This window comes from Rahnella victoriana, from assembly GCF_004330295.1.
In the GTDB taxonomy this organism is placed as follows: domain Bacteria; phylum Pseudomonadota; class Gammaproteobacteria; order Enterobacterales; family Enterobacteriaceae; genus Rahnella; species Rahnella victoriana.
On sequence record NZ_SJOJ01000001.1, the window covers coordinates 1 to 57,671 of the forward strand.

The window sequence follows — 57,671 nt, forward strand, 5'->3', positions numbered from 1 at the left end:
GTCATTATTTTCACACTAATATCATCTTATCTAATTACGCTTTATAAAGAATTTGGTAAAATCGATGCTACTAACTCCAATTTCTCTGAGCTGAGGAAACAACTTGTAGAGACAACAGGCATCGTAAAAGGTATTGAAAAAACCATAAATTCTGAGCTATGGATAGCACAGCAGGTGTGGCAAAAAAAATATGATTTATACGAAAACATTTTCACTCAACTCCTAAGTATTAAGCGGTGGGTTGACAATGAACATAAAGTTATTGAATTACATATGATGCCCCATTACATGTCGATGAGCCATCATCCTTATGGCTCTGAAAAACAAGATAAATTGTTTTGGAAAGAGGTTGAAGAAGCACGTGAAGAGTTAGAGAAAGTAATCAATGATGAGGATTTTAAAGCTAAAAATAAAATACTTCAGGAAAAACAGAATGAAGCCATGTCGTTTCTTGCCGAAATCATGGTTGCAAAATCAATAATTTTAAATCCTAACGTTGCCATCACTTTACAATCTTTGATTGTTGATTTTACTTCTCCTGGACTTGAGGAGGATGAAATGCCGGATGATTACTCGGAAAGAATGGTCAGCAATATTGATAGAGCAATAACATCGCTAAAAGAAGTTGCCTTAGAAGAGCTTCAAATCATACATAGATAAATTTACTCTAAATAACTGCGTGGAATAGTGCTCCACTTTATGCCAGCTGGGGCTGTTTTCTCTGACTAACCGCATTGCATCAGGCCTGCGATGTGTTGCTCATATGCCACATGTCAGTAAATAGCAGGTGTAGCGGTATTAGGCGCAGCTATTTAGAAAGCCAGTAAACGTTCTCAGTTATAAAAACTGTTCGTTTAGCATACTGTTTTGCAGAAGAGTTTTGCAGGGGTTTTGCAGAAGAATTTTTGGAGAGATGAATAACAAAGGGGGCGCGATGCCCCCGATGTTTACTTCAACAATATCGCAATTACATATTTGCGATCATGTCGTCGGCAAACTCGCTACATTTACGCAGTTTGGCGCCTTCCATCAGACGTTCGAAATCGTAAGTCACGGTCTTGTTGGCGATAGCGCCTTCCATGCCTTTTACGATCAGGTCTGCGGCTTCGAACCATTCCATATGACGCAGCATCATTTCTGCAGACAGGATGATTGAACCCGGGTTCACTTTGTCCTGACCGGCATATTTCGGTGCAGTACCGTGAGTGGCTTCAAACAGCGCGCAATCAGAACCGATGTTTGCGCCCGGTGCGATACCGATGCCGCCAACCTGCGCCGCCAGGGCGTCGGAAATGTAGTCACCGTTCAGGTTCATACAGGCGATCACGTCGTATTCAGCAGGACGCAGCAGGATCTGTTGCAGGAATGCATCGGCAATCACGTCTTTAATGATGATGTCTTTGCCGTTGTTTGGGTTTTTGATTTTCACCCAAGGGCCGCCGTCGATCAGCTCGCCGCCGAACTCTTCACGCGCCAGCTGGTAGCCCCAATCCTTGAAGGCACCTTCGGTGAACTTCATGATGTTGCCTTTATGAACCAGCGTCAGTGAATCACGATCATTGGTGATGGTGTATTCAATCGCCGCGCGAACCAGACGTTTGGTGCCTTCTTCGGAGCAAGGTTTGATACCGATACCGCACTCTTGTGGGAAACGGATTTTCTTCACGCCCATTTCGTCTTGCAGGAACTTGATCACTTTATCGGCTTCAGCAGAACCCGCTTTCCATTCGATACCGGCATAGATGTCTTCGGAGTTTTCACGGAAAATCACCATGTCGGTGTCTTCCGGGCGTTTCACCGGGCTTGGTGTGCCGGTGTAATAACGTACCGGACGCAGACAGATGTACAGGTCGAGTTGCTGGCGAAGTGCCACGTTCAGGGAGCGAATGCCGCCGCCAACTGGCGTCGTCAGTGGGCCTTTGATAGCAACACGGTAATCACGGATCAGATCGAGGGTTTCTTCTGGCAGCCAGACGTCTTTACCGTACAGCTCTACGGATTTCTCGCCGGTGTAGATTTCCATCCAGGAGATTTTACGCTCACCTTTGTAGGCTTTCTGAACAGCCGCATCAACGACTTTGATCATGGCAGGCGTCACGTCAACACCGATGCCATCACCTTCGATAAATGGGATAACAGGATTATTAGGAATGACCAGTTTACCCTGAGCGTCTACTGTAATCTTTTTACCTTCAGCCGGAACAACTACTTTGCTTTCCATTAACCTCTCCTTCGAGCGCATTTTTGTTAAAAATTTGTAAGATGCCGGTCGATATTACTCGAATATTTCTCGCTAGCCAATCCGAAACATTTTTCAAGTATAATGCGCTAATTCTCTCTAACTTCAATGCCTATGAACCCGCTATCTTTTAAAAATCACAACGTTAAACGTTTCAGCAAAAGGCCCGCCAGAGCACAATCTGCCCCAAAAGGGCCGCTTAAGGTGATTCTTTTCAATAAACCGTTCGATGTACTGCCACAATTCACTGATGAAGCGGGTCGGGCGACACTTAAAGATTACATTTCATTAACAGATGTTTATGCCGCAGGGCGTCTTGACCGGGACAGCGAAGGTTTACTGGTGCTGACCAACGATGGCAAACTGCAGGCTGCGCTAACCCAGCCGGGTAAACGCACCGGTAAGATTTACTTTGTTCAGGTCGAGGGCGAACCGGATGAAGCGGCGGTGAAGGCGTTGCGCGAAGGCGTCACGCTAAAAGACGGGCCTACCCTGCCCGCTGGCGCCGAGATTGTGCCGGAGCCGGAATGGCTCTGGGCGCGCAATCCGCCCATTCGTGAACGCAAGACGATCCCGACCGCGTGGTTAAAAATCACTTTATACGAGGGAAAAAACCGTCAGGTGCGACGCATGACCGCGCATGTGGGATTACCCACGCTGCGCCTCATCCGTTACAGCATGGGCAACTACACCCTCGGCGACTTGCAACCCGGCCAATGGAAGGAAATCCCACATGTTTAAACCGCACGTCACTGTCGCCTGCGTGGTGCAGGCACAGGGAAAGTTTCTGGTTGTTGAAGAAACCATTCACGGCAACGTCACCTGGAACCAGCCTGCCGGCCATCTCGAAGCCGATGAAACCTTAATCAGCGCCGCAAAACGCGAGCTGTACGAAGAAACCGGCATCCACGCCGAGCCGCAGTCATTCCTCGGTTTACATCAGTGGCAGGCGCCGGACGGCACGCCTTTCCTGCGTTTCGCCTTCGTGATTGATTTGCCTGAAATGCAAGATACCGCGCCGCAGGACGATGATATCGACCAGTGCCGCTGGGTCACCGCTGAGGACATTCTCGGGTCTGCGCAACTGCGTTCGCCGCTGGTGGCCGAAAGCATCCGCTGCTATCAGCAATCGCCGCGTTATCCTCTGGAAATCCTGCACAATTTCAATCTGCCGGAATAACGGCCCTTCTCCGGTTGTTGCCACGCAGTTAATCAGCGATGCAGCAACCGGCCTGACGTGATAAAATTTTGCGCTTCACGATTTACCTCGCGTGAAATCTTAGTAGCAGTACCTCTCTGTTCGGTTTTCTGTGGTGTTCGGGTTTTCTGTGAAATATGAGTTGCGCGCGGCCTTCATCCTCGTGGGACAAGCATCAGAAAAAACACCGTCAGTACCGGGCAATTAATTCATGTGTTTCGGGACTATTATGTCTGACAACAGCCAGAAAAAAGTGATCGTCGGGATGTCCGGCGGTGTCGATTCCTCTGTCTCTGCGTACCTTCTGCAACAGCAGGGTTACCAGGTCGAGGGCCTCTTCATGAAAAATTGGGAAGAGGATGACGACGAAGAATATTGCACAGCAGCCACTGACCTTGCGGATGCGCAGGCCGTGTGCGACAAGCTGGGTATTGAACTGCACACCGTGAATTTCGCGGCGGAATACTGGGACAACGTGTTCGAATTATTCCTTGAGGAATACAAAGCCGGACGCACGCCAAACCCGGATATCCTGTGCAATAAAGAAATCAAATTCAAAGCCTTCCTGGAATTTGCGGCGGAAGATCTGGGCGCGGATTACATCGCGACCGGTCACTACGTCCGCCGTCAGGATATCGACGGCGTCAGCCATTTGCTGCGCGGCGTTGATGGCAACAAAGACCAGAGCTATTTCCTCTACACGCTCGGTCATGAGCAGGTCGCACAAAGCCTGTTCCCGGTCGGTGAGCTGGAAAAACCGGAAGTTCGCCGTATCGCCGAAGAGCTGGATTTAATCACTGCGAAGAAAAAAGACTCCACGGGGATCTGCTTCATCGGTGAACGCAAATTCCGTGATTTCCTGGGGCGTTATTTACCGGCGCAACCGGGCGTGATCAAAAGCGTTGACGGTCAGGTGATGGGCGAACATCAGGGTCTGATGTACCACACGCTCGGCCAGCGTAAAGGTCTGGGCATTGGCGGCCAGAAAGACGGCAGCGAAGAGCCGTGGTACACCGTCGAGAAGGATGTGGAAAACAACATTCTTTACGTCGCCCAGGGCCATGAGCATCCGCGCCTGATGAATGTCGGTCTGATTGCCCAACAGCTGCACTGGGTCGATCGCCAGACGCTGACCGCGCCGCTGACCTGTACCGTGAAAACCCGTTACCGTCAGGAAGATATTCCGTGCGTGGTGACGCCACTGGGTGAAGACCGCATCGAGGTGCGTTTCGATGCACCCGTTGCTGCCGTCACACCGGGTCAGTCCGCCGTGTTTTACCTCGGCGAAATCTGTCTCGGCGGGGGCATCATTGAACAACGCCTGCCGCTGCAAGGCTGATACGGCTCAAATATGTGGTTGAATACGGGACGCTTTCGGGCGTCCCGCTTTATTTCTGTCCGGCGATGACACTCTGCACTGATTCCGAACTGTGTTTAGGAGCCGTTTTATGGCATGATCTGTCGCCATGAATTTGGGCTGTTTCTTTGTCACCGCGTCTCATCGTTTCAAAACGCTTACAGGAGTAAACGTGGCTAAAAATTATTATGACATTACGCTGGCTTTGGCGGGGATCTGTCAGGCAGCGCGCCTGGTTCAGCAACTGGCACACGAAGGCCAATGCTCGCAGGAAGAAATGTCAGTATCACTGCGCAGTTTGCTGGAAATGAATCCGGCCTCCACGCTGGCGGTGTACGGTAATAATGAAGCTAATCTGAAGATGGGACTGGAGACGCTGCTGGGCGTCCTGAACGCCAACCGTCAGGGGCCGGGCGCTGAGTTAACGCGTTACGCATTAAGCCTGATGGTGCTGGAGCGCAAACTGTACGCCAATAAAGCCGCCATGAATCAGCTCGGTGAACGCATCGATCAGCTTGATCGTCAGCTGGCACATTTCGAACTGGAATCAGAAACGATGATCAGTTCCCTGGCCTCGATTTATGTCGATGTGGTCAGCCCGGCGGGTCCGCGCATTCAGGTCACCGGTTCGCCGACTATTTTGCAAAATGCTCAGGTGCAGGCGAAGGTTCGCGCCATTCTGCTGGCCGGTATCCGTTCTGCGGTACTGTGGCACCAGGTCGGCGGTGGCCGTCTGCAACTGATGTTTTCCCGTAATCGCTTGTTTGAACAGGCGAAAAATATTCTCGCTCATTGTTAATAAGATCCCAGGAGTTGCTACCGATGGAATTATCCTCACTGACCGCCGTTTCCCCCGTTGATGGACGCTACGGTGATAAAGTCAGCGCGCTGCGTACTATTTTCAGCGAATTTGGCCTGCTGAAATTCCGTGTGCAGGTTGAAGTACGTTGGCTGCAAAAACTGGCAGCCTGTGCAGAAATCAAGGAAGTTCCTGCTTTTGATGCCGACGCAAACGCTTTCCTCGACCAGATCGTGGCGAATTTTGATGTTAATGACGCACAGCGCATTAAAGATATTGAAAAAACCACCAACCATGACGTCAAAGCGGTTGAGTACTTCCTGAAAGAAAAAGTGGCCGCCATCCCTGCCCTGCACGCGGTGTCTGAATTCATTCACTTTGCCTGTACCTCTGAAGATATCAATAACCTGTCCCACGCGCTGATGCTGCAAACCGCACGTCAGGACGTTGTGCTGCCGTACTGGAAGCAGATTATTGATGCCGTGAAAGATCTGGCGCACAAATACCGCGACATTCCGCTGCTGTCCCGTACCCACGGCCAGCCTGCAACGCCATCCACGATCGGTAAAGAACTGGCTAACGTCGCTTACCGTATGGATCGCCAGTTTAAGCAACTGCAGAACGTCGACATTCTCGGCAAAATCAACGGCGCCGTGGGCAACTACAACGCGCACATCGTGGCGTATCCGGAAGTGAACTGGCATCAGTTCAGCGAAGAGTTTGTCACGTCGTTGGGCATTACCTGGAATCCGTACACCACCCAGATCGAGCCGCATGACTACATCGCCGAACTGTTTGACTGCGTGGCGCGTTTCAACACCATCCTGATCGACTTCGACCGCGACATCTGGGGTTACATTGCCCTGAACCACTTCAAGCAGCGCACCATCGCGGGCGAAATCGGTTCGTCTACCATGCCGCACAAAGTGAACCCGATCGACTTCGAAAACTCCGAAGGTAATCTCGGCCTGTCCAATGCGGTATTGCAGCATCTGGCCAGCAAACTGCCGGTTTCCCGCTGGCAGCGCGACCTGACGGATTCCACCGTGCTGCGTAACCTCGGCGTGGGTCTGGGCTACGCGCTGATTGCGTATCAGGCCACCATGAAAGGCGTCAGCAAGCTGGAAGTGAACGAAGCCAATCTGGCGAATGAACTGGATCACAACTGGGAAGTGCTGGCGGAGCCAATCCAGACCGTGATGCGTCGTTACGGCATCGAAAAGCCTTATGAGAAGCTGAAAGAACTGACCCGCGGCAAACGTGTTGATGCGGCCGGGATGCAGGCCTTTATCGATTCTCTGGAATTACCGGAAGACGAAAAAGTACGTCTGAAAGCCATGACACCGGGTAACTACATTGGCCGCGCCACCACCATGGTTGACGAGCTGAAGTAAGTTTTTACCCTGTTATATTCAGGTGGCGGCCTCAGGGTCGCCTTTTTTATGCCGTCTCTGACGGAAGCCGTTTATAATTCGTTTAGGTTCTGTTGAGGTTTGACGCGCCCGCGTTGACCTCAGGTTGATTAAAATGTTTCTGAATCATTTACCATTGCCCTCAGAATATTTAAACCATTTTCCGCGCTGCCAGGATAAGGAATCACCATGCGAATTTTAGTTATTGAAGATAACGCTCTGCTCCGTCATCACCTTTCGGTTCAACTGCGGGAAATGGGCCATCAGGTCGATGCAGCAGAAGACGCGAAAGAAGCAGACTATTTTTTGCATGAACACGCGCCGGATATCGCCATTGTCGATCTCGGTTTGCCGGGTGAAGACGGCCTGAGTCTGATCCGCCGCTGGCGCAGCCATCAGACCAATTTGCCGATCCTGGTGCTCACCGCCCGTGAAAGCTGGCAGGATAAGGTCGCGGTGCTGGAAGCCGGTGCTGACGATTACGTCACCAAACCTTTCCATCTGGAAGAAGTGCTGGCGCGTATGCAGGCGCTGATGCGCCGTAACAGCGGCCTTGCCTCCCAGGTGATCACGCTGCAACCCTTCCAGATTGATCTGTCACGCCGTGAACTGACGGTTAATGAGCAGCCAATCAAACTGACCGCGTTCGAATACACCATTATCGAAACGCTGATCCGCAATGCCGGTAAAGTGGTCAGCAAAGACTCACTGATGCTTCAGCTTTATCCTGATGCTGAGCTGCGTGAAAGCCATACCGTCGATGTACTGATGGGCCGTCTGCGTAAAAAATTACAGGCAGAACATCCGGTTGACGTGATCACGACCGTACGCGGTCAGGGTTACCGCTTCGACATTCGTCCGTAATCACCGGCATGTTCAAAGGACGCTTCATGAAAGGACGTCGTACCCGGAAACCGTTCTCCCTTCGCGTCCGCTTTATGATGGCGACCGCTGCGGTGGTGCTTGCCCTGTCGCTGGCCTACGGGCTGGTGGCGGTGGTCGGCTATATGGTGAGTTTCGACAAAACGGCCTACCGTTTGCTGCGTGGCGAAAGTAACCTCTTCTTCAGCCTCGCCCAGTGGCGCGACAACAAGCTGAGCATCAACGTTCCCCCTGATCTCGACCTCAATACGCCAACGCTGGTGTTTATTTACGACGCCAACGGAAAACTGCTGTGGGCTGAGCGCCGCATTCCCGAGCTGGAAGCGCATATCGATAAAGCGTGGATGAATAAACCGGGCTTCTACGAGCTGGACACCGACACGCAAATCAGCAGCGAAGTGCTGGGCAATAACCCGAAAGCGCAGGATAAGCTGAAGGATTACGACGACACCGACGCCAATGCGATGACCCACTCCATTGCGGTGAATACCTACAATGCCACCTCGCGCCTGCCCGCGCTGAACATTGTGGTGGTCGATACCATTCCGCAGGAATTGCAGCGTTCGGATCTGGTCTGGGAATGGTTCAGCTATGTGCTGCTGGCAAACCTGCTGCTGGTCGTCCCCTTACTCTGGCTTGCGGCATACTGGAGCCTGCGGCCTATCAAAGAGCTTATCCATCAGGTCGCCGAACTGGAAACGCACGAACGTGAATCGCTGGATGAAAACCCGCCCCGCGAACTGCGCGGACTGGTGCGTAACCTGAATATCTTGCTGCATGGCGAGCGTGGCCGTTACGATCGTTATCGCACCACACTGGCGGATCTGACGCACAGCCTGAAAACGCCGCTGGCGGTATTACAGTCCACCCTGCGCGCCCTGCGCAATGGCAAACAGACCACGATAGAAGAAGCGGAACCGGTGATGCTCGAGCAAATCAGCCGCATCTCGCAGCAGATTGGTTATTACCTGCATCGTGCGACGCTACGTTCTGAACAAAACTTGTTGATCCGTGAAGTGCATTCCGTACCGGCAATTCTGGACGGATTGTGCTCGGCTCTGAACAAGGTGTACCAGCGCAAAGGCGTGGTGATCACCGTGGATATTTCGCCGGAAATCACCTTTGTCGGTGAGAAAAATGACTTTATGGAAGTGATGGGTAACGTCATCGATAACGCCTGCAAATATTGTCTGGAGTTCGTCGAAATCAGCGCCGTACACACTGAAAATCAGCTGGTGATTTTGATTGAAGACGACGGTCCGGGCATTCCGGAAAGCAAACGTGAAGTGATTTTCCAGCGCGGACAACGTGCCGATACGTTGCGTCCGGGGCAAGGACTCGGGCTTTCGCTGGCTAACGACATCATCGAACAGTATGACGGCAAAATTATCATCGGCGACAGCCCGCTCGGCGGTGCCAGCATGCGCGTCTGTTTTGGCCTGCAACAGGGTATCGATCTGGAGTAGCGTTTTATCTGCCCATTTTGCCAGCATATTTCGGCGCAATCTTAACCATCGTGCGAAATTTGCTGGCAATTGCCCAACTCAGCCGCAACACCTTCCGTTATAATCATTTACAGACAGTCCTCTTCTTTATCCACCCTCCTTTTAATGCAAGGGAAATACTATGGATTACCAACTCGACCTAGACTGGAATGATTTCCTGCAGCGTTACTGGCAAAAACGTCCTGTCGTGCTAAAACGCGGCTTTAAAAATTTTGTGGATCCTATCTCGCCTGACGAACTGGCAGGACTGGCGATGGAAAATGAGGTGGACAGCCGTATGGTGAGCAATCACGACGGTAAATGGAATGTCAGCCACGGGCCGTTTGAAAGTTACGATCATCTGGGAGAAAACGGCTGGTCGGTGCTGGTTCAGGCCGTCGATCACTGGCACGAACCCTCTTCCCATCTGATGACGCCGTTCCGCCACATACCTGACTGGCGCATGGACGATTTAATGATTTCCTTCTCGGTGCCCGGCGGTGGCGTAGGCCCGCACCTTGATCAGTACGATGTCTTTATCATTCAGGGCACAGGCCGTCGCCGCTGGCGTGTGGGCGAGAAAGTCGCCATGAAACAGCATTGCCCGCACCCTGATTTGCTCCAGGTCGAGCCGTTCGACGCCATTATTGACGAAGAGCTGGAACCCGGCGATATCGTCTACATTCCGCCGGGTTTCCCGCATGACGGTTATTCGCTGGAAAACTCCCTCAACTATTCTGTCGGTTTCCGTGCACCAAACGCCCGTGAAATGGTCAGCGGTTTTGCCGATTACGTGCTTTCCCGCGAACTGGGCAGCCATCGTTACAGCGATCCGGAACTGGTTGAACGTGAGCATCCGGCTGAAGTCCAGCCTGCGGAACTGAATAAACTGCGTTCCATGATGCTGGATCTGATTGGTAACCCGACGCACTTCAACAGCTGGTTCGGTGAGTTTATTTCCCAGTCCCGCCACGAACTGGATCTGGCGCCGCCGGAGCCGCCTTATCAGGCCGGTGAAATTTATGAGTTGCTGGATTCCGGTGAAACGCTGGAGCGGCTGGGTGGCCTGCGCGTGCTGCGCGTCGGGGATACCTGCTACGTCAACGGCGAAGCCATGACCACGGAACACATCGCTGCGGTGGACGCCATTGCCCGTCACAAAACGGTGACCAAAGAGATGCTGGGCGATGCGCTGGATGACCCGTCTTTCCTCGCGTTGATCTCTGCGCTGGTCAACAGCGGTTACTGGTACTTTAACGACTGAGAGTAAACGATATTTACTTTTCTTATTTCATACAGGGTGCTTCGGCGCCCTGTATTTATTAATAACTCTACTATTTTATTGACTAATATCCTGACCAGAAATAATAAAGCAACAGCATGAGTCATTCAGGTTTTTTCCCATTTTATCATCACGCGATACTTAACGCCCCACACTCTATTATTTGACAGACCTGCATTTTTTCACCACTGTCAAAAAAAATAAACCAGACAGGAAACTTCTTTATTGCCGGGTTTTATCACCCGGCAAATTTACCGAAGTTTTAGCAGGCGTTTAACGGGATTAAGGTTCAGTAATTTGGCATGTAAACTTATTTTCAGTGCGACATCTTTATCTCTGAGATAATTACAGGCTATCCCAACACGTTTAGGGGTGCAGGGTAAAAAACCACCGTGCATACAACCAAAGGCTTTAGCGCGAAACGGTGAACCGATAAGCCCCGCATTGATGACACGACTGACAATATCAGCGCAATTCTTCCCAACGGTACGAAATGATGATCCCCCTGCTTTATGACAAATGTCATGCCAGGCTATTTTCATCGCACTTTCATCCAGGTTTACTAACCCGTAAATCACATCGGGAGCATTACCTTCTGTATGGGCGTCAGAGCGATACGTTGTTGTACTTGTATTTCCCTGACAACTAATTCTTGAAGGATATTTACCAAACATGATTTTTTTATCTTCGGTTTGTGGCCACCAGCTGACATAAGGGCTGGTCTCCTGAATATCGCCAATAAACATTGACGCATGCCCTACATTCCCTCCGTCAGGATACCAGATTAAAACCCAGGCATTATAGTGAGTTCCTCTGTTCTCAGTCGGGATGCGGGACCTGACCACATTACGCAACGATAAAACATCTTTTAATTCCATTAACTATAATCCGTAGAAATAAAAGAGGTATTTTACATGAGGGAATAAATGAGGAAAAATACAAAATATGGATATAAACCCACGATATATTATAAGTTATTATTGATTATTAAATTAATAATAACATCAGAGATAATGCATTGATAATAAAGAATAAAAAAGGCTTTATATCATCGGATATTCTAATGATATAAAGCCGCGACAATCCGTTATTTCGCTTTATTTGCTGTCAGCTCAGCAATACGCATAATCACTGACACCGCTTTTTCCATACCTTCGAGCGTGACGAATTCATGTTTGCCGTGGAAGTTATAACCGCCGGTAAAAATGTTCGGACACGGTAAACCCCGGAAGGAAAGCTGCGCGCCGTCCGTACCGCCGCGGATAGGCTTCATGATCGGCTCAATGTCACAGTCTTTCATCGCCTGCTGCGCCAGCGCGATAATATGCGGATGTTTGGCCACTTTATCGCGCATGTTGTAATAGTGGTCGTCGAGCGTCACTTCGATGTAGCAGTCACGATGCAGCCCTTTGCCGACCACATGGGCGATATCAATGATCTTTTGTTTGCGGGCTTCAAACTGCGCTTTATCGAAGTCGCGGATGATGTAATGCATTTCCGCACGTTCAACGTTGCCCTTGATGGTCGTCAGGTGATAGAAACCTTCGTAACCCTCAGTATGCTCTGGTGTTTCTTCCACCGGCAATTCGTTGTGGAAACGGGTCGCCAGCGACAGGGCATTGACCATCACCCCTTTGGCACTGCCCGGATGCACGTTGTTACCGACAATTTTGATCGTCGCAGAGGCCGCGTTAAAGTTCTCAAACTCCAGTTCCCCCACCCCGCCGCCATCCACGGTATAAGCCCATTCCGCGCCAAAGGCCGGTACATCAAAACTCTGCGCACCCTTACCGATTTCTTCATCTGGCGTGAACGCGATACGCACCGGACCGTGCGGAATATTGCTGTCTTTCAGGCGCACCATCGCGGTAATGATTTCGGCAATGCCGGATTTATCGTCTGATCCCAGCAAGGTTTTGCCGTCTGTGGTGATGATGGTATGGCCGAGGAGCTGATGTAACACCGGGAACATCACCGGAGATAAGATCTCGTCGCCATTCCCCAGCGCGATATCACCGCCGCGATAATTTTCCACAATCTGCGGATTGACATGTTTCGCCGTGAAATCAGGCGCGGTATCCAGATGGGAAATAAAACCGATCACCGGCACCTGCCAGGCGACATTCCCCGGCAAGGTCGCCATCACACAGCCTTTGTCACTGAGCGTTACCTGTGAAAAACCCAGTTCAGTCAGTTCATTACGCAGTGCCTGCGCCAGCTTGAGTTGCCCGTCGGTACTGGGCGTATGTTTAACATTGGGCTTAGATTGGGTATCGAAAGAAACATAATGAAGAAAACGATCAAGCAACTTATTCATTTGGGTATCCTCTGGCGGCTGGGTTTTATTATGCGCAGCATGAAAACCGTGAATATTGCGTCAGGTCATTTTTCACCAAGTTTAACGGGATAACGTTATGGGGCAGGCGCAACTTTTTGGCTTTACAGCGGATGAACAGGAAAAAAAGCCCGGTCTACGACCAGGCTTCATCTTTCTTCGTCAGGAATTTATGCACGAATTCCGGCACCACCTGGCTCGCCAGTCCGTAGTGCTTCATATCAAATTCGCTTTCTACCTGGCTTGGCTCAAGATTCAGTTCCACGGCACAGGCACCGCCGATACGCGCCTCGTGAACAAAACCGGCCGCCGGATAGACATGCCCGGACGTGCCGATGGCGACAAAGAAATCGGCTTTTGCCAGCGCATCGTAAATCTCATCCATGCCAAACGGCATTTCACCGAACCAGACAATGTGCGGACGCAGCGCTGCCGGGAACTGGCAGCAGTGACAGCGGTCATCCACACTCAGGTCGCCCGGCCAGTCCAGCACCTGACCCGATTGTGTACAGCGCACTTTCAGCAATTCGCCGTGCATATGGATCACACGGGAGCTGCCCGCCCGCTCGTGCAGATTATCGATATTCTGCGTGACCAGCAGGAAGTTGTCGCCGAGCGCCTCTTCCAGCGTAGCCAGCGCATAATGCGCGGCGTTAGGTTTGAGATCTTCAGCCTGCAACTGGCGGCGGCGTTCGTTATAAAAACGCTGCACCAGTTCAGGATCACGGCGGTAGCCTTCCGGCGTCGCCACATCCTCAACATGGTGTTCTTCCCACAGGCCATCGGCAGCGCGGAAAGTACGGATGCCTGACTCGGCGGAAATCCCTGCGCCGGTCAGCACCACAACAAACGGTTTCTTCAGCGACGCAGCCGCCATCGAATCACGGTGGAAAATATTCGACCGGAACCGCTGATGGCGAATGCGTTTATTTTTGCGAAACCGACACAGACGATGACGTGTGCGCATAACGTGCTCCTTACTCTCTGTGTCTGAATAATACGGTTCTTAAAAAAGGATCACTGGCCGCCACTGAGCACGCGGGCAGGATCGATACGGCTTGCACGGCGTGCCGGATACCAGCTTGCCAGCAAACTCAGCACCAGGGCGGTGACCAGCACACCCGCGACATCCAGCCAGTGCACTTCAGAGGGCAGGAAGTCGATAAAATAAATATCGCCGGACAGGAACTGATGTCCGGTGAGTTTTTGCAAGGCGTTGACGATATTTGTCAGCTGGAAAGCGGCAATCACGCCGATCACCACACCGGCCACGCTGCCGACCAGCCCCGCCAGTAAACCGTACCAGATGAAGACCGCGCGGATAAGCCCGTCTTTTGCGCCCAGTGTGCGCAAAATCGCAATATCACTGCTTTTATCTTTTACCGCCATCACCAGCGTCGAGACGATGTTGAAACAGGCCACGCCGATCACCAGCACCATCGCCATATACATGATAGCGCGGACCATCTGGATATCACGGTACATATATCCGTAAGTCCCGATCCAGCTGCTGATATAAACGTAAGCCTGCGTCACTTCACCGGCGTCGTGCACCAGTTTTTGTGCGGCGAAGACATCGTTCACTTTGATATCAATGCCGGTCACGCTGCTGCCCATGTCCTGATATTGCTGGGCATCGGCCAGCGGCACCATGCCAAGGCTGTGATCAAGCTGACCGCTGAGCTGCAAAATCCCGGCAACCTGCAAACGGATACGTTTCGGTTGCAACAGCTTCATTTCCGGATCGCTGTTGGGGATCATCACCGTCACCCAGTCGCCCTGCTTCACGCCTACGGCATCGGCCACGCCTTTGCCGAGGATCAGCTGCTGCTGACCGGCTTTGAAATTCTGCCATGCGTTGTTCTGCACAAATTTCGGCGCGGCACTGACACGCGGTTCGCTCTGCGGATCCACGCCTTTCAGCTGGATAGCACGCAGTTTTGCACCGTGCTCAATCAGGCCGTTGAACTGGATATACGGCGCTGCCGCGACAATGCCCGGCACTTTTTCCACCCGATCCAGCACACCCTGCCAGTTGTTAAACGGCTGGTTCACCGGACGGATTTCGCCGTGCGGCACCACCGCCAGTACGCGCTCTTTCAGTTCACGCTCGAACCCGTTCATGGCGCTCAGGCCGACGATCAGCACCGCCACGCCCAGCGCGATGCCTAACGTTGAAATCACCGAAATCAGCGACACCATACCGCTGCGACGACGGCCACGGCTGAACCGCAGACCAATCAATAATGAAAACGGAATGCCTGACATTACTTCGCTCCCAGCAACATCGATTCCTGCTGCAGTTTGCCGTCACGCATTTCCAGCTGACGCGTCAGACGGTTCGCCAGATGCAGATCGTGCGTCACCACAAGAAACGCCGTTCCCTGACGCACATTCAGTTCACCAAGCAGTTCGAAAATACTGTCGGCATTGCGCTGATCGAGGTTACCGGTCGGTTCATCGGCCAGCACCAGCGAAGGGTTGTTCACCAGCGCACGGGCAATCGCCACACGCTGACGTTCGCCGCCGGAAAGCTCGGATGGACGGTGATTGCTGCGGTGCTGTAAACCGACGGCTTCAAGCATCGCCATCGCCCGCTCCTGCACTTCCGCCGATTTCTTTTTGCCGATCAGCAGTGGCATGGCGACGTTTTCCAGCGCGGTGAAATCCGGCAGCAAATGGTGGAACTGATAGATAAAGCCCAGTTCGCGGTTACGCAATTCTGATTTCGCCGAAGACGACATGGCATTCAGCGACTGGCCTTTGAAAATCACTTCGCCGGATGTCGGGGAATCCAGACCGCCCAGCAGATGCAGCAAGGTACTTTTGCCGGAACCGGAAGTGCCGACAATCGCCATCATCTCACCCGGCTGCATGGCGAAGCTCACGTCACGCAGCACGTCGGTGTGCATTTTGCCTTCCTGATAAGTCTTACAGAGGTTTTCACACTGCAATAATAAAGAATTACTCATAACGTAAAGCCTCTGCGGGATGGGTGGCAGCAGCGCGCCAGGAAGGATAAAGCGTAGATAATAAGGCAATGGCCATCGCGACCAGCGCAATGACAACGACCTGAACCGGTTCAATATCGACCGGCAGCGACGCGCCATCGAGCATCAGCCCGATAGCCGGCATAATGGTATTCAGCTGAGTGGCCAGCACCACGCCGAGCACGGCACCGAGCAATGCGCCAATCACACCGGCACTGGCGCCCTGCACCATAAACAGCGCCATAATCTGGCGGCGGCTCAGGCCCTGCGTTTGCAGGATCGCGACTTCAGCTTGTTTCTCCATCACCAGTAATCCCAGTGACGTAATGATGTTAAACGCGGCAACGGCGACGATCAGGCTCAGCAACAGCCCCATCATGTTTTTCTCCATGCGCACGGCCTGGAACAACTCGCCGCGACGCTCGCGCCAGTCTTTCCAGCTGGTACCGTCCGGCAGTTTTTGCGCACTCAGGCTGTCGACGTCCAGCGGTTTGTCGAGGAACAGGCGCCAGCCGGTCACGTTACCTTTCGGATACAGCATCAGGCGTGAGGCGTCCTGAATGTTCACCAGCATCTGGTAACCATCCACTTCGCTGTTGGCGGAGAAGGTGCCGATCACGTTGAACAGGCGCTGGCTCGGGACGCGCCCGACCGGCGTGAACTGGCTGACGCTGGTGACCATCAGACGCAACTGATCACCACGGCGCACTTTTAACTGCTGCGCCAGCTGATCGCCCAGAATGATGTTGTATTTACCGGGTTGAAGTTCCTGCTGGGCAACCCCAATTAAGTATTTCGCCAGCGGATCTTTCTGTTTTGGATCAACCCCGAGCATCACGCCCACCGCGACGCTGCCGGGGCTTTGCAGCACGACATCACCGGTGGTCAGCGGCACCGCGCGGTTGACACTTTTCAGCGCAGAAACCTGATCATGCGTGATTTTCTGTGGATCAAGCGATCCGCCCGGTGTGGTGATTAACGCCTGAGGCATCAGACCGAGAATGTTACCTTCCAGATCTTTCTCAAACCCGTTCATCACGGATAACACGGTGACCAGCGCCATCACCCCGAGAGTGATACCAATGGTGGATAACCAGGAAACAAACCGCCCGAAGCGGTCCGAAGCACGTCCGCGCATGTAGCGCAGACCGATAAATAACGCGACAGGTTGATACATAACATCCGTTTTAAGTGCTTGGCCGCAAATAAGTGCGTGGCGCAGACTAAAGTGATCAAGGATAATAAAGGCTAGCACCGCTTTATGGAACCATTAACCCAAAGTAATCGGTTTAACTTTGTGACGCCGTTGACCCTTTTATACAGACAACGGGTTGACCCCGATTACCCCTGCAAAGCAAGATACGGTCTGCTAATTGGCCTCCGACAGCCGCCAAAACGAGAACTCAAAACAGCCTATGTCTCAAGATTATCGTTATTCGTTGCCTGAACGTCCGGGTGACACCCGCCTGTTAGGCCAGCTCACCGGCTCCGCCTGCGCGCTGGAATGTGCTCAAATCAGTGAACGCCATACCGGTCCGGTTCTGCTGGTTGCGCCTGATATGCAAAATGCCCTGCGCCTGCGCGATGAAATTCAACAGTTTACTGACAACAAAGTCCTGAGTATTTCGGACTGGGAAACGCTGCCGTACGACAGTTTTTCGCCGCATCAGGAAATCATTTCATCCCGTCTGTCCAGTTTGTATCAGCTTCCTACGATGGAACGCGGCATTATCATTCTGCCGGTGAATACGCTGATGCAGCGCGTCTGCCCGCATGAGTTCCTGCACGGCCACGCGCTGGTAATGAAAAAAGGCCAGCAACTGTCGCGCGATAAACTGCGTGCACAGCTGGAACAGGCCGGTTACCGCAGCGTCGATCAGGTGATGGAGCACGGTGAGTTTGCCACCCGTGGCGCCCTGCTCGATTTGTACCCGATGGGCAGCGAAGAACCTTACCGCATTGATTTCTTTGATGATGAAATCGACAGCCTGCGCATTTTCGATGTGGATACCCAGCGCACGCTGACCGAAGTGGATCACATCAATCTGCTGCCCGCCCATGAATTCCCGACCGACAAAAATGCCATTGAGCTGTTCCGCAGCCAGTGGCGCGAAAAGTTTGAAGTGCGCCGCGACGCCGAACACGTTTATCAGCAGGTCAGCAAAGGCACCTTCCCGGCCGGTATCGAATACTGGCAACCGCTGTTTTTCAGTCAGCCGCTGACCACGTTGTTCAGTTATCTGCCGGAGAATACGCTGGTGCTGAACACCGGCGATCTGGAAGCCGCCGCCGAGCGTTTCTGGCAGGATGCCTGCCAGCGTTATGAAAGCCGCCGCGTCGATCCGATGCGTCCGCTGCTTGAGCCGGAAAACCTGTGGCTGCGGGTCGATTCACTGTACAGCGAGCTGAAAGCCTGGCCGCGCGTGCAACTGCGCACCGATTCGCTGCCGAAGAAAGCCGCGAACACCAATCTGAGCTACGAAAAGCTGCCGGACCTCTCCGTTCAGCCGCAGAACAAAACGCCGATGGATAACCTGCGCCGCTTCAATGAAGCTTTTACAGGCAGTCTGGTGTTCTCGGTAGAAAGTGAAGGCCGACGCGAAACACTTCAGGATTTGCTGGCCCGCATCAAGCTGATGCCGACGCTGATTACCCGCATTGAAGAAGCCGACACCGCCGGTCGTTACATCATGATTGGCGCGTGCGAACGCGGTTTTCTCGATGCGGATAAACAACTGGCGCTGATCTGCGAAAGCGATCTGCTGGGTGAGCGCGTGGCGCGCCGCCGTCAGGACAGCCGCCGCTCGATTAATACCGATACACTGATCCGCAATCTGGCGGAACTGCGTCCCGGCCAGCCGGTGGTGCATGTCGAACACGGCGTCGGCCGTTATCTCGGGCTGACCACGCTGGAAACCGGCGGCATCACCGCTGAATATTTGATCCTGACTTACGCCGGTGAAGACAAACTGTACGTGCCGGTTTCGTCGCTGCATCTGATCAGCCGCTATGCCGGTGGCGCAGACGAAAGCGCGCCGCTGCATAAACTCGGCGGTGAAGCCTGGTCGAAAGCGCGGCAGAAAGCCGCCGAGAAAGTCCGTGATGTGGCCGCCGAACTGCTGGATATTTACGCCCAACGCGAAGCCAAAAGCGGTTTCGCCTTCAAACACGATAAAGAACAGTATCAGCTGTTCTGTCAGGCTTTCCCGTTTGAAACCACGCCGGATCAGTCACAGGCCATTAATGCCGTGCTGACCGACATGACGCAACCGCTGGCGATGGACCGTCTGGTGTGTGGCGACGTCGGTTTCGGGAAAACCGAAGTGGCGATGCGCGCGGCTTTCCTCGCCGTGTCCAACAACAAGCAGGTTGCCGTGCTGGTCCCGACCACCTTACTGGCGCAACAGCACTTTGATAACTTCCGTGACCGCTTCGCCAGCTGGCCGGTGCGCATCGAAATGATGTCGCGTTTCCGCAGTGCCAAAGAGCAAAACGCCGTGCTGGAAGACGCGGTGGAAGGCAAAGTCGATATTATTATCGGTACGCACAAACTGCTGCAAAGCGACCTGCGATGGAAAGATCTCGGCTTGCTGATTGTCGATGAAGAGCACCGTTTCGGCGTACGTCACAAAGAACGTATTAAGGCGATGCGCGCCGATGTCGACATTCTGACCCTGACCGCGACGCCGATCCCGCGTACGCTGAACATGGCGATGAGCGGCATGCGCGACCTGTCGATTATCGCCACCCCGCCCGCGCGCCGTATGGCGGTCAAAACCTTTGTGCGCGAGTACGACAGCCTGGTGGTGCGCGAGGCGATCCTGCGTGAAATTCTGCGCGGCGGGCAGGTTTATTATCTGTATAACGATGTCGAGAATATCGAGAAAGCCTCGCAGCGGCTGGCGGAACTGGTACCGGAAGCGCGCATCGCCATCGGCCACGGCCAGATGCGTGAACGCGACCTCGAACGGGTGATGAACGATTTCCACCATCAGCGTTTCAACGTGCTGGTGTGTACCACCATCATCGAAACCGGTATCGATATCCCGACGGCGAATACCATCATTATCGAGCGGGCCGATCACTTTGGTCTGGCGCAGTTGCATCAGTTGCGTGGCCGCGTCGGGCGTTCGCACCATCAGGCGTATGCTTATCTGCTGACGCCGCCGCCGAAGGCCATGTCTGCCGATGCCCACAAGCGTCTGGAAGCCATCGCCTCGCTGGAAGATCTGGGTGCCGGTTTTGCGCTGGCGACGCACGATCTGGAAATCCGTGGCGCGGGTGAACTGCTCGGTGAAGGCCAGAGCGGCCAGATGACCAGCATCGGTTTCTCGCTGTATATGGAGCTGCTGGAAAACGCCGTCGAAGCCCTCAAGGAAGGCCGCGAACCGTCGCTGGAAGACTTAACCACCAGCCAGACGGAAGTCGAAATGCGCATGCCTGCCCTGTTGCCGGAAGATTTCATTCCTGACGTGAATACGCGCTTGTCGTTGTATAAGCGTATCGCCAGTGCGAAAACCGAAGGCGAACTGGATGAACTGCGCGTCGAGCTGATTGACCGTTTCGGCACCCTGCCGGACGGTGCGCGTAATCTGTTGCAGATTGCCGTGCTGCGCCTGAAAGCTAAAGATCTGGGCATCAAACGCATTGAAGGTAACGAGCGCGGCGGGTTCATTGAATTTGGCGATAAGAACCGCGTCGATCCGGGCTTCCTGATTGGACTGTTGCAGAAACAGCCGCAGGTCTACCGTCTCGATGGCCCGGCTAAACTGAAGTTTATGCTGGATCTGACTGACCGCCCGAAGCGCCTGAAATTCGTCGGCGATATGCTGAGTGAGTTTACTGAGCATCTGATCTGAGACTGACGACGGAAGAAAAGAAAAAGCCCGGTGAATGCCTCATTCACCGGGCTTTTTTACAGGTTCATTCCGCTATCCGCTAAGGTTTTCGCAAGGCTTTCACCTGATCGGGGGTGATATTCCCCGGCAGACCGCCAAAGGTCACGCGCAGATAATTCACCATGTCCGCGATTTGCGCATCGTTCAGACGGTCAGCAAACCCCGGCATCGGCTGCATACTTTCACCGTTGGGGAATTCCTGCGCCGGTAAGCCATCGAGCACCGAAACAATCAGGTTGCGGCCATCCGGCTGGCGCAATGTGGCGTTGTTTTGCATCGCCACCGCCACATGCGGTTTACCCGCGCCGTCCGCCATATGGCAACCGGAACACTGATCGAGATAGGTGATCCGTCCGGCGTCATTGCCGCCCTGTCGGGTTTCCACCGCCACTGCCACAGGCGGTTTATCGCCCAGCAGATAGGTGACTATCGCACGATGATCAGCGTCGGTCAGATGACGGGTACTGAGATCGATAACCTTGTGCATTTCATCAAAAGCCGAACCTTGCGGCGCAAAACCGGTGGCGAGGAAACGGCTCAGATCCGCCGGGTTCCAGCCACGTTGCGCCAGCGCCTGCGGCGTGATATCCGGCGCGGTGATGCGCCCCAGGGTGCCGCCCTGCAGATTGTTATCCGTGTCCATCTGACCCAGTTTGCCGCGCGGCGTATGGCATTCGCCACAGTGGCCGAGCACGTCCGTCAGATATTTCCCGCGCTGCCAGTCAGCCGAATTACCCGGCGAGCTGGCCGGCATCGGATCGGATGTGCGGAACAGCAAATTCCAGCCGATCATCGCCATACGCTGATTGAACGGGAAAGGCATTTCGTTTTCCGGCACCGGCTGATCCACCGCCGGACGGGTCATCAGAAACGCATACATGTCGTCTGAATCCTGACGGCTCACGCCTTTATACGAGGTGTAAGGCATTGCCGGATACAGATGACGTCCGCCCGGCGCCACACCCTGCGTCAGCGCCATATAGAAATCATCTGACGTCCAGCGGCCAATCCCCTGATCCGCCGACGGCGTCAGGTTGCTGCCAAAGATTTTGCCGAACGGCGTCTCCAGCGGATAACCGCCTGCCAGCGGTGCGCCGCCGGACGCGGTATGACACGCCGCGCAGTCAGACGCCTGTACCAGATAGCGGCCACGTTCAATCTGTGCGCTATCCGCCGTGACTTTTTGCAGCGGGCCATCCGGCGTGCGGTTTTCCCGCCACCACAGCACGGCAATCACGATGATAATCACCGCCAGCAGCGCGAGGAAAAGACGTTTTTTCATCACACAGGCTCCCGGATCAGGCCAGGGGTTTTCAGCACCACGTCACGCACCGCTTCGTAATAGCGCACATAACCGGTACAGCGGCAGATGTGATTTTCCAGCGCGCCGTTAATCGCGCCTTCCAGTTCTGACAGCGCCACCGGATGTTTTGCCAGACGTTCCAGCAACAGGGTCGCGGCGTTCACAAAGCCCGGCGTGCAGTAACCGCACTGAAAACTGTAATGCTCCATGAAAGCCTGCTGAACCGGCGACAGCGTGACGTCCCCTTTGTCATCGGTTTTCGCGTGGCCTTCGACGGTACGCACTTTTTTGCCGTTGAAGTAATGTGCGCCGGTGATGCAGGTGCGGACTTCTTCGCTGGTGCCGCTGTCATGGTCGACAATGGCGACACAGGCGTGGCAGATGCCCTGCCCGCAGCCGAGACGGCAACCGGTCAGCGCAACATATTCGTGCAGGAAGTCGATCATCATCAGGCCTTCAGGAACCTCCAGCGGGCCGTATTGTTGATGGTTAATGGTCAGCGTTAAAGGCTGCGTTTTGATGCTCATTGTAAAACCTCACGAATATTTTCAGCACGGACAGGCAAATCACGGAAACGATGGCCGGTGGCATGGGCGATGGCGTTAACCAGCGCGGCGACCACCGGGATCATCACCACTTCAGCCATGCCTTTCGGCGGATCGGTTTCCGACAGCGCGGGCAGGATATCGCTGGTCTGTTTCCAGACCGCCACATCGCTGGCACGCGGCAAATGGTAACGGTTGAAATTCCACGTTCCGTTGCCCGGCCCGTCTTCGTACAGCGGCAAATACTCGTGTAATGCGTGGCCGATACCCATCGCCAGCCCGCCCTGCAACTGGCCGGATACCAGCTCCGGCACAATCAGATTGCCGCACTCCATCACCGAATGATGGGTCAGCAGTTCGACCTTGCCGGTGGCGATCTCCACCGCGATTTCGGCCAGTGTGCCCACCGCGCTGTAATAGGTCACAGACGCGTTGTTGCGCTGCGTCGGCGGGTAATACACTGCGTCGCGCGCCAGCGTGCGGAATTCGCCCGCGCCGTTGCGCACCGCCATGCCATCCACCGGAATACGCTGACGCACATCGTTCAGGGTGAAATCCGCTTCCGCCCATTGCCAGCGGTTGAAAACATGCACCGCCGCACCGGTTATGCCGTTCATCTCGTAGGCTTTTTTCGCCAGCGTTTCGAGGCTGAGAATTTGCATGCCGTTAGCCGTCAGACCCCCTTCCACCCAGCGCGCATCTTCCTTGCGCACGACATAAGGCGCAGCCTGTCCGCCGCCGATGCCGGTTTGCCAGATAGCCATCGCCGCCGGCCAGATGCCGTTGTCGAAGATCAGGCGTGCCGCTTCGCGGGTGCTGTGCGAGAAGTAATAGGCCGAGTTACTGGCGCTGGACGGCGAACAGTAAGACGGCGACCAGCGCGGATTGGTTTGCAGTTTATCCTGCTCTTCCTGCGACATAATGTACGGGTCGCCGCTGGTTTCCACCGGCAGTACCGACCAGTCGGTCACCGAGAAATGGGCCTGTTCCGCCGGTTTTCCCAGCCATTCAGCGCACAATACGGACTGCGAGGTGGACATGCCCGTCCCCATTTCTGCGCCGCTGTGCCACAGGCTGATTTCGCCTTTTTCACTGATTTCTACGCGGGCAAATGATGTTTCCGCACCGGTACCGAAATCTTTCTGCACGCAACCAAAACCGACGCCATAACGCTTGCCGGGATGCTGGCTTTCGTACTCTGTCTTACGCGTCTCGCGCTCGGTCCATAACGGATGAACCGCGGATTTCTCCAGCACTTCATCGGCACGGATCGCCCCCGCCGGAATGGCACCCTGCGTATTTTTCATGCCGGATTTCAGCACGTTGCGTAAGCGAAACGCGATCGGATCCAGCTTCAGTTCGGCGGCCAGTTCATCCATCATCATTTCGGTGGCGGCCATACTTTGCAGCGTGCCGTAGCCACGGGCAGACCCGGCATCCAGCGCGCGCGAGGCCAGCCCGACGGCGGATAAATCACTTTTGGGGAAGTAGTAAATCGACTGCGCAGCGGTTGCGCCCACCATCACCACCGACGGTGTAAAGTTGCTGCGCCCGCCGCCATCTGCGGTCATCGCCGCATGGAAGGACTGCAACATACCGGTTTTACGGTTAACGGCGATGTCGTAATTCATGTCAAACGCGTGGCGTTTAAGGGAAGACTGGAACTGTTCGAAGCGGTCATTGGCCAGACGCACCGGCAAACCGTCGCCGTACATCGCCGCAACCGCACCGTAATACGGGAAGTTGTAGTGATCTTTAGAGCCATAACCGACGGTGTAACACGGATGCATGATCAGCGTTTTTACCGTGCGGTGCGATTTCGCCATCATACGCGGCATCTCGTCCGCCACTTCCTGCGGCGACTGGGTCGGCACCACCATATGCAGGGTTTGCGTCGCCGCATCGTACCAGCCGTTCGCGTTATCCGGTTCGAGGGCCGAGGTATCTACCGACTGCGTGGTGAATTTACGCGACATCACCAGCCAGTCCTGCGGCGGCGATTTCAGTTCCTCCGCCATTTCACCGGCGTAGAACATGCCCTGCTCATCCAGCTTGCCGCCTTCGCGCCCTTCCGGCCACACCGGCAGGTGCTTGCGCATCCCGACCGGGAATACCGGCATGTCTTTCAGGCTGGAGAACGTATCGTCTTCAAAAGCGGTTTCGCCGCCGACACGCACAAAACGGAACGTGCCCCAAGGATCCCGTTCCAGCGGTCCGGTTTTCTCACCGTAGCGCACCACGTTGTCTTTGAATTTGAGAGCATTTTTGGCGAAACGGAACCGGGCGAAATCCTGATACACCAGAATCGCCACCGCCTGCCCCAGATAGGCCGGGGTTTTGCCTTCCGGCAGCAGCATGTCTTCGCCATAAAAGGCGGGAAACGCCAGTCCGTCGCGGGCCAGCACATCGGCGGTGACCAGCTGATCGGGCTGTAAATCGTCGCCGAGCAGGGAGAGGTCTAACCCGGTATACATTTTATCGGCTTCGGTCACGCGGATGATAAAGGCGTGCGCCTGTTTTTGCGGCCAGTGCGGCATGTCCTGAGCGCGGATATCACGTGCAAACACTTTTTGCCCCATGACTTTCGCTTTGCCATCAATACGGAAACGAACGCGTTTGTTTTGCGCATCCCATTGGGGAGATTGCAGAATTTTTTCTTCGAACAGCGCGGCATAAGCACGGCTGTGCAACGGCGCGAGATAAACGGAGACACCAGCGATCACAGCGCCTTTCACAAAGCGCCGCCTGGACGGGTTGAAATTGCTCATAAATTCCTTTGCTTCTTATTGTCTTTCTTATAATTCGGTAATTTCATGACCGTTAAAATCCTGAAAATACCGTTTAACGCGGTGGATTATAGGTGTACGGCTTTCTGCAAGTCATGATGAATCACACATTTTTAATATTTCATTCACAATTTTGCGCAAATTAATGCGATAATTATTTCTGTTGCGCAAACAATGAACAAAAGGGATTGACGCCAGATGAGACAGATTTCATTGCCACTGACGGGGCATAAAAGCGATACCCGGGCGGAAAAAACCGGGGCAGGCCTCTGAATCCGCCGTCGCAGGAAACAGCATAAAATCCTGTCATCACCGCGCACCCGCTGGTTCCCCACTCTCCCGCTTATTTCGTACGGAAATCTGCATGCAGCATCTTGATAATCAGGTTATTTCTCAGGCCGCCGGATGGCTGGCCCATCAGCCGGTATGGTTGTGTACCGTGCTGGCGACCTACGGTTCTTCCCCGCGTGCGCCGGGCGCACTGATGGCGGCGACCCGTGACGGGCACTTTTGTGGCTCGCTTTCAGGTGGCTGTGTCGAAGAGGATTTTTTACAGCGCCTTGCGGCTGGCGATTATCTGCAGGCCAGTCAGGTGGTGCGCTACGGCGAAGGCGGGCTGACGCCGAATATTGCCCTGCCCTGTGGCGGCGCTCTGGATGTTCTGATCGAATACCTGCCCGCGACCACGGGCAGTGTGGATTATCTGCAAAAGATGGGCATGGCGCTGGCGGGACATTACGCGCTCACTAAAACACTGACGCTGCCTGCCGCCTGTGATCATCTGGCCCTGACGGATTATCAGCACGGCACCCAGGTGATACGCGACGGCAACACGGTGACGCTGCATCTGGCGGCCGCACCGCGTCTGCTGATTGCCGGGTTATCCGCCGTCGCGCTGTATTGCGCAGAGTTTGCCAGCGCACTGGGGTTTGAGGTGGTGGTGTGCGAATGTCGCGATGACGTGCTGGAGAATTTTCTCCCCGCACTTAAAACGGATATCCGGCTGGAAAAGCAGTTCCCGGCAAAGTATCTCGAACAGCAGGGCTGTCATGCCAATACCGCGATTGTGGCACTGACCCACGATCCGCGAATGGATGACCTGACGCTGATGGAAGCCGTGAATACTCCGGCGTTTTATATCGGCGCGATGGGGTCTCAGCGCAACAGCGCCCGCCGCCGTGAGCGGCTGCAAAGTATTGCGGATTTCTCCCATGAGGATGTTGCCCGTGTGCACGCACCGGTTGGCTTAGCCATCGGCAGCAAAACCCCCGCGGAGATTGCGCTGGCCGTCATGGCTGACATCGTGAAGCACAAAAACGGCATAAAAAAGCCTGAGGTTTGCGCCTCAGGCTCGTTGCAGTCTGCGTTACCCTGACATCAGGTCCGGGTAAGTTGCAGCTGTCCGCTTTTATCCAGCGGGATCTGGGTACCCGGATCGTGGTCCATGCGCACTTTCCCTTGCTGATCGCCTATTTTATAGGTCACATCATAACCCAGCGTTTTTTCATCCTTGTCGTACACGGTTTTACAGCGTTGCTGCTGCGTGGTGTACGTGTCGTTTTCCTGCATGCTGCTTTGCACGCGGTTACCTGCATAACCGCCCCCGAGCGCACCGGCTACCGTCGCGACATCACGTCCGCGGCCGCCACCAAACTGGTGACCCAGTACACCCCCGGCGACAGCACCCAGTACCGAACCGGCAATCTGATGCTCATCCTGGACAGGGCGTCGGTGAGTGACGGTCACGTTGCGACATTCCTGACGCGGGGTTTTGGTGGTTTCTTTGATTGGCGTCGCGCTGACAACCTGCGCGTACTGCGGGCCAGATGAAAAGACATTCATGCTTGCAACGCCAGCAATGCCCAACGCCGCAGCCACTCCGATACCGACCCCAGCTAACATTGACTTGTTCACAGGACTTCCTCCGAAAATGTTACCACGCAATGGCTCCGTTACCGGCAGCCTCTCAGCGGACAACAGCACATCTGAGATCCGGCGTGCGTGAATCGCCGTCTGTGACAATCTGTTCTTGTAAACGTAATGTTAAGTGTGCACAGCAAAACGTAAGCAAACAATAAGACGAACTCTGTAAGTGGGATAAATGACGGAGCTGCCGGGTGTTTCGGAGGATTCTTAGCTGACAATGACACAATGGCGGAATCTTATGCTGTTTGCAGGGTCACCGGGGCTAAAAAGAAAAAAGCCTGTCATAAACAGGCTCTTAGGTATGAAACGATTCAGCTGGCGTTGAAAAAAAACGCCAGTGAACAGGTATCAGTGCAGTTTCAGACGCGGACGGATCACGCGGTTGATGCCGCCGACCAGCATCATCAGACCGGTTTTGATGTAACCGTGCAATGCAATCTGGTGCATACGGTACAGCGAGATGTAAACCAGTCGCGCCAGACGCCCTTCCACCATCATGGAACCGCGCATCAGGTTGCCCATCAGGCTGCCGACCGTACTGAAGCGCGACAGGGAAACCAGCGAGCCGTGGTCTTTATACACGTAAGGTTTCAGGCTCTGGCCTTTGCGTTGCGCCATGATATTGGCGAAGCAACGGGACGCCATCTGGTGCGCAGACTGGGCGCGTGGCGGCACAAAACCACCGGCCGGTTGCGGACAGGACGCACAGTCGCCGATGGCGTAGATGTTCGGGTCGCGCGTGGTTTGCAGCGTCGGTTCAACCACCAGCTGATTGATACGGTTGGTTTCCAGACCGGCGATCTCTTTCATGAAGTCAGGGGCTTTAATCCCCGCCGCCCAGACCATCAGGTCTGCATCAATGAATTCACCGGATTTGGTGTTCAGGCCATTTTTATCGGCGCTGGTCACCATGGTCTGCGTCAGAACCCGCACGCCCAGTTTGGTCAGTTCATTGTGCGCCGCCGCAGAAATTCGCGGAGGCAAGGCAGGCAGAATACGCTCACCGGCTTCCACCAGCGTGACGTTCAGCGCTTCGCTGTCCAGACCTTCAAAACCGTAACTGTGCAACTGTTTCACCGCATTGTGCAGCTCGGCAGACAGTTCAACTCCGGTCGCCCCGCCGCCGACAATGGCGATGTTCACTTTCTTCTGCTTGTCTTCACTTGCAGAGAATTTGAGGAACAGGTTCAGCATTTCGTTATGGAAACGGTGCGCCTGATGCGGGTTATCCAGGAAGATGCAGTGATCTTTCACGCCCGGCGTACCGAAATCGTTAGAGGTACTGCCCAGCGCCATCACCAGTGTGTCGTACGCGATATCACGCACCGGCACCAGCAACTCACCGTTTTCATCGCAAATTTCCGCGAGTTTAATGGTCTGGCTGTCACGGTCGATGTCGGTCAGTGAACCGATCTGGAAGGTAAAACCGTGGTTGCGGGCATGAGCCAGATAGCTCAGCGCATCCACGCCGTCATCCAGGCTGCCGGTGGCCACTTCGTGTAACAGCGGTTTCCAGAGATGGCTGTGGTTACGGTCGACCAGAATGATCTCCGCTTTTTTCTTACGGCCGAGTTTATGGCCCAGGCTGGTCGCCAGTTCCAGACCGCCGGCGCCACCGCCGATAATCACAATTTTCTTCATTGGTGATGTCAAAATGACCCCCTCAAATGTGAACCAATTGTTATATAAGAGTAAAAATATTATCCTTATATTACATAGGGTTGCTTAAGTTAAATCGGTATCTGAGACGGAGGATATCACGCGTGGTGATTTGGTCATACCAAAATTGATATAGGTCAATTTAAATTCAATTGGATAATTTGAGTTACGGAAATGGCACGCATTTTGACATTTTTAAATCAGCGGGTTAGAGGCACATCTGATGGAAAAACGATTTCGAAGACGGGAATGACATCGTTAAAAAAACCACTGCCCGGAGACAGTGGTTTTGAGTAATTCAGAAACGACTTGTTAAATCAGGCGATGTTTTTGAACGCCTTAATGCGTTGCAGATGCGTCGAGATATCCCTGAATTTGTGGGTCTGATGCTCGTCCCATTCAACCGGATAGTAGTGATGCAACTTCTCAGCGGTTTGACTGCTGTCGAGCACGCCATCTTCACGGGATAAAATCACCAGACAACGGTCACGGTTTTTCTCGCGGAAATCACTGATGCACTTGGTGGCGATATCTTCATATTCTTCCGGACGGTCGATTTTGCCCGCCATATTATCCTGCGGCGACAGGTTCGGGTTGAACATCACCTGACGGATCCCGCACAGAAAACCAATGCGTTCAGCCCAGAAACCGCCCAGCCCGACGCCGCAAATCAGCGCATTTTTATCGGTCGTTTCGTGCAGTACTTTATCGACTTCTTTCAGCAAATGTTGCATGTCATGACGCGGATGCAGCGTGCTGTAACTGATGAAGCGCACGTCCGGATCAATGAACTGGAGCTGCAACACTTTCTCGTGGTTACCGGGACTGGTTGAATCGAAGCCATGCAAATAGATAATCATCGTTTACCTCATCCTGAATGTGCGTTGAACCCTTCACGCGGTCGGAAAAACGTTACAGGGCAGCCTGTTTGTGTTCCTGCCAGCGGGCGTCGAGAGCGGTAAGATCGCGGTTTGCCTGCTTCCAGCGATCCGAATTTCGCAGATCCTGACGGGCCTGTTTCCCGCTGTACAATCCGCGATGATACAAGTGTGCAACACGTTCAGCGTTGACCGGGGACAGGTTATCCAGCACGCTTACCGCACCTTTACGGTTATTACAGGCCAGGATCATGTCACAACCGGCATCAAGCGACGCCTGCGCGCGCTCAGGATAAGTGCCCATGATTGCCGCACCTTCCATCGAGATATCGTCAGAGAAAATCACGCCGTCAAACTTCAGTTCCTTGCGCAGAATGTCCTGCAACCAGTATGGCGAACCACTGGCCGGACGCGGATCGGCCTGCGTATAAATCACGTGTGCGGGCATCACGGCATCCAGCAATTTACGCGCGTTAAGCTGGCGGAAGATGGCCATGTCGTGCTCACGGATCTCCGCCAGCGGGCGGTCGTCACGCGGGGTTTCTTTATGCGAGTCCGCGCTGACCGCGCCGTGTCCCGGGAAATGTTTGCCGGTGGTTTTCATGCCAGCGGAATGCATACCGAGAATATATTGCTCTGCCATGTCCAGCGCTTTCGCCGGCTCAGCATGGAACGAGCGTTCACCGATAGCGGCGCTGATATGCCCGATATCCAGTACCGGCGCAAAGCTGATGTCGATATCCATCGCAATCATTTCTGAAGCCATCAGCCAGCCACTTTCCTGCGCCAGCCGTGCGGCCTCATGGGGCGCATTGAGGGCGGCAAAAGATTGTGCCGCAGGCAAACGGGTAAAACCTTCGCGGAAACGCTGTACGCGCCCGCCTTCCTGATCCACCGCCAGCACCAGCCTGTCGTGTGACGCGGCGCGGATCTGGCGGATCAGTTCATGTAACTGATCAACATCATGATAATTACGGGTGAATAAAATCAGCCCGCCCACCAGCGGGTGCTGCAAAATTTCACGTTCTTCGGCATCCAGCGCGTAGCCAGCGACATCCAGCATTACAGGTCCCAACAAAATGGACACTCCTTTTTATTTTCAGACGATTATCACGGTCGCAACGGGTGCGCCCATTCACGGTATTTATGATCGCCGGTCTGCTGCCAGCGCACTTCAAACCACATCAGCATCAGGTAATCGATCCAGGGGATCCAGCGCCTTATCTGCTGCTGTAAACGCAAGATATCCTGATACCCCCCCGCGTCCACATACTGCTGAATGAAGACGTGTTGCTGCTGCACATCCCAGCCATTGCCCCGGATCAGCGCCGCCAGTTCCAGCGCAACATCCGCATTCGCCGCGTATTCCCAGTCAATCAGCCGCAGGCCGTCAGGCGTATCCAGCACATTCCCGGCGTGGATATCCATATGCACCAGCGCCAGTTTCAGCGGCGCAGGCGGCGTCTGCGACATCATGTTACGGTGCAAGCGCAACCAGCGTGGCGTCAGCCTGCGACGGTCAATATGCTGCCAGTAACGGGCAAACTGCTGCGGTAAATCCAGCCGGTAGCCGGACAGCGGCAACCGGTGCAGTGCGACCAGCCGCTGGCTTAATGCCTGCTGAGCCGCAGCGTCTGCAAACGCCGCAGGGGTCAGCGGCGTGCCGTCGAGCCAGTCCACCAGTAACCAGGGCGGAGAGTAAAGTCTGACACAAGGACCTAACGGATGCCGCGCGATATGCCGCAAAATTGCCGCTTCACGACGCCGGTCAGCGCCTGAAACCTGCCGCTGCACAGACTGATGGCGCGCCAGCAGGGTGCCAGCGGATGAACTGATTTTCCAGCTTTCCCCCGTCAGCCCGGCAACCGGCGTTAAACGAAAACCGGCGGTTTTCACCGCCGGATAATGCTGCTCAATCAGGTGCCGGAGTTCAGCCTTAATTGCGGACGGCACCGCGACCTGACCAGACGATTTCCCCGCTCGGCGCGGTAATCAGACGCATCGACATAGTCGGCGCTTTCACGTCGCCGCTCACGGTGCTGTAAAGCACATACTGCGCTTTCACGATATTCGCCAGACCGATAGCTTTGCTGACTGACGCCAGGCTGTCATCCGGTGATAATCCCAGTGACTGTTTGGCCGACGCCAGTTGCTCAGCAGGTACCACCTGGAATGTGGTGTTGTTCGCCAGCGCATTACGCAAGGCATCGGTGGCTTTCGCCATTTGCAGCGAACCGTTGGTGCTGTTTTTCACGCTATCCACCAGCAGAACGCTGCCCGGCTGGACGCCGTCTGCTTTCAGCATTTTTGCCAGCATCGGCTCAACGGTAGACGTCCAGTCAATGTTGGCAAATTTTGGTGGCTGCGGAACGGGCTGAACCTGCGGCTGTTCCGGAACAGGCGGGTTCACCGGCGGTAACGGTTGTTGCGGCTGCTGCGGTTGTTCAGGCTGCTGTGGCTGGTTTTGTTGCTGGTTAGGCAATGTACAACCCCCGAGGATCAGTGCGGCCATCGCCACAATGAGAAAATACTTTTTCATCAACCTTCTCCGTACAGAAAATTAGAGATAAAGGTAAATACGCACACTGTACGCATCAAGATTGCCGTTCTGGGAGCTGACGTCCACGCTGCTGTTGGCAGGAACGGTCACGGTTCTGGCTTCGGCGACCGGGAATAAATCCAGCCCCTGTTTATCATACCAATAGAAACGGTAATGCAGGGTGACAGGGTGTGGCTGGTTGTTATTGAGTGTGCTGGTGGCTTTTTTCTGCCCGCCGGAGTCAGACACCGTTGGCGAGCCAGGGATAATGCCCGCCGTCAGAACGGGAGATTCCATGACCACTCTTTGTTGATTATTGAGCGCAATAGTGGGCTTGCTGCTACAGCCTATCAACAACATTACCGGCAATAACGCCATCAGAAAACGCATGTTTACCCTTACTGACGAGACAGCAATGGACCCAGTGCACGGCCACCGACCAGATGCATATGGATGTGATAAACCTCTTGCCCGGCGTCACGGTTGCAGTTGACGATCAGACGATAGCCGCTTTCTGCTATCCCTTCCTGCTCGGCAATTTTCGCGGCCACGGTCATCATTCTGCCCAATGCCGCTTCATGCGTGGCATCCACGTCGTTCATGGTCGGGATCAGGATATTGGGGATAATCAGGATATGGCTCGGTGCCTGAGGAGAAATGTCACGAAACGCGGTGACCAGTTCGTCCTGAAAAACGATATCGGCGGGGATTTCACCGCGAATAATTTTGCTGAAAATTGTCTCTTCGGCCATCTTGACTGTCCTTAACAAAGTAAAAAGCGTTGTACGCAGTATGGGTTAGAATTTCCATTCCTTTCAACCTGATTACGCTTTTTGATGCTTAATTGACGCAGAAAGCGCCAGCCAGCGCCCTGCCAAATCGCAGGCATAAAAAAAGGAGGCCGAAGCCTCCTCTTTCAGAATGGGTCAATACGCACCATTAATGGTTACGCATGTACTCGTCCATATCGGTTTTCAGGTTGTCAGACTTGGTACCGAAAATCGCCTGAACACCAGAACCCGCAACCACCACACCTGCTGCACCCAGTTTTTTCAGGCCAGCCTGATCAACTTTGGACACATCCGCCACGCTGACGCGCAGACGGGTAATACAGGCATCGAGGTTAGTGATGTTTTCTTTACCGCCGAAAGCCTGAACCAGAGAAGCAGACATTTCTGAGCCGCCCTGTGCTGAGGTTTCGCTGGTCGCGTCTTCACGGCCAGGGGTTTTCAGATCCAGTTTCGCAATCAGGAAACGGAAGATGCTGTAGTAAATGACCGCATACACCGCACCCACGATTGGGAACAACCAGATTTTGCTGCTGTTACCGCTCAGGACGATGAAGTCGATCAGACCGTGCGAGAAGCTGGTACCGTCACGCATACCCAACAGGATACAGATCGGGAATGCCAGACCGGCCAGAATCGCGTGGATCACATACAGGATCGGCGCAACGAACATGAAGGAGAATTCGATTGGCTCGGTGATACCGGTCAGGAATGCAGTCAGTGCAGCGGAAATCATGATACCGCCGACTTTTGCACGGTTTTCAGGTTTCGCTGAGTGCCAGATGGCCACCGCCGCAGCAGGCAGACCGTACATTTTGAACAGGAAGCCGCCGGACAGTTTACCCGCAGTCGGGTCACCCGCCATATAACGTGGGATATCGCCGTGGAACACCTGACCTGCAGAGTTCACGTACTCACCGATTTGCATCTGGAACGGAACGTTCCAGATATGGTGCAGACCAAACGGCACCAGCGCACGTTCTACCACGCCGTAAATACCAAATGCCACAACCGGGTTCTGATAAGCCGCCCATTGTGAGAAGGTCTGAATACCTGTGCCGATAGGTGGCCAGATGAAGGACAGCACCACACCTAGGATAATCGCAGCCAGACCAGAGATGATCGGAACAAAACGTTTACCGGCGAAGAAGCCCAGATATTCTGGCAGCTTGATGCGGTAGAAACGGTTGAACATGTAGGCCGCAATCGCACCGGAGATAATACCGCCGAGTACGCCGGTATCCGCCAGATGCTTGGCTGCAATTTCTTCAGCCGGCAAATGCAGAACCAGAGGGGCAACCACCGCCATGGTTTTCACCATGATGCCGTAGGCTACAACGGACGCCAGTGCAGAAACACCGTCGTTGTTGGTGAAGCCTAAAGCCACACCGATAGCAAAGATCAGAGGCATGTTAGCGAAGACTGAACCACCGGCTTCGGCCATAACATGGGAAACGATCATTGGCAGCCAGCTAAAGTTTGCAGAACCGACGCCAAGCAGGATACCTGCGATTGGCAGTACGGATACTGGCAGCATTAGCGATTTACCGACCTTTTGAAGGTTTGCAAACGCGTTCTTAAACATAATTGAGTGTGCTCCTGAGTAATGATGCTTTTTGATACTTCATGCGGTGCAGTGTGTTAACTGACCGCTTTGCAAAAGGGTGATGAACCTTTTGCTGTCGGGTGTCTGAGCACCCCTTTTAATTTTTACGAAGGGTAAAATAATTCCCTTTGTTAATGTTTGATGGCAGTCACGTTTTTCTGAAAAATGCAGTAAGTACGTCTTAATAACCGCCATTTATCAACACAAAATCCGAAGAAAGGCAGCCTGACACCGCCAAAAACGGTGCCAAGATACCTCATTCAGAGGATTAATTACGAGGTGAAAAATAAATACAGTGAATATGACCCAGCCTAAGGCTAGATCAGACGGGCGCTGTCGATGTGAAATAATCGTGAAAAGTTTGCTGTTGTGGCTTCGGCGAGTTGCTCCACGCTCACCCCTTTGAGCACCGCCATATAATCGGCCACGTCACGTACATAAGCAGGCTGGTTTTCTTTGCCACGGTGCGGTACCGGCGCCAGATAAGGCGAATCAGTTTCCACCAGCAGCCGGTCCAGCGGCACATAACGCGCCACTTCACGCAATGCTTCCGCGTTGCGGAAGGTCACAATGCCGGAAAACGAGATGCAGAACCCCAGATCCAGCAGATATTTCGCCGTCGGTAAGTCTTCGGTGAAACAGTGCAGAACGCCGCCACACTCCCCTGCCTTTTCTTCGGTCAAAATATCCAGCGTGTCCTGGCGTGCATCACGGGTATGCACGATGACCGGCTTGTTCAGTTCACGGCCAATGCGGATGTGTTCGCGGAAAGAGTCCTGTTGCAGTTTCAGCTGATGCGCTTCTTTCTGGTAAAAATAATCAAGACCGGTTTCGCCCATCGCCACCACCTTCGGGCTGGCCGCAAGCTGACGCAGTTCGCCGAAATCATACCCTTCGTCGATATTCAGCGGATGGACACCGCAGGAAAAAGCCACATCAGGGCGATCGCCGATCAGTTGCGTCATCGCCTGATATCCCGGCAATGTCGTTGCAACCGCCAGCATGAATTTCACATCACGCTCGCGCGCTTTTTCCAGCACGTTATCTACGCCGGAATGCAGTTCGTCGTAATCAAGGCTGTCGAGATGGCAGTGGGAATCAACTAAAAACATGGTCATTAACTCGTTACGGTCTGTTTAGATAAATCGGTATTCAGCGCGTCAGAGCAGCACTGAAAAATGAAGAGGGTGTCTTGCCCTGCAGGATCTGTTCCCATTCCAGCAACTGTTCGGTCAACAGCAGCTCGCGGTTTACACCCACGATGGAAAGCAGTTGCTGACGACAATGCATCCAGGCGGTGACGGACTGTTGCAGCGACGCATTGGATTGCGCACCGGCCAGCATCGCAATCAGCGGTTGCTGATCGTGATTGATGATGAACTGCCCTGCGTGCTGCTGCCATTTGATGGCATCCAGCAGGAGCGTCGCCAGCCAGTACAGGCGTTCCGCAGCATCGTCGTGATTCAGTTGCGGTAACAGGGAAAGCATATCGTGTTGCTGGCACTGAACGTAAAGCTGCTGGCAAAGCGCCACGCGTTGCTTCCACCGCTCAGGCTGTAACAGTTCCATCGCCGACAACGGCGCACCGTTGGTCAGGCGCAGTGCGGTTTTAATCGCGATGGGATCGGCGCTGAGCTGGCGGTTGACCCATTGGATCGCCAGCGCCTCATCAGGCACCGGCAGGTGCCAGTAGAAACAACGGCTGCGGATAGTCGCCAGCAAAGACGAAGGTTCACGGCAACCGAGCAGGAAATAGGTACCCGCCGGAGGCTCTTCCAGCGTTTTCAGTAAAGCATTGGCTGCGGCTTCGGTCAGCAATTCAGTCTGCGGGATCCACACGACTTTTGCGCCGCCCTGCTGCGAATAGTTGTACAACGTTTCAATCAGCTGACGCACCGGATCGATACCCAGTGAGTTTTTGCCTTTTTCAGGTTGCAGGATATGCCAGTCGGGATGGTTTCCGGCGATCATCAGCTGGCAGCTATGACAGGTGCCGCAACTTTTTTCGCCGTCTTTGTGCTGGCAAAGCAACCAGCGACTCAGACCGTACACCAGTGCCTCATCGCCGATGCCCGCCGCCGCATGCATCAGCACCGCGTGATGACCCCGCCCCGTCTGGTATTGCCCGGTCAGTTGTCTGTACGGGCCGGTGAGCCACGGATACCAGTTCATGATGCGTTGCCTTGCTCGTCGAACCAGTTTTTCAGCGTCAGCTCGATGGACGCAGTGACCTGTTCGATAGATTGTGACGCATCGATAGTCTTGATGCGCGGGTCTTCGGCCGCCAGTTCAAGATAGCGCGCCCGCGTGCGTTCAAAGAAAGGCAACGCTTCCTGTTCGATACGATCCAGTTCACCACGGGCACGGGCGCGTTGCAGGCCAATAGCCGGTGGCAGATCAAGATACAGCGTCAGATCCGGCCGGAAATCGCCGAGCACGGTATCACGCAACGAACTCATCAGACTGGCATCAATCCCGCGTCCGCCGCCCTGATAGGCTTGCGAAGAAAGGTCGTGCCGGTCGCCGACAACCCATGCGCCACGCGCCAGTGCAGGCAAAATCACTGTCTCAACCAGTTGCACACGCGCCGCGTAAAGCATCAGCACTTCTGCTTTCACAGTCGGTTTTTCGCCGTCGACACCACGTTTGAAGAGATCGCGTAATTTCTCGGCCAGCGGCGTGCCGCCCGGTTCACGGGTGAAGACAATGTCTTCCACGCCATGCTCGTGCAGCGCGTTAACGACCACGTCATGTGCGGTGGTTTTCCCTGCCCCTTCGAGGCCTTCAATAACAATGAAGTTACTTTTCATTCTTGTTCTTAAGCGCCTCTATGTACACACGAACCGCCTTGTTATGGTTCTCAAGGTTAGTGCTGAAAGTATGCCCGCCTTTACCGTCGGCGACAAAGTATAGATACGGTGTCTTCGCCGGATGCGCAGCCGCCTGGAGTGACGCCTCACTTGGCATCGCAATAGGGAACGGCGGCAGACCGGTGATCACGTAGGTATTGTACGGCGTTGGCGTTTCTAAATCTTTTTTCGTGATGTTGCCGGTGTATTTCTCACCCATACCATAAATCACGGTCGGATCGGTTTGCAGGCGCATACCGATGCGCAGACGGTTGATAAACACTGACGCCACTTCCGGGCGCTCATCTTTTACGGCCGTTTCTTTTTCGATGATCGACGCCATGGTGACCATATCAGCAGGCGTTTTATATGGCAGGGCTTCAGCACGACCTTTCCAGATATCCGCGACGGTTTTCTCCATCCGCACATGCGCGCGTTTCAGCAGAGACAGATCCGTCATACCGGCGGTGTAGTGATAGGTATCCGGATACAGCCAGCCTTCGACATTTTTGCTGTCGGTGGCTCCCAGCGCGACGGCAATCTCTTCGTCACTTTTGCCGCTGAGTTCATGCTTCAGATACTCTGATTTTTCCAGCACTTTCATCCAGTCGCTGAGCTTAAAACCCTCGACAAACCGAATGCTGAATTGTGCCTCTTTGCCGCTTTTCAGCAGTTCGAGCATCTGGCGCACCGTCATGCCTTTCTCAAGGCGATAGGTGCCGGCTTTAAACTCGCTCAGTTCAGGTTCCAGACGCAGCAACCATGGGAACCACGGATTCGGCTTCATCAGTTTTTTATCGATCAGCAGCGTTTCCAGCACCACGCGGCCGGTCCCTGCTGGCAGGGTAAAGATGGTTTCACTGCTGACATTGATCGGACGATCAGCGAAGTGTTTCACTTTCTGGTAGGCAAACGTCGCCAGTCCTAAAAGGATCAGGACAATCAGGGCGAAGATTTTGGTCTTTTTGTTTGTCATTGTTTATTCACTTTTTAACAGCTCTGGAGCAGGAAATCGTACAAACGCCGCGAAGCGTAATGGTGATCATCAACCTGACTGACCGGCAGAACGGGCATCAGGGCATTGCTTAGCAGAATTTCATCCGCATCGGATAGCGTATCCGGCGTTTCACTGACGATGTGAACAACCCAGGGAGAGGTGGCTTCAAGTACGCGCAGGATATGCTGGCGCATAATGCCATCCACGCCGGACTGCGATACATCCGGGGTAAACACCTGATTTCCCTTACGCCAGAATAAATTAGCCGCACAGCATTCCACCAGGCAACCCGAGGTGTCAACCACCAGCGCCTCATTGGCTTCTGTCTGGTCAAGATGCAGGCGGATCATCACCTGTTCCAGACGGTTCAGATGCTTTATCCCCGCCAGCAGCGGGTTTTGACTGAGTCTCACCGGGCTGAGAGTGAGTTTCACGCCCTGTTGACGCCACCCGCTATAATGCGCCGGATAAGCCGACGTCGACACAATTCGGGTCGGCGCGGAGCAACCTGCTGCGCTGTAGCCTCGTCCGCCCTGTCCGCGGGTCACCACCGCTTTCACGACGGCCTCATGCTGCTGTCCGGCAGCCAGAACCATTTCCTGTTCCAGTGCAGCCCAGTCCACATTGTCGATCCGCAGCACCGCCGTCGCGCGTTGCAGTCGCTCAATATGTTGTGGCAGGAAAGCGATCTCACCGTCTTGCACGCAGGCTGTCGTAAAGCAACCGTCGCCGAATTGCACCGAACGGTCGCTTGCGGGCAATGTTTCTGCTGCCACACCGTTAATCCACATGGTTACTTCCTCCTGGCCGCATGGTTAAGATCTTCAGACAGCAGAGCCTGCGTGAGCGCGACTGTTGCATCAAGTAGAGCATTCTTACTTTAGGTTCAGACAGCAAAAAGGCCCGATTAACGGGCCTTCACATACAAAGACTTTGCTGAATCACATCTTACGGAATACCAGCGAACCATTGGTGCCGCCGAAACCGAAGGAGTTACACAGCGAATACTGCATGTCTTTCACCTGGCGTGCTTCGTGAGGCACGAAATCCAGATCACAACCTTCATCCGGATTGTCCAGATTGATGGTCGGCGGTACCGACTGATCGCGTAATGCCAGCAGGGTAAAGATAGACTCTACTGCACCCGCCGCGCCTAACAGATGGCCGGTCATCGACTTGGTCGAACTGACCATGACTTTCTGCGCATCAGCCCCAAAGACAGACTTAACCGCCTGCGTTTCTGCTTTGTCGCCTGCTGACGTCGAGGTGCCATGTGCGTTGATGTAACCAATCTGCGCCGCCGAAACACCGGCGTCACGCAACGCATTTTCCATCGCCAGTGCCGCACCCGCGCCATCTTCCGGCGGTGAGGTCATATGGAAGGCATCACTGCTCATACCAAAACCGACGATTTCAGCATAAATTTTTGCACCGCGTTTACGGGCATGTTCGTACTCTTCCAGCACCATAATGCCTGCGCCGTCACCCAGTACGAAACCATCACGATCTTTATCCCACGGACGGCTTGCCGCCTGAGGATTGTCATTACGCGTCGAAAGCGCGCGCGCGGCACCAAATCCACCCACACCCAGCGGGGTACTGGCTTTTTCTGCGCCGCCTGCCAGCATCACGTCGGCATCGTTATACGCGATGATGCGTGCTGCATGACCAATATTGTGCACACCAGAAGTACAGGCTGTAGCAATAGAAATACTCGGCCCACGCAACCCGAACATGATACTCAGATGACCTGCAATCATGTTGACGATAGTTGAGGGAACGAAGAAAGGACTTATTTTGCGTGGTCCGCCGTTAACCAATGAGGTATGGTTTTCTTCAATCAGACCAAGTCCGCCGATACCGGAACCGATCGCCGCACCAATGCGTGTCGCGTTCTCAGCAGTCACTTCAAGCCCGGAGTCTTGCATCGCCTGAATACCGGCAGTAATACCATACTGAATAAAGGCATCCATCTTGCGGGCATCTTTGCGCGGGATGAAGTCTTCACAGTTAAAATCTTTTACTAAGCCAGCAAAACGCGTTGCGTAGGCACTAGTATCAAAATGGTCGATCAGGCTGATGCCACTCTGACCGGCAAGGAGAGCGTTCCAAGTGGACTCTACAGTATTGCCGACAGGAGACAGCATGCCCAGTCCAGTCACTACAACTCGACGCTTAGACACGTGTGTCCTCCAGGGAGGGAAAAAAGTAGTAATACCGTGGGATAAAAAAAACTTAGGCGGTCAAATGACCGCCTAACTATCTAAACTTAAAGCATGTACGCTTACTGTTGGCTAGCGTTGATAAAATCAATAGCTGCCTGAACAGTAGTGATTTTTTCAGCTTCTTCGTCAGGGATCTCGGTATCAAACTCTTCTTCCAGAGCCATAACCAGCTCAACGGTGTCGAGAGAATCAGCGCCAAGGTCGTCTACGAAAGAGGCAGCATTCACTACTTCTTCCTGTTTAACACCCAGCTGTTCAACGATGATTTTCTTAACGCGTTCTTCGATAGTGCTCATACTCTTAAATTTCCTATCAAAACTCGCTTTCGCGATGGTTTTCGTAGTGTATAAAATGTTGAAAAAGATGCAACTAAATCCAGGCTGGTCAAACCACAAATTTGCTCTATTTTGCGGTTTTTACCGCAAAAAACGCAAATAATTTCGTAATTTTTAAATCATGTACATGCCGCCATTGACATGTAATGTTTCACCCGTGATGTAGCTGGCCTCGTCAGAGGCTAAAAAAGCAACGGCGCTGGCAATTTCTTTGGCATCGCCCAACCGGTTGGCTGGAACTGATGACAAAATGCCTGCGCGTTGATCATCTGTCAACGCCCTTGTCATATCCGTCTCAATAAAGCCGGGAGCGACGACGTTGACAGTAATGCCACGTGAAGCGACTTCACGTGCCAAAGACTTACTAAAACCAATCAAGCCAGCTTTAGCCGCCGCGTAGTTCGCCTGCCCTGCGTTACCCATGGTGCCAACAACGGAACCAATTGTAATAATCCGTCCACACCGTTTCTTCATCATAGCCCGCATGACAGCTTTTGACAGCCGAAACACTGAAGTCAGGTTCGTGTCCAGGATATCCTGCCACTCATCATCCTTCATTCGCATGAGAAGGTTATCACGGGTAATGCCGGCATTATTAACTAAAATATCAATTTCGCCAAATTCAGCTCGAATCGTCGCCAATACTTGGTCAATAGATGCAGAATCAACCACATTGAGCATGATACCTTTGCCATTATCGCCTAAATATTCGCCGATCGCTTCAGCACCTTTCTCGCTGGTCGCGGTGCCGATCACTTTCGCGCCGCCAGCAACCAGTTTCTCTGCGATTGCGCGGCCAATACCACGGCTGGCACCGGTAACCAGTGCAATTTTGCCTTCGAAGCTCATACTCATCCTCTTATTACTGCTCAAGCGCCGCTGCCAGACTTGCCGTGTCGTTCACAGCGGCAGCCGTCAGGGTGTCAACAATACGTTTAGTCAGACCGGTCAGAACTTTGCCCGGCCCCACTTCTAACAGGTGCTCAACGCCTTGTGCTGCCATGAATTCGACAGACTCAGTCCAGCGAACCGGGCTGTACAGCTGACGAACCAGCGCACTGCGGATAGCTTCAGGAGACGTTTCGATTTTCACGTCAACGTTATTCACAACAGAATACTGTGGTGCGCTGAAGGTGACATTTTCGAGTGCCACTGCCATTTTTTCAGCGGCAGGTTTCATCAGTGCGCAGTGTGACGGCACACTGACCGGCAGAGGCAGTGCACGTTTTGCGCCCGCTTCTTTACAGGCAGCGCCCGCACGCTCTACGGCTTCTTTATTACCCGCGATCACAACCTGACCTGGCGAGTTGAAGTTCACCGGAGAAACCACCTGACCTTGTGCCGATTCTTCACAGGCTTTGGCAATCGCGTCATTATCCAGACCGATGATCGCATACATTGCGCCAGTGCCCGCCGGAACGGCTTCCTGCATCAGTTTACCGCGCAGTTCAACCAGGGAAATTGCCTGTTTGAAATCCAGTACACCCGCACACACCAGAGCAGAATACTCACCCAGGCTGTGGCCTGCCATCAGAACAGGCTGAGTGCCGTTCTGTTGCTGCCATACGCGCCAGATAGCGACGGAAGCGGCCAGCAATGCAGGCTGCGTCTGCCAGGTTTTATTCAGTTCTTCAGCAGGTCCCTGTTGCACCAGCTGCCATAAATCGTACCCCAGCGCCGAAGAAGCCTCGGCAAATGTTTCTTCAACCACCGGATGCGCAGCGGCTAAATCAGCCAGCATACCGAGTGTCTGAGAACCCTGACCAGGGAAAACAACTGCAATTTTTGTCATTTTTATCATCCTGTTAAATCAAAAACGTACCAGCGCCGAGCCCCAGGTAAAGCCACCGCCAAATGCTTCGAGCAACACTAATTGCCCGCGCTGAATTCTGCCATCACGTACCGCTTCGTCAAATGCTGCAGGCACAGAAGCCGCAGAGGTGTTGCCATGACGATCGAGGGTGACCACGACTTTCTCCATCCCCATGCCCAGCTTTTTCGCTGTCGCACTGATGATGCGCAGGTTCGCCTGATGCGGAACCAGCCAGTCCAGTTCGGAACGGTCGAGATTGTTTGCTGTCAGGGTTTCATCAACAATGTGCGCCAGTTCAGTCACAGCGACTTTGAAGACTTCATTCCCAGCCATGGTGACATAGGCAGGTTTTTCCGGCTCTGACTGGCTTGGATAGGCCAGTGTCAGCAGGTTGCCATAATGACCATCGGCATGCATATGTGTGGAGATGATACCTTGCTCTTCAGACGCGCCGAGCAGTACCGCACCCGCACCATCACCAAAGAGGATCACCGTACCGCGATCTTCAGGATCGAGTTTACGGGACAGCACATCAGAACCGATCACCAGTGCGTATTTCACGGCACCGTTTTTAATGTATTGATCGGCAACGCTCAGTGCATAGGTAAAACCTGCACATGCGGCCGCCAGATCGAACGCTGCGGAATCCTTGATGCCCAGCATATTCTGCACCTGGCAGGCTGAACTCGGGAATGCATGTGAAGATGAGGTTGTTGCAACAATGATCAAACCCACGTCGCTTGCGCTGACGCCGGCCATTTCCAGTGCTTTTTCTGCAGCGTGCAGGCCCATTGTGGCCACAGTCTCATCCGGTGCAGCGATACGACGCTCACGAATACCTGTACGCGTGACAATCCACTCGTCGGAGGTATCCACCATTTTTTCTAAGTCGGCATTAGTCCGAACTTGCACGGGCAAATAGCTCCCCGTACCGAGAATCTTTGTATACATGTACGATCAGTCACTCTTGGGTAATACAGCTTCAAGGCGCGCGGCAATCCGCTGAGGGACCTGCCGCTGCACCGCCTGCACAGCCTGTTCGATAGCAACAGCAAACGCACGCTGGTTTGCTCCGCCGTGGCTTTTAATAACGATGCCCCGTAATCCTAACAAACATGCGCCATTATACTGGTCGGGGTTGAGGTGGCTAAAACGCTTTAGCAACTTCTTCTGTAAAATCCGACCTAACCATTTCAACCACCAGGCCTTCTTGCCACCCTCTCCTGAGGATTTTAACAGTGACAAAAACATCCTTATTACGCCTTCCATGGTCTTGAGCGTCACGTTTCCCACAAAACCGTCACATACCATCACATCCGTTTTACCGGTCAGTAGGTCATTGCCTTCAAGATAGCCGATATAGTTGATTAATGCGGTATTTTTTAAAATCGCGGCGGCTTCTCGGATATTATCCAGCCCTTTACTTTCCTCTTCACCGATGTTGAGCAAGGCCACACGAGGGGTCGATATCCCCACCACCTGTTCGGCCATGACAGCGCCCATTACAGCAAACTGGACCAGCATTCTGCTGTCACACTCAACATTGGCACCCAGATCCAGCACCACCGTTTTACTGCGTTGCTGGTTGGGTAATACACTCATCAACGCTGGCCGTTCAATGCCTTCAAGAGGCTTCACGACCAGTTTGGCTAATCCCATTAACGCGCCGGTATTCCCCGCGCTGACACACGCCTGTGCGTCACCACTTTTGATCAGTTCCAACGCCACACGCATTGAGCTTCCTTTACTGGCACGTATAGCTTGCGACGCGCGCATGTCGTTGGCTATAACTGATTCAGCAGGAATTATCCGAATTCGTTCTGTTAAAGAAGGATCGGCTTTGGCTAAGAAAGGTGTGATTGCGTCGGGATCGCCGACCAGAAGGAGGTCTAATTCAGAATTAGAGATCAGTGCCTGCAATGAAGCAGGCACTGTGACGGAAGGACCGAAATCTCCGCCCATTACATCTAACGCGATGGTTAGACGAGTCAAGGTATCGCCTTGCCAGCACTTATCACGTGAATAAGTTGCAGGCAATTATCAGCCGATTACCTTGCGACCGCGGTAGAAACCGTCGGCAGTGATGTGGTGACGCAGGTGAGTTTCACCAGAAGTCTTGTCCACAGACAGAGTGGAAGTGGTCAGAGCGTCATGTGAACGACGCATGCCACGTTTAGAACGGGTTGGTTTATTCTGTTGTACGGCCATGGACCTTACTCCTTAAGTACTTTTCTTTAAACTCGCTAATACGGCAAATGGATTTGGTTTCTCCGCCTCTTCAGGCAGTTTGCCGAATACCATGTCCGCTTCGGACACTTCACAGTGTTCAGATTCATGTACCGGAACGACAGGCAGTGAAAGAATAATTTCGTCTTCAATCATTGCCAGCAAATCGACTTCGCCAAAATCATCGACTTCGATCGGCTCGTACGCTTCCGGTAATGCCTCAGCCTGTTCATCATTCTGGACAGGGCTAAAACAATACGTTGTGTGAACCTGATGTTCAAACGTCTTACCGCATCTCTGGCATTCCAGAGTCACAGCAACATCGGAGTGGCCGGTAATCACAGCCAGGCGCTGATTGTCGATATTAAACGACAAAGAGGTTTGTATATCAGAATCCACACTGACCACTGATTGGGCAACACGCGTAACCTGATCGGCAGTATAGACACCTGTATAGTCTAAACGCTTCTGGGCTGTGCGAACCGCATCAAGGGTCAGGGGTAATTTTACTTTTTGCATAGGGCGCGCATATTAACTTTGTAACGACAGAGAGTCAAAGAAAAAGGCCTCAAAACCGCACCTTTCACCAATATTCGCTTCCGCAGCGGCCAACAGTTTAAAATGTGCGATTCAATAACGCTACGCTTTGTGAAAAAAAATTATGTCAGCACACTCTAAAAAACTTCTTCTGGCGTCAACATCGCTCTACCGCAAGGCCCTGCTTGATAAAACGGGTCTGGTATTTTCCTGCGCGGCTCCCGACATTGATGAGTCACCGCAGCCTGATGAACAACCTGATGCGCTGGTAAAACGCCTGGCTTTAGCCAAAGCCAGCGTGCTGGCGGCGGCCAACCCTGAACATCTGATCATAGGTTCTGATCAGGTCTGTGTTATTAACGGAAAAATAACCGGTAAGCCGCACACATTTGATAACGCCTTTCGCCAGCTTCGTGCTGCCAGCGGCAAAACCGTGACGTTTTATACCGGCCTGAGCCTGTATAACAGCGAGACACAAACCGCACAGACATTATGCGAAACGTTCGACGTATCATTCCGCCCGTTATCTGATGATGAAATAACGGGATATCTGCATCGTGAGCAGCCTTATGACTGCGCAGGAAGTTTTAAATGTGAAGGACTGGGGATCACACTTTTCGACCGCCTGACAGGACGCGACCCGAATACGCTCATCGGGTTGCCGCTGATTGCCCTGCTCTCCTTACTGCGCGAACACGGCATCAATCCGTTGCTTGAAAGTCGTTAAGTGCGAGGCATAAAAAAAGGCGCAACCAGTGCGCCTCTTTATAAGCTGATCTTTTTAACGAGCAGTTGCTTTGCCGCGTAAAATTTTCAGGCAGTTACGAAGTTTGGCATCCATAGGAGCCTCAATGCGCATGGTTTCACCGCTAGCCGGATGTTCAAAACGAAGCGCAGCTGCATGCAGGAAAAGACGGTTCAGACCCGTTCCTGACAGTTTCGCATCGAAATCACGCTCACCATAACGATCATCAAAAGCAATCGGATGACCAGCGTGCAACGCATGCACACGGATCTGGTGCGTTCTGCCTGTCACCGGGCTGGCTTTCACCAGCGTGGCAAACTCATAGCGTTCTTCAATTTTAAAGCGCGTTTCAGAAGGTTTACCTTCCGCATTAACCCGAACGACCCGCTCGCCGCTTTGCAAAATATTCTTCAGCAAAGGCGCCTGAATCACTTTGCAGTGCGACGGCCATTCACCACGGACCAGCGCCAGATAATCCTTCTGCATGCTCTTTATCCGCAATTGCTCATGCAGGGAGCGCAGTGCTGAACGCTTTTTAGCGACCAGTAAAACACCGGAAGTATCACGGTCCAGACGGTGTACCAGTTCCAGGAAGCGTGCTTCGGGACGAAGCGCCCGCAGCCCTTCAATGACACCGAAACTTAATCCGCTGCCGCCATGCACAGCGGTGCCGGACGGTTTGTTGAGGATCAGCAAATGATCGTCTTCATATAAGATGCAATCAGCCAGCGCAGCGACTTTATCCAGTTTGGCAGATACAGGTGCTTCATCACGCTCAGCCACGCGAACAGGCGGCACACGCACTTCATCACCGGCCAGTAATTTGTATTCCGGTTTAATTCTTTTCTTATTGACCCGCACTTCACCCTTACGCACGATGCGATAGATCATGCTCTTCGGCACGCCCTTTAGGATTTTTAATAAGAAGTTGTCGATACGCTGACCGGCTTCATCTTCAGAAATGGGGATTAATTGTACAGTTGGATTCTCAGTTTTCATGGCTCGCGATTCTAAATATCCGGCACGGTTCGCGCCACTGATTTTTATGTGCTTAACTCTTACTTTACCAGTAACAGCCGAGGAAAACCTTCCCACACCCCCTGTTTTTTAAGAAAGCTCAGGTTCAGACAATGCGGCACATCTCTCATTGAGGTAAATATCTTACCTGCTTGGGAAAAGTCACCTTGCTATCACAGTGCCTGCAATGGAATAATGAAGTCACTTTCGGCGTTGTTTCTCTTAAGTTAGGGAAAACGCAGGAATTATAGATTTGCCTGATTGCACAAAAACGCAGCAATGGCGTAAGACGTAATGTGAAATCAAGCAATTAGCGGGCTGCGGGTTGCAGCTTGGCCGGCATACGGAATGAGATCTGTTAACGTAAATTCAGAAGCTATTCCCCTAATAAAAGTGCTGCTTTCACAACGCTGGTGCCTTTAATACAGCAAAAGCAGACTTACCGAAATAATGCGCCCCTATGCAAGCGACAGCCGTGAGGTTGACGATTTGCGAGAAGACTCGGGGCCAACGGTTTACCCGGTCATGAGGTCATTTTGCCCGCAGCTCTGTCAATAATGGAATAATAATGAGTAAGTTAAGATGAAAAGAATGTTGATTAACGCGACTCAGCAAGAAGAGTTGCGCGTTGCTCTTGTAGATGGACAGCGGCTGTATGATTTGGATATTGAAAGTCCGGGCCATGAGCAGAAAAAAGCGAACATTTACAAAGGTAAAATCACCCGCATTGAACCCAGTCTGGAAGCGGCATTCGTAGATTACGGCGCGGAACGACATGGTTTCCTCCCTCTGAAAGAAATTTCCCGCGAATATTTCCCTGCCAATTATTCTTCTCATGGCCGCCCGAACATCAAAGATGTCTTGCGCGAAGGTCAGGAAGTCATTGTTCAGGTAGATAAAGAAGAGCGTGGAAATAAAGGCGCAGCACTGACGACGTTTATCAGTCTGGCCGGTAGTTATCTGGTTCTGATGCCAAACAATCCACGCGCTGGGGGAATTTCCCGCCGTATTGAAGGCGACGACCGCACAGAACTGAAAGAAGCATTGTCTTCCCTGCAACTGCCTGACGGCATGGGTCTGATTGTGCGTACTGCCGGTGTCGGCAAATCTGCCGAAGCCCTGCAGTGGGACCTGACTTTCCGCCTCAAACATTGGGATGCGATCAAGAAAGCCGCTGAAGGCCGCCCTGCTCCGTTCCTGATCCACCAGGAAAGTAACGTTATCGTTCGCGCCTTCCGTGACTATCTGCGTCCGGACATCGGCGAAATCCTGATCGATAACCCGAAAATCCTCGACCTGGCAAAAGAACATATCGCCGCGTTGGGCCGTCCTGACTTCAGCAGCAAAATTAAGCCCTACGTCGGCGAAATTCCGCTGTTCAGCCATTACCAGATCGAATCGCAGATTGAATCCGCTTTCCAGCGTGAAGTCCGCCTGCCGTCTGGTGGCTCGATTGTTATCGACAGCACCGAAGCACTGACCGCTATCGACATCAACTCCGCACGCGCCACCCGCGGCGGCGATATCGAAGAAACCGCGTTCAACACCAACCTTGAAGCCGCAGACGAAATTGCCCGTCAGTTACGCCTGCGTGACCTCGGTGGCCTGATTGTTATCGACTTCATCGACATGACCCCCGTTCGCCACCAGCGCGAAGTGGAAAATCGTCTGCGTGATGCCGTTCGCCAGGACCGTGCCCGTATTCAAATCGGTCGCATTTCCCGTTTCGGTTTACTGGAAATGTCCCGTCAGCGCCTCAGCCCGTCACTGGGTGAATCTACGCACCATATCTGCCCGCGTTGTGCAGGTACAGGTACCGTCCGTGACAACGAATCCCTGTCACTGTCGATTCTGCGTCTGATTGAAGAAGAAGCGCTGAAAGAAAACACCAAAGAAGTGCATGCTATCGTTCCGGTGCCTATCGCTTCTTACCTGCTGAACGAAAAACGTGAATCGGTGAATGCCATCGAAAAACGCCAGGGCGGTGTACGTGCAGTGATCGTGCCTAACGATCAGATGCAAACTCCGCACTACCACGTTCTGCGTGTGCGTAAAGGCGAAGAAATCTCTGCACTCAGCTATCTGCTTCCGCAGATCCATGAAGCTGAGATGCTGCAACCTTCTGAAGAATTGCCGGCTGAGCGTCGTCGTCCTGAGCAACCGGCTCTGGCTGCGTTTGCTCTGCAAAGCGAAGCCCCACCGTCAAGCTTCGAAGAACCTGCCGTTGCCGACGAGCCAGTAAAAACACGCACCACCACAGTCAATGCTCCGGCAGCCCCTGTGGCAGAGAAATCAGGTTTCGTCAGCCGTCTGCTGAGTGGCCTTAAAAGCTTGTTCGCACCGGAGCCACAGCAGGAAGTGAAACCTGTTGAAGCGCCGAAAGAGACTCAGGAAGCGACAGAAACGGATAACCGTCGTAATAACGAACGCCGTAACCAACGCCGTCAGGGCGGACGTCGTGATCGCAACGGTGAACGTGGCGAACGCAACGATCGCGGCAACCGTGGCGAAGGCCGTGAGAATAATCGTGATAATCGTGGTGAAAGCCGTGATAACCGCGAAAATAATCGCGAACAGCGTGATGATCAGCGTCGTAACCGTCGCAATCAGGAACCTGTTGTGACTGAAACCCGTAGCGAAGAAGTTGAAACTGCCTCTCGTGAAGAGCAGCAGCAACAACCTCGTCGTGAACGTTCACGTCGCCGTTCTGAAGACAAACGTAAACCACAGACTGAAGAGAAGATTCAGGACGTGGCCGTCGTTGAACAAGTGGCAGCGCCAGTTGCCGATGAAACGGAACAGGAAGATCGCCAGCCGGCTCAACGCCGTCAGCGCCGTCAGTTATCGCAGAAAATCCGCTTCGAGTCAGAAGAAGTCGATCACGAAGCAGAAGCGGCTGCGCAGCTGCTGATCACCGGCACCCGCCCTGCAGCTGTGGCAGTTGCCATCGCAGAGCAGGAACCGTCTGATGCAGAAGCGACAAACATTGCCGATAGCGATGAAAATCAGAATGACAACGCCCGTGAAAATGGTATGCCACGTCGTTCACGCCGTTCGCCGCGCCATTTGCGTGTGAGCGGTCAGCGTCGTCGCCGTTATCGTGATGAGCGTTACCCGACACAGTCTCCGATGCCTCTTGCCGGTGCGTTTGTTTCTCCGGAAATGGCATCAGGCAAAGTCTGGATCACCTATCCGGTTGCTCAGTCTTCTGAACAACAGGTTGCTGAAACTGAGACGGCTGAAGTGCTGACTGAGCAGGTTGATATTGCTCAGGCAAATACGCCGGTAATGGCAGAAATTGCAGAAGTGGCACAACAACCCGCCGCAGAACCTGCGAAGGTCGTTGAAGCCGCGCCACAAGAGACGCCAGCCGAAACCGCACCGGTTGATGCAGAGCAGCCTGTAGCCGATGAACCGGTTCTGGTTGAGCCTGAAACCGCTGAACCTGTTGAAGAAACTCCTGTGGTTCACGTTGCGCCAGAAGCACACGAGCCTGCAGTGGTGGAACCAACCCCGGTTATCGCTGAACAAGAAGTTCAGGAACCTGCGCCAGTTGCCGCGCCTGAAGTGAACGTTGAACAGCCAGCAGAACCTGTCGCTGAAGTGAAAGCGGCAGAAACTGCGCCGGTCGTGGAAGCGGCACCTGTTGTCGACGCTCCGGCAGTTGTGACTGAAACTGCAGTGGTTGCGCCACGCTTCAAACATCACGCAACCGCGCCGATGACCAAAGCGCCAGCGCCAGCTTATGTGCAGGAACCTGCGCGTCAAAGTGACTGGGTCCGTCCAGACTTCAACTTTGATGGTAAAGGTTCAGCAGGCGGCCATGCAGCCGTTACCACTGCGACAGCACCGGCGACCAAACCTGAGATGCCAGCAGAATAATTGCTGACTCACAGAACTAAAAAACCCGCTTCGGCGGGTTTTTTTATACATGTTATCTCACCAGACGCAGGGTTCAGGCCAGGGTCTTTAAGCGACGAATGGTCAGTTCTTCAAGCTTACCTTCGAGGCTCTTCGCAAAGGTCTGGAAGTGCGTGGTCTTGTTATGCTGATTCAGTGCATCTTCTGAAGCCCAGCGCTCATAGAATACAAAAGTACGGTCGTTATCGAGATCCTGATGCAGCTCATATTGCAGGCAGCCTACTTCCTGTCGGCTGGGTTCAATGACCTCGAGCAACGCTTCTGTCACTTTTGTCTTAAAGTCTGCTTTGGCAACAATAGTGGCAACAACTCTGATTTCCATAATGGTTCTCCTGTTTTTTTGGTCTTGCTTCGGGGCGTACCGGGAAGCACTTCGACTAAAATCTGTTCCCACTATGAACCTTTCGACACATTGATTTCAATACAGACTTTATTTAACAGATGCAACACAACGCTTTTACGCTTATTCTTGTTCCCCGCCGTTAATGCTCCCATTACCGCACCTGATCTCTCTATCTTGTCTCTCAATGCCGGAGTTTTGCCTGATGACCGCCACACCGCAAGTTTTGAAAATCCGCCGCCCAGATGACTGGCATATTCACCTTCGTGACGATGACATGCTCAGTACGGTGTTACCTTTCACCAGTGAAGTCTTCGGTCGCGCGATTGTCATGCCGAACCTGACGCCACCTGTGACCACGGTCGCCGCAGCCCTCGCCTACCGCGAACGCATTATGGCCGCGCTGCCTGCCGGGCATAACTTCACACCGTTGCTGACCTGTTATCTGACGGATTCTCTGGATCCGGATGAAATCGCCCGTGGCTTTGAACAGGGCGTATTTACGGCAGCAAAGCTGTATCCGGCGAATGCGACCACTAACTCGCAGCATGGCGTTTCCGATGTCAAAACGATTTATCCGGTGCTTGAGCGCATGCAGAAAATCGGTATGCCTTTGCTGATCCACGGTGAAGTCACACACAGCCACGTTGATATTTTTGATCGTGAAGCCCGTTTTATTGATGAAGTGATGGATCCGGTCCGTCGCCAGTTCCCGGAGCTCAAAGTGGTCTTCGAACACATCACCACGAAAGAAGCCGCGCAGTATGTGCTTTCCGGCAATCAGTATCTCGGGGCAACCATCACCCCTCAGCACCTGATGTTCAACCGCAACCACATGCTGGTGGGTGGTGTGCGTCCGCATCTGTTCTGCCTGCCGATCCTGAAACGAAACATACATCAGGAAGCGTTGCGTGATGTTATCGCCAGCGGCGCAGATCGTTTCTTCCTCGGTACCGATTCCGCCCCGCATACCAAAGGCCGTAAGGAATCCAGCTGTGGCTGTGCGGGTTGTTTTAATGCGCCCCTGGCGCTGTCGGCCTATGCGACCGTATTTGAAGAGATGAATGCCCTGCAGCATTTCGAAGCCTTCTGTTCCCTGAATGGCCCGCGTTTCTATGGATTGCCGCTGAACGAGGATTTCATTGAACTGACCCGCACACCAGTGACACAGCCTGAAGAAATTGCCCTTGGCGACGAGTCAGTGGTGCCCTTCCTCGCCGGTCAGACGCTGAACTGGAAAGTGACATCGATGTAAATTCGATTTCTCTTCATCTGCTTATTGCACCCGACATGATTTGACTGTATAAATATACAGTCAAATCTATTCAGGAGGTCCTATGCGTGTTGAAGTCACAATCGATAAAACCAAGCCTCTGCCTGCTGGCGCACTCGACGCGTTATCGGGTGAATTGAGTAAAAGAATTAACAAACAATTTTCCGACCGCGAAAATAAAATTCAGGTCCGCTACGCCGGGGCAAATAGTCTGTCGGTACTGGGCGGTGCCAAAACGGATCGCGACCTTATTGAAGAAATTCTCCAGGAAACCTGGGAAAGCGCAGATGACTGGTTTTCGAATCAGAATGATGAATAACTCTATGAAATTTCTGAAAAGCTATTCATTTACTTCACCCTATTTATAATAATCAGGTTTATTAAAACCACGCCGCAAGGCTATTTCTGTATTTCACCGGGCGTCGCAGTCCGGTTTTTTATTCCTCATTACTGCATAAAAAACATCCATCATAAAAATAAAATTTCGCTTAATCTTAGGATTATTCTGGCGGATAAATAACCGCTACAAATTATTTACAATTAAATACCCTCAAACCCCTCCCTAAAATGATTTAACTGTTTATACTGAAAAAGCTCACCTGATAATGAGCCGCATTGATCCTCAGATAGTCACTCACGACAGTCACTACAATATAAGGGGTCTATATGGACAGAAATGATGAAGTTATTCAGACACACCCGCTTGTTGGTTGGGATATCAGTACCGTCGACTCTTATGACGCCATGATGATACGTCTTCATTACCTGTCTTCAAAAGACCAGACACCCGAGGATGCTCAGGTAGACAGAACCTTATGGTTAACTACCGACGTTGCGCGGCAACTGATTAACATTCTTGAGGCCGGCATCGAAAAGATCGAATCGAATGAGTACGAATACAGTGACCACCGAAAACACTAATCTTTACCTCCCTGCCTGAGGCACCAGCGACTTCATCCTGGTGCCTTTTTCTTTGCTTCTGCCCTGCTTGCCTTCCCCGCCTGAAACTCTCTATCATGCCCGTAGCCAGTTTGTTAAAAAATCTCACCACAGGAACGTTTGAATTATGGATTACGATCTCATTATCGTAGGCAGCGGTTCGGTCGGGTCAGCGGCAGGCTACTACGCCACCCGCGCCGGATTAAAAGTATTGATGATAGACAGCGCAATGCCACCGCATCAGTCAGGCAGCCATCATGGTGAAACCCGTCTTATCCGCCACGCCTACGGCGAAGGTGCGCGCTATGTGCCGATGCTGTTAAGGGCGCAAACCCTCTGGAATGAGCTGGCAGAATTAAGTGGCGATAAGATATTTCATCGCAGCGGGGTGCTCAATATCGGCCCTGAACATTCTGAATTCATTGGCAATGTGAAACACAGTGCAGAAACTTACCAGCTGAATACGCAATCGCTCAGCGCGGCGGAAATCCGCCAAAAATGGCCGCTGTTTACGGTGCCGGACGGTTATTGTGGGGTTTACGAGCCGGAATCAGGCTATCTGCAAAGTGAAATGGCGATCACTGCCTATATCCGTCTGGCACGCGAAGCGGGTTGTGCGCAATTGTTTAATTGCCCGGTTGAAAGCATCAGCTGGCCGGAGGGCGGCGTTGAAGTATCAACCCTCGACGGCGTTTACCGGGCGCCTAAGCTGGTTGTCACCGCTGGCACCTGGGTAACCAAGCTCCTGCCTGAGTTGCCGGTCAGACCTTTACGTAAAGTCTTTGCCTGGTTCCATGCCGATGGCCGCTACAGTGAAGAAAACCACTTTCCCGCTTTTACACTGGAAACTCAGCAGGGCGATCAGTACTACGGTTTCCCCTCAGTGAAGGATGAATTAAAGCTCGGAAAACATAATGGCGGCCAATGGATAACGGAACCCGAACAGCGTAAACCTTTTGCCAGTGTCGCTCAGGATGGCACCGAGTCCTTTAATTTCTTCCGTCATTTCCTGCCGGGCGTGGGGGTGAGTTTACGCGGTGCATCATGCACTTATGATATGACATCCGACGAGGATTTCATTATTGATACCCTGCCGCAGCGGGAAAATACGCTGGTCATTTCAGGATTAAGCGGGCATGGTTTTAAATTTGCCAGCGTATTAGGTGAAATCGTTACTCACTTCGGTAACAATCATCCTATTCCCTTCGATCTTAAACCTTTCGCTCTTTCCCGCTTCAGTTAATGTAAGAATGTTTCAGCCCTCGTGAATATTTAACGAGGGTTGTCATTATATTTCAGAGAGGGCAATTTTCTAATTTCACTTTGAACAAGATCAATAGACTGGTTTTTCCGAATTGACAGCATTATAGAAAAAAAATATGCTAGACGCAGAAATCACAGGAGTGGTTTCCATCGCGTAATGATACGCATGACAAGGACGTGATATGAAACTTTGTATAATCGAACCCTGTGGTTTTACCCGTCTCGGAATGTTCTCTTATCTTGTTGAGAATGATAGCATTGATCTGATTGATACTGTGAATATTTCTCAATCACTGAATATTATTCCTGAGTTCCAACCAGATATCATTCTAGTGAATATGACAACGCATTGTCATAATGCGGAATTATCTGAAGAGTTAAAAGCATTCTTTGAGTTCCGCCATAATGCGCGGATATATTGTTATATTGATGCTAATTATCCTGATTGCGATACACCGATTTCTGTCACCCGCGAAGTTTTTATTCTTAACAAACAATCACTGACGGCATTATTGCAAGAGATAGCATTAGACCCCGAATCGTTTACACCGATAAATAACTTTTCCATCCCGAAAACGGTATTCAGTGATCAGGAAATTCTGGTGATGTGTTACTGGATGTCGGAAATGCCGAACTACCGCATCGCCCGAAAATTGAATATCAGCAGCCGTACGGTGTATGTACATAAGCGTCATCTGGCGCAAAAAATCAAAGTCCGTAATCGTCTGGAATTCTGTTTTATTTACAACCTGATCAAGTACATGTTCTGGCCGATTGATGATATTTCTGCCACGCCGATCAGCCGTCAGATCAAAGACGATTTACAGCAGATATACAAATCCTTTAGCTGATACTTCACTGAATATGCCCTGCTTAGCGGGGCATTTTTTCAGCGCGGGTTGCACTATGATCTCAGAGGCCTACAATAGCGTTGAGCTTAGCAGACTTATCTTGAGCAACCTCATAAAATGACGACACCTACATCAGCACATGCCACCCCCGCAGAAATCACCGAAACATTGCTTTCCGTGATCCGCTTAATGAGAAAACAAGTCGATGCCGCTATGTCGGCGCAAGGGCTGTCGCTGGCGCGCGAAAAGCTGCTGACGGCCATTGCCCACGAAGGCACCTGCCGCCCGGCGGAACTGGCTATCGCGCTGCAACAATCGCCGCGAACCATTACCGATGCCATTGATGCGATGGACAGAGACGGGCTGTTGCTGCGCAAGCGCCATCCGACGGATCGGCGTTCACAACTGCTGGAACTGACCGATGCCGGGAAACAGGCTTTGCAGCAGGTGAGGAAACCGAAACAGGAAGCCATTGACCGCCTGTTTGATGGTCTGGATTTACCGGCGCGTCAGCAACTGATGACCGCCTTGCAAAGTATCGAATCGCTGGCCCAGCGTATTGAAGATCAACCGTCACGCTAGCGTTTCGGGGGGCCGTCCCCCAGCAGCACCGCAATTTTGTGTCCAGCAGCGGTCGGTTCAAGGGCGATTTTCAGCACGATGGTCAGCGGAACCGAAAGCAGCATCCCCACCGGCCCCATCAGCCATCCCCAGAAAATCAACGACATAAACACCACCAGCGTCGACAACCCGAGACCCCGTCCGAGAATGCGGGGATCAATGATGCTGCCAAACACCAGATTAATCAGGATATACCCCCCCGTCAGAATCAACCCCTCGCTGACACCGTTGAACAAAAATGCCTGGATAATCGGCGGGATAGCGGCCAGAAAAGAACCAATGTTGGGGATGTAATTCAGCGCAAACGCCAGCATCCCCCACAGGAACGCAAAGCGGATCCCCATCACGGCGAGCAGTGCCCACACCGCCAGCCCGGTTACCACGCTGATCAGCGTTTTGATCACCAGATAACGCGTCACGCTGTCCAGCGCCCGCTGAATATTCGCCATCCCCTTCCCCGGATCATCCGACATCTGTTCCACTTTATAGGGCAGTTGCGGCACTTCAAGCAGCATAAAGGCGACGGTCATCAGCAGTAAGAACAACCCCGCCATCGCATTCGACAAATAGCTGATCAGCTTACTCACCAGATTCAAAGTTGCGGCCGGATCAATATGGCTGGCGAGCTGGTCTGGCGATAACGTCAGCTCGCCTTGCGGAAACCAGGCTTCAATGTCACTCAGTTTCTCAACAATCAGCCCGCGGTATTGCGGCAAGGTACGGGCAAATTCATTGAGCGTCACCAGTAGCTTGCTGGTCAGAAAGACCATCATGCAGATCACCAGCGTCGCCACCAGTAAAACGGCGAGCGCA

Annotated in this window: 54 protein-coding genes (1 of these 54 running past the window's edge); 19 read left to right on the forward strand and 35 right to left on the reverse strand. The window is 53.1% G+C overall.

Annotated features, from left to right (window positions below; translation table 11 throughout):
* A partial coding sequence (locus tag EYY67_RS24425; RefSeq protein ID WP_165497926.1) for a hypothetical protein occupies positions 1-660 on the forward strand: 660 nt, incomplete at its 5' end.
* 307 nt (positions 661-967) lie between these two features.
* On the opposite strand, the gene icd is transcribed toward EYY67_RS24425, so the two are convergent.
* Positions 968-2,221, reverse strand: coding sequence for an NADP-dependent isocitrate dehydrogenase (gene icd, locus EYY67_RS00005; protein ID WP_095921371.1), 1,254 nt, complete (start codon positions 2,219-2,221; stop codon positions 968-970).
* A 132-nt stretch (positions 2,222-2,353) separates the two neighbouring features.
* On the opposite strand from icd, the gene rluE reads away from it, so the two are divergent.
* The 8 genes from rluE to EYY67_RS00045 all read left to right on the forward strand — a co-directional run bounded on the left by rluE (position 2,354) and on the right by EYY67_RS00045 (position 10,635).
* Entirely contained in the window at positions 2,354-2,980 is a 627-nt protein-coding gene (gene rluE / locus EYY67_RS00010; RefSeq protein WP_095921370.1) for a 23S rRNA pseudouridine(2457) synthase RluE, read from the forward strand.
* Positions 2,973-3,419: an NUDIX hydrolase gene (locus EYY67_RS00015; RefSeq protein ID WP_095921369.1), complete on the forward strand. Its 447-nt coding sequence runs from the start codon at positions 2,973-2,975 to the stop codon at positions 3,417-3,419. Before rluE ends, EYY67_RS00015 begins: the two co-directional genes overlap by 8 nt.
* 247 nt (positions 3,420-3,666) lie before the next feature.
* On the forward strand, positions 3,667-4,776 hold the full coding sequence (gene mnmA, locus EYY67_RS00020; RefSeq protein WP_131692556.1) for a tRNA 2-thiouridine(34) synthase MnmA: 1,110 nt from the start codon (positions 3,667-3,669) through the stop codon (positions 4,774-4,776).
* A gap of 190 nt (positions 4,777-4,966) precedes the next feature.
* Entirely contained in the window at positions 4,967-5,593 is a 627-nt protein-coding gene (gene hflD / locus EYY67_RS00025; protein WP_095921368.1) for a high frequency lysogenization protein HflD, read from the forward strand.
* 23 nt (positions 5,594-5,616) lie between these two features.
* The gene (gene purB / locus EYY67_RS00030; RefSeq protein WP_095921367.1) at positions 5,617-6,987 is read left to right on the forward strand and encodes an adenylosuccinate lyase; all 1,371 of its coding nucleotides are present in this window, start codon (positions 5,617-5,619) and stop codon (positions 6,985-6,987) included.
* 207 nt (positions 6,988-7,194) lie between these two features.
* Complete coding sequence (phoP, locus tag EYY67_RS00035) at positions 7,195-7,869, forward strand: two-component system response regulator PhoP (RefSeq protein ID WP_095921366.1); 675 nt, start codon at positions 7,195-7,197, stop codon at positions 7,867-7,869.
* 26 nt (positions 7,870-7,895) lie between these two features.
* Positions 7,896-9,353: a two-component system sensor histidine kinase PhoQ gene (gene phoQ / locus EYY67_RS00040; RefSeq protein WP_131692557.1), complete on the forward strand. Its 1,458-nt coding sequence runs from the start codon at positions 7,896-7,898 to the stop codon at positions 9,351-9,353.
* A 160-nt stretch (positions 9,354-9,513) separates the two neighbouring features.
* Complete coding sequence (locus tag EYY67_RS00045; RefSeq protein WP_131692558.1) at positions 9,514-10,635, forward strand: ribosomal protein uL16 3-hydroxylase; 1,122 nt, start codon at positions 9,514-9,516, stop codon at positions 10,633-10,635.
* Between the two features lie 269 nt (positions 10,636-10,904).
* Here the strand turns inward: EYY67_RS00045 and EYY67_RS00050 are convergent, their stop codons facing one another.
* The 6 genes from EYY67_RS00050 to lolC form a co-directional block, all read right to left on the reverse strand.
* A complete protein-coding gene (locus EYY67_RS00050; RefSeq protein ID WP_095921363.1) occupies positions 10,905-11,531 on the reverse strand; it encodes a hypothetical protein in 627 nt (208 codons plus the stop codon).
* 209 nt (positions 11,532-11,740) lie between these two features.
* Positions 11,741-12,970: a peptidase T gene (pepT, locus tag EYY67_RS00055; RefSeq protein WP_131692559.1), complete on the reverse strand. Its 1,230-nt coding sequence runs from the start codon at positions 12,968-12,970 to the stop codon at positions 11,741-11,743.
* A gap of 154 nt (positions 12,971-13,124) precedes the next feature.
* Complete coding sequence (gene cobB / locus EYY67_RS00060; RefSeq protein WP_131692560.1) at positions 13,125-13,955, reverse strand: Sir2 family NAD+-dependent deacetylase; 831 nt, start codon at positions 13,953-13,955, stop codon at positions 13,125-13,127.
* Between the two features lie 50 nt (positions 13,956-14,005).
* Positions 14,006-15,256 (reverse strand): lipoprotein-releasing ABC transporter permease subunit LolE, encoded by a 1,251-nt coding sequence (lolE, locus tag EYY67_RS00065; protein ID WP_037037364.1) that lies wholly within the window; start codon positions 15,254-15,256, stop codon positions 14,006-14,008.
* The gene (gene lolD / locus EYY67_RS00070) at positions 15,256-15,960 is read right to left on the reverse strand and encodes a lipoprotein-releasing ABC transporter ATP-binding protein LolD (protein WP_095921360.1); all 705 of its coding nucleotides are present in this window, start codon (positions 15,958-15,960) and stop codon (positions 15,256-15,258) included. Before lolD ends, lolE begins: the two co-directional genes overlap by 1 nt.
* Positions 15,953-17,155 (reverse strand): lipoprotein-releasing ABC transporter permease subunit LolC, encoded by a 1,203-nt coding sequence (lolC, locus tag EYY67_RS00075; RefSeq protein ID WP_131692561.1) that lies wholly within the window; start codon positions 17,153-17,155, stop codon positions 15,953-15,955. Before lolC ends, lolD begins: the two co-directional genes overlap by 8 nt.
* A 238-nt stretch (positions 17,156-17,393) precedes the next feature.
* On the opposite strand from lolC, the gene mfd reads away from it, so the two are divergent.
* Complete coding sequence (gene mfd / locus EYY67_RS00080) at positions 17,394-20,837, forward strand: transcription-repair coupling factor (RefSeq protein WP_131692562.1); 3,444 nt, start codon at positions 17,394-17,396, stop codon at positions 20,835-20,837.
* A gap of 79 nt (positions 20,838-20,916) precedes the next feature.
* Here the strand turns inward: mfd and EYY67_RS00085 are convergent, their stop codons facing one another.
* The 3 genes from EYY67_RS00085 to EYY67_RS00095 are packed head-to-tail and all read right to left on the reverse strand — an operon-like array spanning position 20,917 to position 25,492.
* The gene (locus EYY67_RS00085) at positions 20,917-22,158 is read right to left on the reverse strand and encodes a cytochrome c (protein WP_131692563.1); all 1,242 of its coding nucleotides are present in this window, start codon (positions 22,156-22,158) and stop codon (positions 20,917-20,919) included.
* Positions 22,158-22,706 carry a (2Fe-2S)-binding protein gene (locus EYY67_RS00090; RefSeq protein WP_131692564.1) on the reverse strand — a complete coding sequence of 183 codons (549 nt, stop codon included), beginning with the start codon at positions 22,704-22,706 and terminating at the stop codon, positions 22,158-22,160. The genes EYY67_RS00085 and EYY67_RS00090 overlap by 1 nt, the downstream gene beginning before the upstream one ends.
* Positions 22,703-25,492, reverse strand: coding sequence for a xanthine dehydrogenase family protein molybdopterin-binding subunit (locus EYY67_RS00095; RefSeq protein WP_131692565.1), 2,790 nt, complete (start codon positions 25,490-25,492; stop codon positions 22,703-22,705). The genes EYY67_RS00090 and EYY67_RS00095 overlap by 4 nt, the downstream gene beginning before the upstream one ends.
* Positions 25,493-25,874: 382 nt before the next feature.
* Between EYY67_RS00095 and EYY67_RS00100 the strand changes: the two genes are divergently transcribed.
* Positions 25,875-26,885 (forward strand): XdhC family protein, encoded by a 1,011-nt coding sequence (locus tag EYY67_RS00100; protein ID WP_131692566.1) that lies wholly within the window; start codon positions 25,875-25,877, stop codon positions 26,883-26,885.
* A gap of 2 nt (positions 26,886-26,887) precedes the next feature.
* Here EYY67_RS00100 and EYY67_RS00105 read toward each other — a convergent pair whose 3' ends face one another.
* The 22 genes from EYY67_RS00105 to yceD form a co-directional block, all read right to left on the reverse strand.
* Complete coding sequence (locus EYY67_RS00105) at positions 26,888-27,424, reverse strand: glycine zipper 2TM domain-containing protein (RefSeq protein ID WP_095921353.1); 537 nt, start codon at positions 27,422-27,424, stop codon at positions 26,888-26,890.
* Between the two features lie 360 nt (positions 27,425-27,784).
* A complete protein-coding gene (locus EYY67_RS00110) occupies positions 27,785-29,089 on the reverse strand; it encodes an NAD(P)/FAD-dependent oxidoreductase (protein ID WP_095921352.1) in 1,305 nt (434 codons plus the stop codon).
* 323 nt (positions 29,090-29,412) lie between these two features.
* The gene (gene ycfP / locus EYY67_RS00115; RefSeq protein ID WP_119826468.1) at positions 29,413-29,955 is read right to left on the reverse strand and encodes an alpha/beta hydrolase YcfP; all 543 of its coding nucleotides are present in this window, start codon (positions 29,953-29,955) and stop codon (positions 29,413-29,415) included.
* A 52-nt stretch (positions 29,956-30,007) separates the two neighbouring features.
* Complete coding sequence (gene nagZ / locus EYY67_RS00120; RefSeq protein ID WP_119826470.1) at positions 30,008-31,036, reverse strand: beta-N-acetylhexosaminidase; 1,029 nt, start codon at positions 31,034-31,036, stop codon at positions 30,008-30,010.
* A gap of 47 nt (positions 31,037-31,083) precedes the next feature.
* Positions 31,084-31,890 carry a phosphotransferase gene (locus tag EYY67_RS00125; protein ID WP_131692683.1) on the reverse strand — a complete coding sequence of 269 codons (807 nt, stop codon included), beginning with the start codon at positions 31,888-31,890 and terminating at the stop codon, positions 31,084-31,086.
* A 19-nt stretch (positions 31,891-31,909) separates the two neighbouring features.
* On the reverse strand, positions 31,910-32,512 hold the full coding sequence (gene lpoB, locus EYY67_RS00130) for a penicillin-binding protein activator LpoB (protein ID WP_095921349.1): 603 nt from the start codon (positions 32,510-32,512) through the stop codon (positions 31,910-31,912).
* Between the two features lie 21 nt (positions 32,513-32,533).
* Positions 32,534-32,902, reverse strand: coding sequence for a YcfL family putative periplasmic lipoprotein (locus tag EYY67_RS00135; protein WP_095921348.1), 369 nt, complete (start codon positions 32,900-32,902; stop codon positions 32,534-32,536).
* Positions 32,903-32,910: 8 nt separating this feature from the next.
* The gene (gene hinT / locus EYY67_RS00140) at positions 32,911-33,264 is read right to left on the reverse strand and encodes a purine nucleoside phosphoramidase (protein ID WP_131692567.1); all 354 of its coding nucleotides are present in this window, start codon (positions 33,262-33,264) and stop codon (positions 32,911-32,913) included.
* A gap of 187 nt (positions 33,265-33,451) precedes the next feature.
* The gene (ptsG, locus tag EYY67_RS00145) at positions 33,452-34,885 is read right to left on the reverse strand and encodes a PTS glucose transporter subunit IIBC (protein WP_095921346.1); all 1,434 of its coding nucleotides are present in this window, start codon (positions 34,883-34,885) and stop codon (positions 33,452-33,454) included.
* A 338-nt stretch (positions 34,886-35,223) separates the two neighbouring features.
* Positions 35,224-36,018, reverse strand: coding sequence for a metal-dependent hydrolase (locus tag EYY67_RS00150; RefSeq protein WP_131692568.1), 795 nt, complete (start codon positions 36,016-36,018; stop codon positions 35,224-35,226).
* A 40-nt stretch (positions 36,019-36,058) separates the two neighbouring features.
* On the reverse strand, positions 36,059-37,078 hold the full coding sequence (holB, locus tag EYY67_RS00155) for a DNA polymerase III subunit delta' (protein ID WP_095921345.1): 1,020 nt from the start codon (positions 37,076-37,078) through the stop codon (positions 36,059-36,061).
* Positions 37,075-37,716, reverse strand: a complete 642-nt coding sequence (gene tmk, locus EYY67_RS00160) for a dTMP kinase (protein ID WP_131692569.1) — start codon at positions 37,714-37,716, stop codon at positions 37,075-37,077. The genes holB and tmk overlap by 4 nt, the downstream gene beginning before the upstream one ends.
* Positions 37,706-38,731 (reverse strand): endolytic transglycosylase MltG, encoded by a 1,026-nt coding sequence (mltG, locus tag EYY67_RS00165; protein ID WP_131692570.1) that lies wholly within the window; start codon positions 38,729-38,731, stop codon positions 37,706-37,708. Before mltG ends, tmk begins: the two co-directional genes overlap by 11 nt.
* A 14-nt stretch (positions 38,732-38,745) precedes the next feature.
* Positions 38,746-39,543 (reverse strand): aminodeoxychorismate lyase, encoded by a 798-nt coding sequence (gene pabC / locus EYY67_RS00170; RefSeq protein WP_131692571.1) that lies wholly within the window; start codon positions 39,541-39,543, stop codon positions 38,746-38,748.
* Between the two features lie 150 nt (positions 39,544-39,693).
* Complete coding sequence (gene fabF / locus EYY67_RS00175; RefSeq protein WP_095921341.1) at positions 39,694-40,935, reverse strand: beta-ketoacyl-ACP synthase II; 1,242 nt, start codon at positions 40,933-40,935, stop codon at positions 39,694-39,696.
* Between the two features lie 101 nt (positions 40,936-41,036).
* Positions 41,037-41,273, reverse strand: a complete 237-nt coding sequence (gene acpP / locus EYY67_RS00180) for an acyl carrier protein (protein ID WP_015690190.1) — start codon at positions 41,271-41,273, stop codon at positions 41,037-41,039.
* Between the two features lie 153 nt (positions 41,274-41,426).
* The gene (gene fabG / locus EYY67_RS00185; RefSeq protein WP_131692572.1) at positions 41,427-42,161 is read right to left on the reverse strand and encodes a 3-oxoacyl-ACP reductase FabG; all 735 of its coding nucleotides are present in this window, start codon (positions 42,159-42,161) and stop codon (positions 41,427-41,429) included.
* 13 nt (positions 42,162-42,174) lie between these two features.
* The gene (gene fabD, locus EYY67_RS00190; RefSeq protein WP_095921339.1) at positions 42,175-43,104 is read right to left on the reverse strand and encodes an ACP S-malonyltransferase; all 930 of its coding nucleotides are present in this window, start codon (positions 43,102-43,104) and stop codon (positions 42,175-42,177) included.
* An 18-nt stretch (positions 43,105-43,122) separates the two neighbouring features.
* Positions 43,123-44,076 carry a beta-ketoacyl-ACP synthase III gene (locus EYY67_RS00195; protein ID WP_095921338.1) on the reverse strand — a complete coding sequence of 318 codons (954 nt, stop codon included), beginning with the start codon at positions 44,074-44,076 and terminating at the stop codon, positions 43,123-43,125.
* 6 nt (positions 44,077-44,082) lie between these two features.
* Entirely contained in the window at positions 44,083-45,117 is a 1,035-nt protein-coding gene (plsX, locus tag EYY67_RS00200) for a phosphate acyltransferase PlsX (RefSeq protein ID WP_131692573.1), read from the reverse strand.
* A gap of 48 nt (positions 45,118-45,165) precedes the next feature.
* Complete coding sequence (gene rpmF / locus EYY67_RS00205; RefSeq protein ID WP_013576249.1) at positions 45,166-45,333, reverse strand: 50S ribosomal protein L32; 168 nt, start codon at positions 45,331-45,333, stop codon at positions 45,166-45,168.
* Between the two features lie 12 nt (positions 45,334-45,345).
* Entirely contained in the window at positions 45,346-45,870 is a 525-nt protein-coding gene (yceD, locus tag EYY67_RS00210; protein ID WP_013576250.1) for a 23S rRNA accumulation protein YceD, read from the reverse strand.
* 142 nt (positions 45,871-46,012) lie between these two features.
* Here yceD and EYY67_RS00215 point away from each other — a divergent pair, with 142 nt between their 5' ends.
* Positions 46,013-46,615: a Maf family protein gene (locus EYY67_RS00215; RefSeq protein WP_131692574.1), complete on the forward strand. Its 603-nt coding sequence runs from the start codon at positions 46,013-46,015 to the stop codon at positions 46,613-46,615.
* Between the two features lie 54 nt (positions 46,616-46,669).
* Here EYY67_RS00215 and rluC read toward each other — a convergent pair whose 3' ends face one another.
* Positions 46,670-47,632 carry a 23S rRNA pseudouridine(955/2504/2580) synthase RluC gene (gene rluC / locus EYY67_RS00220; RefSeq protein WP_131692575.1) on the reverse strand — a complete coding sequence of 321 codons (963 nt, stop codon included), beginning with the start codon at positions 47,630-47,632 and terminating at the stop codon, positions 46,670-46,672.
* 600 nt (positions 47,633-48,232) lie between these two features.
* Here rluC and rne point away from each other — a divergent pair.
* The gene (gene rne / locus EYY67_RS00230) at positions 48,233-51,532 is read left to right on the forward strand and encodes a ribonuclease E (RefSeq protein WP_131692576.1); all 3,300 of its coding nucleotides are present in this window, start codon (positions 48,233-48,235) and stop codon (positions 51,530-51,532) included.
* 73 nt (positions 51,533-51,605) lie between these two features.
* Here rne and EYY67_RS00235 read toward each other — a convergent pair whose 3' ends face one another.
* Positions 51,606-51,893 carry a putative quinol monooxygenase gene (locus EYY67_RS00235; protein WP_095921333.1) on the reverse strand — a complete coding sequence of 96 codons (288 nt, stop codon included), beginning with the start codon at positions 51,891-51,893 and terminating at the stop codon, positions 51,606-51,608.
* Positions 51,894-52,116: 223 nt separating this feature from the next.
* Between EYY67_RS00235 and pyrC the strand changes: the two genes are divergently transcribed.
* From pyrC to EYY67_RS00265, 6 genes are all read left to right on the forward strand, one after another.
* Positions 52,117-53,166: a dihydroorotase gene (gene pyrC, locus EYY67_RS00240; RefSeq protein WP_095921332.1), complete on the forward strand. Its 1,050-nt coding sequence runs from the start codon at positions 52,117-52,119 to the stop codon at positions 53,164-53,166.
* Between the two features lie 82 nt (positions 53,167-53,248).
* Entirely contained in the window at positions 53,249-53,503 is a 255-nt protein-coding gene (gene dinI, locus EYY67_RS00245; RefSeq protein WP_013576257.1) for a DNA damage-inducible protein I, read from the forward strand.
* A 347-nt stretch (positions 53,504-53,850) separates the two neighbouring features.
* A complete protein-coding gene (gene bssS, locus EYY67_RS00250) occupies positions 53,851-54,105 on the forward strand; it encodes a biofilm formation regulator BssS (protein WP_013576258.1) in 255 nt (84 codons plus the stop codon).
* Positions 54,106-54,250: 145 nt separating this feature from the next.
* Positions 54,251-55,366 (forward strand): N-methyl-L-tryptophan oxidase, encoded by a 1,116-nt coding sequence (gene solA / locus EYY67_RS00255; RefSeq protein ID WP_119826487.1) that lies wholly within the window; start codon positions 54,251-54,253, stop codon positions 55,364-55,366.
* A 202-nt stretch (positions 55,367-55,568) separates the two neighbouring features.
* A complete protein-coding gene (locus tag EYY67_RS00260) occupies positions 55,569-56,237 on the forward strand; it encodes a LuxR C-terminal-related transcriptional regulator (protein ID WP_131692577.1) in 669 nt (222 codons plus the stop codon).
* A 117-nt stretch (positions 56,238-56,354) separates the two neighbouring features.
* Positions 56,355-56,819, forward strand: coding sequence for a MarR family winged helix-turn-helix transcriptional regulator (locus tag EYY67_RS00265; protein ID WP_119826489.1), 465 nt, complete (start codon positions 56,355-56,357; stop codon positions 56,817-56,819).
* On the opposite strand, the gene EYY67_RS00270 is transcribed toward EYY67_RS00265, so the two are convergent.
* Positions 56,816-57,671, reverse strand: partial view of an AI-2E family transporter gene (locus EYY67_RS00270; RefSeq protein ID WP_119826491.1) — the 3' portion only. 182 nt of this gene lie beyond the right edge of the window; the window shows 856 of its 1,038 coding nt (coding positions 183-1,038); its start codon lies beyond the right edge, outside the window; it ends in the stop codon at positions 56,816-56,818. The two genes, EYY67_RS00265 and EYY67_RS00270, sit on opposite strands and share 4 nt — an antisense overlap.

What these genes read in the sequence shown, in the direction of transcription:
- icd (WP_095921371.1), bottom strand. Translation starts at nt 2,221, where the DNA reads ATGGAAAGCAAAGTAGTTGTTCCGGCTGAAGGTAAAAAGATTACAGTA.
- rluE (WP_095921370.1), top strand. Translation starts at nt 2,354, where the DNA reads ATGAACCCGCTATCTTTTAAAAATCACAACGTTAAACGTTTCAGCAAA.
- EYY67_RS00015 (WP_095921369.1), top strand. Translation starts at nt 2,973, where the DNA reads ATGTTTAAACCGCACGTCACTGTCGCCTGCGTGGTGCAGGCACAGGGA.
- mnmA (WP_131692556.1), top strand. Translation starts at nt 3,667, where the DNA reads ATGTCTGACAACAGCCAGAAAAAAGTGATCGTCGGGATGTCCGGCGGT.
- purB (WP_095921367.1), top strand. Translation starts at nt 5,617, where the DNA reads ATGGAATTATCCTCACTGACCGCCGTTTCCCCCGTTGATGGACGCTAC.
- phoP (WP_095921366.1), top strand. Translation starts at nt 7,195, where the DNA reads ATGCGAATTTTAGTTATTGAAGATAACGCTCTGCTCCGTCATCACCTT.
- phoQ (WP_131692557.1), top strand. Translation starts at nt 7,896, where the DNA reads ATGAAAGGACGTCGTACCCGGAAACCGTTCTCCCTTCGCGTCCGCTTT.
- EYY67_RS00045 (WP_131692558.1), top strand. Translation starts at nt 9,514, where the DNA reads ATGGATTACCAACTCGACCTAGACTGGAATGATTTCCTGCAGCGTTAC.
- EYY67_RS00050 (WP_095921363.1), bottom strand. Translation starts at nt 11,531, where the DNA reads ATGGAATTAAAAGATGTTTTATCGTTGCGTAATGTGGTCAGGTCCCGC.
- pepT (WP_131692559.1), bottom strand. Translation starts at nt 12,970, where the DNA reads ATGAATAAGTTGCTTGATCGTTTTCTTCATTATGTTTCTTTCGATACC.
- cobB (WP_131692560.1), bottom strand. Translation starts at nt 13,955, where the DNA reads ATGCGCACACGTCATCGTCTGTGTCGGTTTCGCAAAAATAAACGCATT.
- lolE (WP_037037364.1), bottom strand. Translation starts at nt 15,256, where the DNA reads ATGTCAGGCATTCCGTTTTCATTATTGATTGGTCTGCGGTTCAGCCGT.
- lolD (WP_095921360.1), bottom strand. Translation starts at nt 15,960, where the DNA reads ATGAGTAATTCTTTATTATTGCAGTGTGAAAACCTCTGTAAGACTTAT.
- lolC (WP_131692561.1), bottom strand. Translation starts at nt 17,155, where the DNA reads ATGTATCAACCTGTCGCGTTATTTATCGGTCTGCGCTACATGCGCGGA.
- mfd (WP_131692562.1), top strand. Translation starts at nt 17,394, where the DNA reads ATGTCTCAAGATTATCGTTATTCGTTGCCTGAACGTCCGGGTGACACC.
- EYY67_RS00085 (WP_131692563.1), bottom strand. Translation starts at nt 22,158, where the DNA reads ATGAAAAAACGTCTTTTCCTCGCGCTGCTGGCGGTGATTATCATCGTG.
- EYY67_RS00090 (WP_131692564.1), bottom strand. Translation starts at nt 22,706, where the DNA reads ATGAGCATCAAAACGCAGCCTTTAACGCTGACCATTAACCATCAACAA.
- EYY67_RS00095 (WP_131692565.1), bottom strand. Translation starts at nt 25,492, where the DNA reads ATGAGCAATTTCAACCCGTCCAGGCGGCGCTTTGTGAAAGGCGCTGTG.
- EYY67_RS00100 (WP_131692566.1), top strand. Translation starts at nt 25,875, where the DNA reads ATGCAGCATCTTGATAATCAGGTTATTTCTCAGGCCGCCGGATGGCTG.
- ycfP (WP_119826468.1), bottom strand. Translation starts at nt 29,955, where the DNA reads ATGATTATCTATTTGCATGGCTTCGATTCAACCAGTCCCGGTAACCAC.
- nagZ (WP_119826470.1), bottom strand. Translation starts at nt 31,036, where the DNA reads ATGCTGGATGTCGCTGGCTACGCGCTGGATGCCGAAGAACGTGAAATT.
- lpoB (WP_095921349.1), bottom strand. Translation starts at nt 32,512, where the DNA reads ATGAAAAAGTATTTTCTCATTGTGGCGATGGCCGCACTGATCCTCGGG.
- EYY67_RS00135 (WP_095921348.1), bottom strand. Translation starts at nt 32,902, where the DNA reads ATGCGTTTTCTGATGGCGTTATTGCCGGTAATGTTGTTGATAGGCTGT.
- hinT (WP_131692567.1), bottom strand. Translation starts at nt 33,264, where the DNA reads ATGGCCGAAGAGACAATTTTCAGCAAAATTATTCGCGGTGAAATCCCC.
- ptsG (WP_095921346.1), bottom strand. Translation starts at nt 34,885, where the DNA reads ATGTTTAAGAACGCGTTTGCAAACCTTCAAAAGGTCGGTAAATCGCTA.
- EYY67_RS00150 (WP_131692568.1), bottom strand. Translation starts at nt 36,018, where the DNA reads ATGTTTTTAGTTGATTCCCACTGCCATCTCGACAGCCTTGATTACGAC.
- holB (WP_095921345.1), bottom strand. Translation starts at nt 37,078, where the DNA reads ATGAACTGGTATCCGTGGCTCACCGGCCCGTACAGACAACTGACCGGG.
- tmk (WP_131692569.1), bottom strand. Translation starts at nt 37,716, where the DNA reads ATGAAAAGTAACTTCATTGTTATTGAAGGCCTCGAAGGGGCAGGGAAA.
- mltG (WP_131692570.1), bottom strand. Translation starts at nt 38,731, where the DNA reads ATGACAAACAAAAAGACCAAAATCTTCGCCCTGATTGTCCTGATCCTT.
- pabC (WP_131692571.1), bottom strand. Translation starts at nt 39,543, where the DNA reads ATGTGGATTAACGGTGTGGCAGCAGAAACATTGCCCGCAAGCGACCGT.
- acpP (WP_015690190.1), bottom strand. Translation starts at nt 41,273, where the DNA reads ATGAGCACTATCGAAGAACGCGTTAAGAAAATCATCGTTGAACAGCTG.
- fabG (WP_131692572.1), bottom strand. Translation starts at nt 42,161, where the DNA reads ATGAGCTTCGAAGGCAAAATTGCACTGGTTACCGGTGCCAGCCGTGGT.
- fabD (WP_095921339.1), bottom strand. Translation starts at nt 43,104, where the DNA reads ATGACAAAAATTGCAGTTGTTTTCCCTGGTCAGGGTTCTCAGACACTC.
- EYY67_RS00195 (WP_095921338.1), bottom strand. Translation starts at nt 44,076, where the DNA reads ATGTATACAAAGATTCTCGGTACGGGGAGCTATTTGCCCGTGCAAGTT.
- rpmF (WP_013576249.1), bottom strand. Translation starts at nt 45,333, where the DNA reads ATGGCCGTACAACAGAATAAACCAACCCGTTCTAAACGTGGCATGCGT.
- yceD (WP_013576250.1), bottom strand. Translation starts at nt 45,870, where the DNA reads ATGCAAAAAGTAAAATTACCCCTGACCCTTGATGCGGTTCGCACAGCC.
- EYY67_RS00215 (WP_131692574.1), top strand. Translation starts at nt 46,013, where the DNA reads ATGTCAGCACACTCTAAAAAACTTCTTCTGGCGTCAACATCGCTCTAC.
- rluC (WP_131692575.1), bottom strand. Translation starts at nt 47,632, where the DNA reads ATGAAAACTGAGAATCCAACTGTACAATTAATCCCCATTTCTGAAGAT.
- rne (WP_131692576.1), top strand. Translation starts at nt 48,233, where the DNA reads ATGAAAAGAATGTTGATTAACGCGACTCAGCAAGAAGAGTTGCGCGTT.
- EYY67_RS00235 (WP_095921333.1), bottom strand. Translation starts at nt 51,893, where the DNA reads ATGGAAATCAGAGTTGTTGCCACTATTGTTGCCAAAGCAGACTTTAAG.
- pyrC (WP_095921332.1), top strand. Translation starts at nt 52,117, where the DNA reads ATGACCGCCACACCGCAAGTTTTGAAAATCCGCCGCCCAGATGACTGG.
- dinI (WP_013576257.1), top strand. Translation starts at nt 53,249, where the DNA reads ATGCGTGTTGAAGTCACAATCGATAAAACCAAGCCTCTGCCTGCTGGC.
- bssS (WP_013576258.1), top strand. Translation starts at nt 53,851, where the DNA reads ATGGACAGAAATGATGAAGTTATTCAGACACACCCGCTTGTTGGTTGG.
- solA (WP_119826487.1), top strand. Translation starts at nt 54,251, where the DNA reads ATGGATTACGATCTCATTATCGTAGGCAGCGGTTCGGTCGGGTCAGCG.
- EYY67_RS00260 (WP_131692577.1), top strand. Translation starts at nt 55,569, where the DNA reads ATGAAACTTTGTATAATCGAACCCTGTGGTTTTACCCGTCTCGGAATG.
- EYY67_RS00265 (WP_119826489.1), top strand. Translation starts at nt 56,355, where the DNA reads ATGACGACACCTACATCAGCACATGCCACCCCCGCAGAAATCACCGAA.